Below are 57,671 nucleotides of genomic sequence, written 5' to 3'. Positions count from 1 at the left end.
GCAGCGGGTCGCCATTGCCCGAGCCCTAGCCAAGAACCCCAAGTTGCTCCTGTGTGATGAGCCAACGGGTGCCCTAGATTTTGAAACCGGGAAACAAGTCCTGAGCCTGCTTCAAACGGCCAGTCAACGCGATAATAAGACGGTGGTGATCATCACCCATAACGCAGCCATCGCCAAAATGGCTGACCGTGTCATCCGAATCAACGATGCACAGGTGCGGTCGGTGGAAGATAATCCGACACCCGTTCCCGTTGAACAGATTGAGTGGTGATCGGGATGAAACCCATGACTAAAAACATGTGGCGTGAGATTGCTGCTAACAAGGGGCGGTTTATCGCCATTATTATGATTATTTTATTGGGAACACTGATCTTTGTGGGGGTTAAAGCTGCTGGTCCTAGTCTCAATGATTCCATGGATAATACGGTTAAAACTGAGCACTTAAGCGATGTACAACTGTTTTCCACAACTGGATTCACCCCAAAAGACGTTCGAACCGCTGAACAAGTTGCTGGTGTGCAAGCGGAAACCAGCAAGTTCAAGTATGTCACTGGCGGCAAGGATGAAGACGTGGTGGCATTATATGGCTATCAATCTGGTGCGAAACAGAATCAGCTGAAACTACGGAGCGGTCATTTACCCCAGTCAGCAGATCAAATCGTATTGGACGAACGGGCTAAACGTGATTATGGCTACCGGCTAGGGGACACGTATCGGTTTAACAAGCAAGCTGATCTTAAGCAACAGGCTTATCAAATCGTTGGTTTTGCGGATTCACCACAGTACATCGATTACAGTACCCGTGGCTCAGCAAACGTTGGCGATGGTACGGTTCGTTATTTTGCGTATATTAAACCGCAGCAATTAAACCTGCCAACAGCAACGGTATTAACGGTGAGGTTCAAGTCATTGCAGTCAATGAATTCGTTTAACGATGACTATCAAAGTGCTGTAAATAAAAAAGTGACAGCATTAAAGGCTGCCTTTAAACCGCGGGCTAAGGAACGCAATCAGCAACTATCAGCAGAGGTAAAACGTTCCTTCGCGCCGCAACAGCAAAAATTAACGCAAGCATCTAAGCAGTTAGCGCAGTTAAAACAGGCCACTGGCAATTCAGCAGCGCTCCAGCAGCAAACGCAAACGTTAAGTGAAAATCAGGCGAAGTTAAATGCAGCGTTGAAAGAAGCTACTGCTAAAGCACACACGACCTATACTTGGCAGACTCGCGAAGACTTGCCAGGATTTACATCATTTGGAGACACCTCGGACCGAATTGCGGCCATTGCTAATGTATTTCCAGTCTTTTTCTTTCTCATTGCAGCGTTGATTACTTTTACCACGATCACACGGATGGTGGAGGAAGCGCGAAGGCAAATCGGCACGTTCAAGGCGCTTGGCTATACGAAGTGGGCCATTGCTAAAAACTATTTGAGCTATGCGTTAATGGCCGGCTTAATCGGTGCCATTCTAGGTAGTGCCATTGGAAACGTGACCCTTCCTCGGCTTGTTATTTCGATGTACCACATGAGTATTCCGTTGACCACCTCAGTGCCGGTGATGTGGTCAGTGATTGCTTTAGCGGTTGTCTTCTCGCTGTTAGCAACGGTAGGCGCGGCAGTGATTGTGATTCGTCGCGAGTTGGCTGAAAAGCCCGCTGATCTGATGTTGCCAAGAACACCTAAATCAGCGAAACGGATCTTAATGGAACGCATTACACCGTTGTGGCGTCGGATGAGTTTCAATCAGAAAGTGTCTTACCGAAACCTATTTCGGTACAAGAGCCGGATGTGGATGACGATTATTGGTATTGCTGGTGGGACGGCGTTGATTTTGACCGGTTTTGGTCTTAATGACTCAATCGGTTCAACTGCTAGTCAGCAGTACGGTCAAATCTTCCACTATTCAGCTACCGTATCATTGGCCCATGATGGTCAGAGTCAAAAGGCGATGCGGGTGTTGAATCAGTCGGATGCATATAAGGGCGCCACAAAGGTTAATCTGACCACTGGTAAGGTGAAAGCTAATACCAAGCAAATCAGTGACGTGAATCTAGTTACCCCGAACGATAATCGACAGTTCAAGAAATACGTCACGTTAAGTCATGCGCTCACTAAAAGCGGGTTGGTAATCAGCAAAAAAATTGCCTCTCAGCTTGACGTTAAAGCGGGGGACAATGTCAGCTTTACCACTGCCAAAGGTAAAAAGGCACGTTTAAAAGTAGTGGCAGTGACGCCGAACTACATGGGAGTCTTTGCGTACATGAGTCCAACTGCCTACCACAATGCTTTTAATGCCAAACCAGCAGTAAATACGCTGTTCGTTAAATTAAACAAGCAGTCCAGCCAGCAGCAAAATAAACTGGCAAGACAATTGCTGAAACACGGCGGTGCACTGGGAACCAGTTTCGCGTCAGATCAGGAAACCACGATCAAGACCATGAGCAGTTCTATGAACGTCATTGTGTTAATCATGATCCTGTTGTCTGGTGTTCTATCGTTCGTGGTGTTGTATAACCTAACTAATATCAATATTTCAGAGCGGATTCGTGAGCTTTCGACGGTGAAAGTGCTGGGTTTCTTTGATAATGAAGTGACCATGTACGTTTCACGGGAGAATATTTTACTGACCATCTTCGGCATCATTTTGGGATATGGTGCTGGCTGGGGATTGCTTAGCTTTATTTTGAATCAGGCGACAACGTCCCAGGTAGTCTTCCCGGTAATTATTCGCTGGCCAGGATACGTGGTAGCTACGTTGCTGATGGTAGTGTTTACCCTAATTGTGATGTGGGTGACCCATCAGAAGCTGAAGCATGTTGATATGGTGGAAGCGTTGAAGGAAAATTAAATAGATGTTGTTAAAAAAGCCTATTCCGGCAATTCCTCGGAATAGGCTTTTTGGAACTATGGAACCTGTTAATCCTTACGAAATTTCCTGTTGACGGTATTCTCTTGGGGAAACGTGGTATTCCTTTTTAAACACTCGGGAAAAGTAATAACTGTCAGTGTATCCTAATCGGGTGGCAATTTGTTGGATAGGGATATTAGTAAATCGTAGATAATGGCTTGCTCGGTCTATTTTGGCAGAGGTGATAAATTGATTCACACTGACCTTGGTAACTTTGCGAAAGGTTCGACTCAGATAACTGATTGAAATTCCCAGTGTTTTAGCGATATCGTCTAGTTTAATGGGGTTACTGATGTTTTTGTAGATGTATTGAATGGCCATATCTACATAGGTACTGCCTGTAGTGACATCACTTTTATTAACGCTTAAGCCAGAGAGGAGCGCACCTAGTAATTGAGAAGCATACAATTCTCGGTTTAACGAAAATCCTGGTTGAAAGGTCTTGATCATAAACCAAAACAGCTCCATAACGGATTTAATTTGGCTAATGGGAAGTTCTTCTAAATAGAAGACAGACTTGGGGTAGACACAGGGATAGCTAGTCGCTAAGTTACCACGAAAGTGTACCCAGTAGATGTCCCAAGGATCGTTTTCGGCAGTGAAATATTTATGTCTGATATTAGGTGGCAAGATAATGAACGAATGTTGTTTCATCGCGTAAGTTGTATGATCAACAACAACTGTGCCTGATCCGTTGGTACAAAAAATCACGATCCAGGTATTGGTACCGTTTTGACGAGAAACGTAGTGATAGTCAGCGTTGGGGAAAAAGCCAAGATCGGTGACGTAGAGGTTGTTGAAAATAGGTGAGGATGCATATGAGCGTAGTAAAGCTGGCGGTAACACAAATAAGTATTCGTTATCGAAATCTTCTAAACGACGCATGGAACCCCTCCATTCAATAAATATAACGTATTATATAAAACGCTTACATTATATACCGACTGTATCGAATAATCCATCTTTGGGTGAGGATAGTGCATTTTAAGAAAACGCTTTCTGTACTATGGTGTAGATAATCAAAGGACAGAAAGGAACGATTTTAATGAGTACAAATACCGGTGTTTCTATCACAGAAACGACGATCACGTTGCCAACGTATCAAACCAGTAAACCCGAAAAAAACCCGATGTTTCTTGAGAAGAGGGTTTATCAGGGCAGTAGCGGCAAAGTCTATCCATTCCCCGTCACTGAAAAGATTCATGAAGATAAGGTTGATCAAAGTTATCGCGCAATTATTTTAGAAAACCAGTATCTTCAGGTAACCTTTTTACCTGAATTAGGCGGTCGAATTTATCGTGCCTTAGACAAGACAAATAACTATGATTTCGTCTACTATAATCACGTCATTAAGCCAGCGTTAGTTGGTTTAACTGGTTCTTGGATATCTGGTGGGATTGAATTTAACTGGCCGCAACATCACCGTCCAGACACTTTTTTACCCGTTGAGACAAAAATTGAAGAACATGACAACGCAAAAACGTTGTGGATTAGCGATATTGACAAAATGTATGGGACTAAAATTTTGGTTGGCTTTACGATGTTTGCAGACAAAGCCTATTTAAAACTAGATGAACATTTTAGCAACCCGACTGATTTACCGCAAACATTTCTCTGGTGGGCCAATCCAGCTGTGCCAGTGAATGATAATACGCAATCGATTTTCCCACCTGATGTTAATGCCGTCTTTGATCACGGTAAGCGGGCAGTTTCAACGTTTCCAATTGCCACCGGTGAGTACTACAAAATCGACTATTCTGCAGGTGTTGATATTTCACGCTACAAGAACGTTCCTGTACCGACCTCTTATATGGCTGCTCATTCAGAATATGATTTTTTAGGTAACTATGATCACCAAAAGAATGCAGGATTACTGCACGTTGCTGACCATCATACTTCGCCTGGTAAGAAGCAGTGGACATGGGGTAACGCCGACTTTGGCCAGTCATGGGACAATCAGTTAACGGATAATGATGGGCCGTATATTGAACTAATGGTTGGAACCTATACTGATAATCAACCTGATTTTACGTGGTTGAAACCACACGAGCAAAAAACTTCCACTGAATATTTCATGCCGTATAAGGATGTTGGAGCAGTTAAAAATGCCACTATTGATGCAGCTGTGAACCTAGAAGTTACTCAACAAGGCGTAGCAGTTAAGGCCTATGCAACCTCTGTTTATCAAAACGCACACGTGAAGTTATATCAGCAAGATAAACTTGTAGCAGATGAAACGGTGATGTTAAGTCCTACTCAAACTTTCGAGAAAAAGTACGATGTGAATGGTGATCAATCTGAGTTCAAGTTAATGGTAACGGATGCTGAAGGCCAGCAGTTGGTTGCTTACCAACCAGCAGCAGATCATATTAAGCCGATTCCTGATCCTGCAAAAGCAATCGCTGCTCCAGAAGAAATTAAGACTAACGATGAACTTTATTTTGCAGCACAGCATCTGGAACAATATCGACACGCAACTTATCGGCCGGATGATTACTACCTTGAAGGACTTAAGCGTGATCAAAATGATGATCGAATCAACGATGCCTATGGCCTTTTGCTGTATCGGCGCGGGTTATTTGCTGAAAGTCAAACTTATTTTGAACGGGCTATCGCACGTGAAACTGAACACAACACTAACCCATTTTCTGGCGCAGCACACTATCATTTAGGCCTTAGCTTAATGATGCAAGGACAGCTTAAAGACGCATATGACCACTTCTTTAAAGCAACTTGGTCTTATGAAACACAATCAGTTGGCTTCTTAGCATTGGCACAAATAAAGAGTCTTGAAGGTGATTTAGATGCCGCGCTGATTGATATTGATAAGGGGTTGAATACCAATTATAGTGATATGACTTTGCGGACACTTAAGGTAAACGTCTTGCGGCGGGCTCATGAGAGTGAAGCTGCTAAGCAATTAGTGGAAGAGAATGCTGCAATTGATCCACTATGTCTTGGTAACCGTTACGAAGCCTGGAAGCTGAATCCGAGTGCGGAGAATCAAAAGGCACTTGGAGCTGCCTTAAACCACAAATTAAATAACCATCTGAGTTTGGCGGAGTCTTATATCAAGGCGGGTCAATACGCAGATGCATTGGAAATCATTCAGTTATATACCGCCGAAAACCCAATCAAGAGTTACTATGAAGCCTTCCTTTCTAATAAATTGGGTGATACAAAGGCTGCAAAGAAATTTGCTGATCAGGGTGCTGCTGGTAATCCGGATTATGTCTTTCCAAACCGTTTAATGGATGTCGTTGTTTTAAGCGCGACTATTAAGCAAAACCCAAGCGATGGTCTGGCAGCTTATTATCTTGGTAATTTATATTATGATCGAAAAGTTTATGACCGTGCTACTCAGCTGTGGGAACAATGTGTCAAAGCCAACCCAGATTATCCAATGGCGCACCGGAACCTGTCAATCGCCTATTTTAACCGGCAACAGCAACCTCAAAAAGCGTTGCATGAGTTGGAACTAGCCTTTAAGCTGGATCCGCAAAACAGTCGGTTAGTGTTTGAACTAGATACGCTATACGAAAAGTTAAATCGGCCGTTAAAGGAACGATTAGCCTTTCTTCAAGATCACTTTGACCTCACTCAGCAACGTGATGATAGCTACATCTCACTGGTTACATTATTAAACGAAACGGGTGATTATCAGCAAGCTTATACAAGAATTATGGATCATGTCTTCCATCCATGGGAAGGCGGTGAAGGTAAGGTAAGCACGCAGTATGAATATGCGCTGGTTGAATCGGCAAAACAGGACTTGGCTGCTAATCGGGTTCAGGATGCTATCGATAAACTTAAACAAGCATTGGTTTATCCACGAAGTTTAGGTGAGGGAAAGCTGCCGATTGCGGTAGACAACATCATTAATTACTACCTGGGACTAGCTTTTAAAGCAAGTGGTGATGATACTCAAGCTAAAGAACACTTTGAAAAGGCAACTGCTGGTTTGAGTGAACCAACGGATATGATGTACTACAACGATCAGCCAGCTGATACTATCTTTTATCAAGGATTGGCGTTTGAACAGCTACACCAAACCAGTCAAGCTGATGCCCGCTATTATAAGTTGATCAGCTTTGGAGAGCGACATTTATTCGATCATTTCAAGATGGATTACTTTGCCGTTTCATTACCAGATGCTCTGCTTTTTGATGAAAATTATCAGGACCGTAACGCCGTTCATTGTTACTACTTGATGGCATTAGGTCATTTAGGATTAGGACATGTGGAACAAGCTCAAAAACTCTTTGGACAGGCGCTTGCTATTAGTAATCACCATCAAGGTGTTTTACGGCATCACAATTTTAAAAAGGAGAACGTTAAGTAAAATACGGCAGCATTAAATGTCAGCGCCTCTTTGGATGATCTTGGAATGGTTGTTTGAAAGAGACGCTGATTGTTGTCGGTGAATATTTAGGGGGCAAACGTAATATGCCAAGTTATATTAAGGAGTTGCGTGCATTAGTCGGACATCGACCACTGATTTTAAATTCTGCGTCAGGTGCTTTGTTTAATCAACACCAGCAAGTGTTGCTCCAAGAACGAACAGATACAGGTGATTGGGGTTTCCCCGGGGGATATTTAGCTTTTGGAGAGGGTTTTAAAGATGCTTTGGTCAGAGAGTTTCAGGAGGATGCGGGGCTGGTTGTTCAGCCGTTGCAATTATTACAGCTGTCGGATCAAAATCACTACACTTATCCGAATGGGGACCAGGTTCAGCCAATCAACGGATTCTATCTGGTAAAGTATGTCTCTGGAAGATTATTACAACAGGCGACAGACGAAACGACTCAGTTGGCATACTTTGATTTAGATCAGCCACCGACCTTTTTTAATGCGCAACATGCAACGATGTTTTCGGTACTTCAACAGCATTATTTGTAGAAAGGAGGTAGTGACATGTCAATTAAAGTAGTCCGGTATCAACGTGAAAACCAACATGATTATTGTGAAATTACGATGGAAAATAATCAGGGAATGCAGGTCAAATTATTAAATTATGGTGCAACCCTCGAAAAAATCCTTATTCCAACCGCACAAGGATTGGAAAATATCATTATGTCGCTTGATTCACCAGCAGACTACTCAAAGGCACGTAATTTTTTGGGAGGAACAGTGGGCCGAGTTGTTGGCAGAATTCGTCATGGTCAGTGGCAATATGGCAACCATATTGTGCAGTTACCGTTAAACGATGGTCAAAATCACATCCATGGTGGAACAGGTACTGATACGCAAGTGTTCGACTTTTCAACTCATTTTGATACGCATCAAAGCACAGTGGCTTTTATCTTATTTGATGCAGATGGTAACAACGGATACCCGGGTAATATGAAGTTGCAGGTCAGTTATACGTTGGATAATGATAATCAGTTGACCTACCGAATTAAAGCCGTTAGCGATAAACTGACCATTTTTAATCCGACCAATCACGTTTATTTCCGCTTGAATGGGTCCGAATCCGATGTGTTAGGACTCAACCTTCAACTCAATAGTGATGTGTATTTGCCCCTAGATGCGGATAGTTTACCCTATCAAGGCAGAAAGTCAGTGGAGGGAACCGTCTTTGATTTCCGGAACGCTAAGCCGGTTGGGACTGTTATCAATAGTCATGACCCAGAGATTGATGCAGAACATGGCTTAAATCATCCGTTTTTGCTGCGGGGTGATGACCCAGCAGCTATCTTAAGCTCCCCTGATAAAAAGAGAAGGGTAGTCATGACAACGAAATCACCGTCGATAGTGGTTTATACTGCCAATCACTTTGACCATACGGGGATTGCAAAGCACATTGGTCAGTACGATGGTATTACTCTCGAAGCACAAGTGCCACCTGCAGAGGGTAGCGATTTAACAGCTATCACGTTATTCCCAGGGGAACAGTTCAATACGTGGACTAAATGGCAGTTTGAGTATTAAAAAGTTACTGTGCGACAAAGATAAATGGCTTTACTTCACGATAATCCATCTTTGCAATTGATTAGTACATTTTTATGTATGCGTTTTCATTATATCCTTAGATTAAGCATAAATAGAACGTTCTTTTAACTTAATATGTAGTCATATTTGGGTGGAGGTATTTAAACATGGAAAAGAAAAAGCGTCTTACACCGTATGTCATTTTGATTTCATGTGCGGCTGCGCTAGGGGGGTTACTGTTTGGTTATGATACAGCCGTAATTTCTGGCGCTATTGGCTTTTTACAGGTCAAATTTAGTCTTGATAGTGTGGCAGTTGGCTGGGTAACGTCTTGTATTCTAATTGGGTGTGCCATCGGTGTTTCGATTGCGGGGGTATTAAGTGATCGATTTGGCCGCAAAAAGATTCTGGTATTATCAGCTATTATTTTTGCTGCATCATCAGTTGGTGCTGCATTAGCTGGCAGTTATATGACGTTAGTGATTTGGCGGATGCTTGCTGGTGTTGGTATTGGACTAACATCACTTATCACGCCACTGTATATTGCTGAAATGGCACCGGCTGAAGTACGTGGCAAGTTAGTTTCAGTGAATCAACTCGCTATTACAATTGGAATTTTTGTAGTGTACTTTATTAACGCTGCCATCGCTTCTGGTTCGACTCAGGCTTGGAACGTCTCAACAGGCTGGCGCATGATGATGGGGATTGGTGTTATTCCATCCGCCTTGTTCTTGATTGCTTTAATTCCTGCTGGTGAAAGTCCGCGTTGGCTGACCCAGCATGGTAAGGCTGATCGAGCACTTGGTGTTCTAAAGAAGGTCGAAGGAAACTCAGAGGATGCTCAATCAGAACTGACTGAAATCCAAGAGGCTAATAAAATTATCGATGATTCTCGTTTCCGAGATCTGTTTAATAAAACCTGGTTTCCAGTCGTTGTTATCGGTGTGCTATTAGCCTTATTCCAGCAATTTTCCGGCAGTAACGCCATTATGTATTATGCACCAGAGATTTTTAAGGGTGCAGGATTTGGTCAAGATGGTGCCTTCATGGCCACTGTTTCTATTGGGATGATCAACATGGTAATCACGGTGGTGTCACTTGGTTTAGTTGATAGAGTTGGTCGTAAACAACTATTAGGCTGGGGCTCACTAGCAATGTCGATTTGTCTATTGATCGTTGCAATCTGCTTCTTTACGGGCGCTTCGGCAACTTTGACTTTGATCTTTGTTTTACTTGCGATTGCGTCATACGCGATTTCTTTAGCACCAGTCACTTGGATTCTAATTTCAGAAATTTTCCCATCACGTATCCGTGGTCGTGCAATGTCGATTTGTACCGTTGTGCTTTGGTTGAGTGACTTTACTTTGAGCTATACCTTCCCAATTTTGACGCAAAATATTGGTGAGGGTTGGACCTTTATGCTGTATACAGCAGTAACGTTGTTATCGGCCATCTTTATTTGGCGAGTACTCCCAGAAACTAAGGGTAAATCTTTGGAACAAATTGAACGCTTCTGGAAAGATCGCGCTAATAGCTAGAGATCGTGTGAATTGTAATTGGAAGTATTCATTCACTGTTTGTTAGGGTTTAAAAGCAGTGGCTAACATGATTAGCAGAACGGCAGGTGTAACAAATAAAGGGCTTCATTTCAGTATTACTTGGAATGGAGTCCTTTTTCATGTTGGACGTATTAATCAAAGATTTGGGTAAATTCAACAGTGTTCATTCTCCAGTTTGTGGCCACTGCGCCTTAACAATCTCCGAAGCCGCCACACTCAAGAAAATAATAGCCGCACCGAAATATTGCTGAGGTGACAATACTTCGCCAAGGGTGAAAAAAGCAAAGATGGCGGAGAAAATCGGTTCGAGGGAATAGATCAAACTCACCGTATCTGGCGCTAAATAGTTTTGAACCTGAGTTTGAGCGACAAAACCAAAAGCGCTGCAAATCAGGCCAAGTGCTAAAACAGCTCCCCATTGAGAAGTGGATTGGGGCAGGGTGATGCCGTTCATTAAGCCACCGAAGATTAAACCTTCAACGCCAGCCACGCCCAGTTGCCAAATACTGACGCCAAAGGTTACCAGATGTTTTTTAGCTAAAATGTCGGAAACAATAATGTAGATGGCGTAGATTGCCGCACAAATGACACATAATAGCGCGTTGAAATCCAATTTTAAACCTGCTCCATTGGCCACTAATAAGTATAATCCCAGTACAACAATGATCGTGGTGATGACTGTGCTAAGACGTGGGAAATGTTTCTTGAGAATGGCCTCAAAAATTGCCACAAAAACGGTGGTGGTACTAAGCAAAAAGCCGGCAGTGGAGGCAGTTGTATGCTGCAAGCTGATCATAACAAATGTGAAGGCACAGAACAGTAAGGTGCCCAATGTGAAACTAGCGAACACTTCACCGCGAGAGGGTCGTTTCAGTATTCGCGCAAAAACGAGAATGGTTGCTAGAAACGCAACGGTGAAACGTAACCCGACTAGAAAGAGCGGTGCCACGCTGATAAGCGCAATCTTCATCCACATATAGGATGCACCCCAAGAAGCTGTGACTAAGAACATTAACCAATAAGCACGTTGACGATTCATATGTAAACATCCTTTAATATCAGTTTTGTATCGTAATAATTTTACACTAATTGAAAATTCAATGGTATGAGTATTCTCAGGTAGGGCTGGGGAAATCAGCATCAGTTGAAGCTCTATGGCGAACTAGTTGAGAAAGCAAGCTAAATAGTAACGAAACTAAAAAAGCATTTCTACAGGAATTTAACCTGCAGGAATGCTTTTAACGTTTACGTTCATTTAATTAAAGTAAGCCACCACCATCAACAGCGTAAGTTTGACCGGTGATGAACTCAGCTTCTGGACTAGCTAAGAAGGTCACCATGTTGGCAATATCGTTTGGTTCAACAGTCCGGCCTAGTGGAATTGTACCAACGTAGTCTTTCTTGTTTTGTCCCAAAGGTTTGCCGTTGATTTCGGACATCTTAGCGTCGATTTCATCCCACATACCAGTGGTACCCACAACACCAGGTGCATAGGCATTGACGTTAATGTGTGCTGGTGCAAATTCTAGTGCAGCAGCTTGAGTAATGCTAATAACGGCTGCTTTAGTTGAAGAATAAGTTGCCCAAACAGGGAAAGCGTGCATCCCAGCAATTGATGAGGCATTAATAATGCGACCTGGTACGTTTAACTCTTTGAACTTCTTAGCAGCTGCTTGAATACCATAAATCACACCGAAGACGTTGATCTTATAACTAAATTCAAGGTCTTCAGGTTTGATATCTTCAAACTTATCAACTTTAGCAACTCCGGCGTTATTAACCATGACATCAAAGCCATTTAATTGGCTAGCAGCTTGATCAACAGCTTTCGACACGGCTGCTTGATCCGTGACGTCAACCGGAACGAAGATTGCCTTTTGACCAGCACCTTCAACATCCGAAATAACTGATTTTGCTTTTTCTTCTTGTGCTGGCAGATCTGCCACAGCAATATCGAAACCTGCTTTAGCTAAGTGTAAACTGACTTCTGCACCAATACCTTGTGCGGCACCTGTAACCATTGCAACTTTTGTCATAAATAATAAGCCTCCTAAAGAATTTGAAATACAACTCTATTAGAGTGTACTTTAATGAAAACGTATTTACAAACAATATACTCCGGGAATCTAAGAGATAATCCAGGTGTTACAATGAGAGGTAAATAATACAGATAGGAAATGGGTGAACGCTATGATTGATGATAAATGCGTATTCTGCAATAAGCCAGCCGTTTTAGAGAATGATTTAGCTAAGGGATTCTTTGATATTCGTCCCATGGCCCCGGGTCATTTCTTGATCGTGCCTAAGGAACACTATGTGACTTTCTTTGATGCCCCGAGAGACGTTCAAATTGCTATGGTCGATTTACTGGATCAGGCGAAAACTTACTTGGATGAACAATATCATCCCCGTGGCTATCAGGTGTTTAGCCATGTTGGCGAGGCGGCATATCAAAAAGTCTTTCACGCCCACATTCATTTGGTACCAGTAGCTTGAAAGAAGTAGAACAGATAAATTGTACACAAATTAAATAAAACACAAGTATATTTTTTAACACTAGTACTTGGGTATGGTATATTATCCTTGACGTGTGAATGACACGTACTTTACTTGCACTTAAACAGGTTATCCAAGGAGGATGTCCAATGAAACTACAAATTACCGATGCCGCAACTAAGTGGTTTGAAGATGAAATGAACGTTAGCTCGGATCAAAAAGCTGCGATTCGTTTTTATGGTAAATTATATGGCCGCACGAAGGTTCACGACGGCTTTTCAATTGCTTTGGCACGGGAACTGGATCCGCATAACTTTGGTGTCAAAGTAGAAAAAGATGGTGTTACCTTCTATATTGAAAAAGATGACCTTTGGTTCTTCAAGGGATACGATTTAGATGTTGATTATGATTCGAAGGAAGATCCCAATAACGTTCAGTATGAATGGACGGATAACGGGGAATTGTAAAAGTTAAGATAGATAGTGAAAGCACTCAGCTGAAAGAAGGCTGAGTGCTTTTTTGAATTTGGGCAAGGAAATACGTTCTTTTAAGGACGTGTTTCCTTGCCTTTTTCCGACATTGTTTGTTGGCAACCGGTTGGGAATATCGTATAATGAGAACATACGTTTGTTAATGATAAAATCAAAGGATGTTATCGCTTATGACGCTAAAAGCCATTAAAACCCGCATCTATCCCACTGCACAACAGCAGGAAAAAATCACGGCCAACTTCGGTTACTGCCGGTTTGTTTGGAATCAGTTGCTTGATATGCAGAAGCAGCGCCATGCCAACGGGGGCAGTTACGTTAATGAGTTTGGCATGAACTACCTCATTAAGTGTTTGAAACAGGAATATCCGTTTCTTAAAGCGGCAGAATCAACTTCATTGTTACATGTGAGTCGTGATTTACACCACGCCTATCAAAAACTGTTCAAAGAACATCAAGGCTTTCCGAGGTTCAAGTCCCGTAAGTTTCCCAAGCAAAGCTATCAATGTAACGCGGTTAACCACAATATCAAACTGGTTGATCAGCATTATCTTAAGTTACCTAAGTTGGGATGTCTAAGGTTTAAAGCTGGCCGACAACCGGTTGGTCAAATTAAGAATGTGACGATTCGACTCTCCGCTACCGGTAAGTTCTACGCCATTATCTTGGTTGATACTGATATTGAGCCGTTAAAACGCACTGGTAAGGCCATCGGTATTGATGTGGGTGTTGCGAATCTCATGATTACTTCGGATGGTATTAAGTATCCCACTATCCGATTTGATAAACGGCTCAGTAAAAAGAAGCATTACTGGGAAAAACGTTTGGCTCGGCGCAGACGTCAAGCCGAAAAAGAGATTGCCTGGGATAAGCACAATCAGGTACCCGAACCCAGAGAGCTGGCTGATTTTAAAAACTACCAGAAGGCTAAACAGATGGTAGCTAAATATCATGAAAAGATTGCCAATCAACGCGATAACTATTTGCATAACATCACTAAAGAACTGGTTGAACAATATGACGTGATTAAGATTGAAGATTTGAAAGCCAAAAATCTGATGAAAAATCACAAGCTATCTAAGGCGATTGCCAACCAGTCATGGCGAGAATTACGATTAATGCTGGAATATAAATGTGCCTGGTATGGAAAGCAGCTGTTCATTGTCAACCCACGGAAAACTTCCCAGCTCTGTTCTGTCTGTGGCTATGATGATGGCAAGCACACCTTAGACATTCGCCAGTGGACGTGTCCCAACTGCGGGATTAACCATGATCGCGATATCAATGCCGCAATGAATATTCTAAAAGCAACAGCATAATAAAAGACCAACTGGGCTGGAACAGCCCTTAGTCAATAGCCGTAACCTCTGTGTACCATTCTTTGAATGATACGTAAGTCAGCGGTGTTCCTAGAAGCTCGTTACTTTAGTGACGAGTAGTTCACTGCTGATAACCGTGCAGTATTAAAAGAGATGGTTGTTGATCAGGATATCGACACTTTGAGCGATTTAATTCGTCATTATCAGTCTAAGAATAGTGACTAGTACTTACCTGACATCCTCGGTATAATTTATAGTGAGACAAAATAGTGGGGTGGAATGATGAAGCAAGTTTACTTTCTTTGTACCGGCAATTCCTGTCGCAGTCAGATGGCGGAGGGATTTGCGCGAACATTGCTTGATTCAAAATGGCAAGTTCAGAGTGCGGGTGTTGAAACGCACGGACTAAATCCAATGGCGGTTCAAGTAATGGGTGAAGTCGGCATCGATATTTCACAGCAATATTCCAAACTCATTGACCGTGATTATTTGAATACTTGTGATGTGGTTGTTACACTTTGCGGTGATGCGCGCGATCGTTGTCCAGTCACGCCAGCGAGTGTTCAACGCGTTCATTGGCCGTTACCGGATCCAGCGCAAGCTACTGGCACTGATGATGATAAGCTGCGCGCCTTTCGTGAGGTGCGGGATGAGATTCGACAAGGCATTGAGGCTAGTGAATTATTCAAATAAGAAATAGCGAGAGTGTGACACAACTCGGTAGATTCCAGAATTTAACGCCAAAAAGCGTATTCCGTCGAACTTTGTCGGAATGCGCTTTTTGGCGTTAAATGGCCGGAATCTGAGTTGTGGCACAGGTTTAGACTAGATTAAAGTATTGAACAAAAGCAAACTTTAAACTGTCTTTAAGTCAAGAAACCAAATGAAATTTTTATCAATATAGACTTATGGCACAACCTTGCTATTTTAGATAAACCAATTATTCATCACCAGAACCGATGATGGTAAAGTAATTGCTGCCACCTACGGAATAGATACTGGCTATCGTTTTACCGCTTGAATAAGCTGAGTCACTATATTGGTAGGGCGTGTGCCGATTAACAATTGTCAGCCGGTACTGCTGGTTGCCAGATTGATGGACACGTTTGTCGTTGACGCCAGCTAAATGGTGAGCGTAGTACAGATGAACTGTATCGTTAGTTTTCTCAGAAAGAATGATTCGCTGTGAGTCATTAGGCTTAGATTGATAATGGCTCTCTAGTGTCCCGAGAAATGAAGGGTACTTCTTGGGGTCGTTGTGGTAAGTTTCAATGTAGCCGTCAGATGATATTTTAATGGCGTCGACGTTGCGGTTGAGGCTCTTGATGGCACCTACACCGCCAGAATATAAGGTACCGCTCCCGTAAGGCAGCCCATAAGCAGGACGAACAATTTGTTGTACTTTTTTAGCAGGTAATTTAAACGAAACCGCTCCGAAACCATAGACTTTTGAATTAACCAAATGTGATTTTAAATGATAGCTGATGTTAGGTGTCATATAGCCGGAAGTGTAAGCAACGTTTTTAGATGCCACTTGCTGATGGTAACGCTGTGCACCGATGATGGTACCCTTTGGCAGTTCCAAGTGTTTTCTCACCGCATTAGAATTCGTGGTGGATGAATAGGTAACGGTCACATTAGTAGCACTTTTTAGCCGGTACCAGTTAGTCGCAAAACCACCGTCATTATCACCGTATGTATCTGGGTTGACCACCGTTCGATGCGGATGACTGATCGTCTTTCCTTGCACGCATTGGCTAGTACCAAAGACGCCAAGCGCTGTAATTGCAAGTATAATGGTTGCTTTGGATATGGACATATATTTCACCTCCTTGGGTTAATTATATCATGTGAAATCTTTGATAATTTTACACTTTGCGAACAGTTATTGATAGTCATAGCCTAAAAAACGCCTAGTACCAGTTTTTGGGCTGATGCCAGACGCTCTTTAATTCATCTTTTTTTAGTTTAAATGAAGCATTTTAGCAGCATTACCATACGCAATCTTGTCTTGGTCTTCCTGACTTAAGCCAGACTCAGTTAAGAATTTAGCAGCACCTTCTGGATGATTGTATGGATAATCCAGTGAATACATCAAATGATCAGCACCAACTTCAGTCATATCCAACTGTAATTGAGCTGGGAAGAACATGCCGCTTGGCGTGATGTAGAAGTTATTTCGGTAAGTTTCACTGATGCTACGGTCAAGGTTAACGGTTAGACCAATAGTTTGATCCATGCGTTCCAAGAAGTTAGGCACCATTTCGCCCCAGTGGCCAGTGATAATTTTTAGCTTTGGGTGGCGATCAAAGACACCCGCTAGAATCAAACGAACCATTTGAACACCCAGGTCTTCATGCCAGCCCCAGCCAGCGCCCGCAAAGGTAAAGGCCGTTAATTCTGACCAGCCCTTGCCTTCATAATAGTGTTCGCTGATTGATTGCGGAATGAAAACGGGGTGGAAGTACAGTGGTACATCCAGTTCTTCGGCTTTGGCGAAGATGGGTTCGTACATTGGGTCATCAAAGAATTTGCCATCATAGTAACCATGGATCATGGCACCTTGTAGGCCTTTTTCTTTAACAGCACGTTCCAATTCGTTGGCCGCTGCTTCGGGGTCGCCCACTGGTAGGGCAGCCCAGCCACCGAAGCGGTCGGGGTTAGTACTGATAGCATCCGCTAAGTCATCATTAGCCATTTTACATAAATCAACGGCAACTTTAGGATCTAAGTTCTGTGGTGAATCATCACCGTAACCCATGACTTGCATTTGAATATCATTATCATCCATGAACTTTAGGCGCTTTTCGCCAACGCTGATGAGTTCGGTGTTATCTTTTTTTGTTTTGGCCATAAAGCGTTCAATACTGTGGTCGTCTGGATTCTTATGAGGATTGACGGGTGCAGGCATATAAGGCTTTGCTGCATCATTGACCCGTTGTGACTCCCAGTGTTCTTCAAGTGTAATAAATTTCATATTTAAGTGCCTCCCATAATTGAATGGTTCTTATTCTAGACGGAGAACATAAAAAACAACACCCCAGTTTGTTGTCAAAAGGAGGTGTTTTGTAACAGATAAATCATTCTTGGTGGAAAATGGTTTCCGGAGTGGGCATGAGCTTTTGATAAAGTTCTATTAGGGTAGCTTGGTCAAGGCCGGGTTGCTCAATCATCAACTGGGCAAAACTCATTACCATTCGGGCGTACAGTTCAATAGTAAAGGCATCCTCAGAGTTATTAGTCGTGTAAATGGCATTGACGCGTCGCATATCGTTGACGAGATACTGAGTCACATTCTGTTCTTCGTGTGCCCAAAATATCATTGCAAGGGAAGTTCGGTTTTCTTCCATTAAATTCACCATTAAGTGCGGAGCAAAGCGAGTTGAGTCATTCTTTTGGTCGGTTTGCTGCAAAAAGCTGTTAATGATCCAAGCCATGTTTAATCGGATGATTTCACCAAGGTTGGCGTAGTGACGATAAAAGGTTTGGCGGGCAATTTGAGCTGACTTGCAAAGGGCACTGACGGTTATGGTATTGAAGCTTTGTTTCGCTTCAAAAGCCTTGCGCAGAGCCGCAAATAAGCGATGCTGTGTTTCTTGAAGACGTTTATCTGGTGTGTGATAAGACGCTGCTTGAAGTTTGATTTGGCTCATAGGGAATGACCTCGATGATGACTAGTTTCTTCTATTATAGTCTAGTTTGAGTGTGAGAAGATATGGGTTGGTGGAACTGAAACGAAAGGACCAAAGTCGACATTAATTGCGACTTTGGTCCCTTTATTTTACGTAGCTTAAACGTGCTCCAGCAAGCAGAGAGCTGCACCTAAGCCAATTACGGTATAAATCCAAACCCGGGATTTTTACCGTAATCAGCTTAGACTCCGCTCTCTAACCGCTTACTTCCGCACTCTACAGTAAATGAATCCCCGCTTCTTCACACTTATCAATCATATCTTGTGGCCACAATGCTGCTTGGACTTCACCCACGTGAACTTTACCCAACAGCAACATGCACAAACGTGATTGACCAATCCCGCCACCAATCGTGTATGGGACTTCTTCGTTCAAGACCATCTTGTGATATGGCAAGCTTAAACGGTCTTCTGCGCCAGCAATCTTTAATTGCTTCTTCATGGATTCGGCATCAACCCGGATACCCATGCTGGAGATTTCAATCTTTTGATCCAATGGTTCGTACCAGAAGATGATATCGCCGTTTAATTCCCAGTCATCGTAGTCAGGTGCCCGACCATCATGCTTTTTGCCGCTCTTTAAAGCACCGCCGACCTTCATAATGAAGACACAGCGAAGTTCTTTAGCAATCAAATCTTCACGTTCCATAGGGGTCTTGTCTGGCCAACGGTCTTCCAATTCCTGCGTGGTGACGAAGTGAATTTCGTCAGGTAAGTGATAGACAGATTCTGGGAACTTATACCAAACTTCGTGTTCCATGTGCTTGATGACTTTGAAAATCTGACGGACAGTGCTCTTCAAAGTTTCCGCGTTACGTTCGTCTTTGCTGATGACCTTTTCCCAGTCCCATTGATCAACGTAAGCTGAGTGGAAGTTATCCAAATCTTCGTCTTTACGGATGGCGTTCATGTTGGTGTAAAGGCCTTCATGAAGCTTGAAACCGTAACGCTTCAAAGCAACTCGCTTCCACTTAGCCAATGAGTGGACGATTTCGATTTGTTCGTCGCCCATGTCCTTCATGGTAAATGAAACAGGTGTTTCAACACCGTTTAAGTTATCGTTTAAACCTGTCTTCTTTTCAACAAACATTGGGGTTGAAACCCGTGACAGGTTCAATTCTTTACGGAATTCATCCTGGAATGTTTCCCGAATGTAACGAATGGCGTCTTGTGTTTCGCGAACGCTTAATTTAGGTTCGTATGACTTTGGAATAATTAAATGCAAGGTACTCGCTCCTCTAAAATAGATTTGGAATAAAAAAAGAAGCCTTTTATCCCTTAATCAAGGGACGAAAGACTTCATTTCGCGGTACCACCCAAGTTGCCTATCCATAGATAAGCCACCTCAATACGCGTACTAACATACGCTCCGATGGTAACGTTTCGGTAACGGCGAAGCTTACTGCTAAGTGGTTCAGCCCGCAACTAAGAAAGTGTTATTCGGTAAAGCCGATTACTGATTGGGTTCACACCATTTCCCAACTCACTGACAGTTCGACTAGACTTACTTGTCTTTCCTACGTCTTTTAATCTCTAATCAGTATCTTACCATCTTTTCATAATTTGTAAACAGGCATTTTAATTTTTTTCGGAACGTTGGTGTATCAGCTTTAGCGCATAAGTAGAAGAAAGAATGTTTAAAAATAAATTAAAGGTTGGTAGAATTTAAGAATTTAGGGGAAATAATGTTGGCTTTATCGTTGCTTGTAATTAAGGTCGTTTCGGCTTAAAGTTGCCTTAACGATAAGTTGAATGACGTTTAAAAAGGGGACCTTAAAATGACAAAACGAGTGATTTTGATTACGGGTGCATCAAGCGGTATGGGTTACGCCTCAACGCAGTTATTTGCGAAACATGGCTGGGAGGTTTATGCTGGGGCTCGCCGAGTTGAGAAAATCCCTACAGGTGAAGGTATCCATCCACTTTACTTAGACGTGACTGATGCCGATTCACGGCTTCAATTTGTGAAGGAAGCCTTGGCTGATGGCTTGCGGGTAGATGTGCTATTAAACAACGCTGGGTATGGCGAATTTGGTCCACTGGAAGAAGTTGGCGTTGAGAAAGTTCACAAGCAGTTGGAAACCAATCTGGTTGGCGCGTCTGAACTGACTAAATTAGTTTTGCCACAAATGCGCCAGCAAGGTTTCGGTCGAATCGTCAATAACTCTTCCATCGGTGGCGATGTTTACTCACCGCTTGGTGGCTGGTACTACGTCACAAAGCGTGGGCTAAATGTCTGGTCTGACGTGCTGGATACTGAGATTCGCCAGTTTGGCTTACGCTCAGTGATTGTTGCACCTGGCGGGACGGAATCTTCCTGGTTAGATATCGCTATGAATAATGCGTTAAGTAATTTAAAGCCAGATTCACCCTACACACCGCTAACTGAAGGCACCAAAAAACTGTTGGGTGGTATGCTGAACACCTCTGAAGCAACTTCGGCTGATCTGGCAAAAGTCTTCTATCGGGCAGCTACGGAACGGCACCCAAAGCGTCGGTATTACTTTGGCTTAGCAGACCGAATGCTGTCACGACTCGCCCGAAATCATCCTGGAGTTTATCATGAAGGAATGAGTTTGATTGTGAGTCGGTTGACGCGGAATAAATAATAATGAACTTGGACCTCATAACTATTAATTAATAGTTATGAGGTTTTTATGATGCCTTAAGTCCAAAATAAAACACTATATAAAAAGCGTCATAATAGGAACGAAAGCGCTAACATTGTCTATTGTATTTCCGTAAATTTGCTTGTATGATTAAATTGTATAAAAGTTAAATAGTTGTTACTGTCAATTGTTCAAGGAGGCCACAGGCATGAAAGCAGTTCGGATTTATGGCGAGAAAGATATTCGCGTTGAAGATGTTGCGATTGCAGACCCAAAGGATGACGAAGTTCAAGTTAAGGTAGCATACTGTGGAATTTGCGGAAGTGATTTACACGCTTATTTGGAAGGCTGGGGGTTACCAACGGTGCCTCATCCGCTGACTGGTAAGACGGTGCCAATCACTTTAGGACATGAATTTTCTGGTGAAGTTGTCAAAGTTGGTCAAGACGTTTCGAATCTGCAAGTTGGCGATAAGGTCGCTATTGAGCCGTTAATTGCCTGTGGTAAGTGTGAAAACTGTCGTAAAGGGGACTACAATTTCTGTAATAATGCAGTTGGTCCTGATGGTTCAGGAAACTTCTTAGGTTTCTCACAAGATGGTGGTTTTGCTGAATTTGCTAATGTTCAGGGTGTTTTTGCACACAAACTGCCCAAAGGGATGGATACCAAATTAGGCGCTGTAGCTGAACCAACGGCAGTGGTGTATGAAGCCGTAAAACGCAGTCATCTTCAAGAAGGTCAAAACGTGGCTATCATGGGTGCCGGTCCCATTGGTTTATTGATGGCGTTATTAGCTAAAATTAGTGGCGCAAATAATATTTACATTGTGGACGTTTCTGAAGTCCGACTTAAGAAAGCGCACGAATTAGGCATTGAGAAGACGCTCAATCCTAATGAAGTTGACGTTAACGAGGCCATTCGTAAGGAATTACCTAACGGGGTCGATATTGCTTATGAATGTGCTGGGGCACAAGCTACCTTTGATACTGCTTTAAAAGTTACTAAACGAACGGGTACCCTGCAAGTGGTTGCCTTATTCGGCAATGATGTTTCAATGAACATGACGGATGACGTGATCATGCAAGGTATCAATATCGTTACCACTTTGTGCTACAACAACAGTTTCCCAGCAGTATTAGGCATTATTAATAATAATCAAGACGATTTCAGAAAGATTATCACTAAAGAAATTGGTTTGGATCAAGCCGTTGATGAAGGTATCAAGACTTTATCTGAAGATAAGTCACAAGTTAAGATTTTAGTTTCTCCAGATCTGTAATGGGGCACTAATATGTAAGTTAAAGAAATCAATTCATCGTGAATTGGTTTCTTTTTTAACCTCAATTTTAACCTCAAGATGTAATCGTAATAATGCCAAAGTAAAAAAATTTAATTTGCACTTGCCTTCGAGTCGCTTTAAGGTTGTATGATATAAAATATCACTATTTGAATATTCTCCAGTGACAAATGTTAGACAGTGTAAAGTATTAAAACTAAAATATATCTATAACGACATAAATTGAGAAGGTAACGATTGTGAAAGAAATTAATCAAGAAGTTTTTGAAGGCGAACGAGCGTTGTTTAAAGCTCACGACCTCAACATAAAAAACAGTACGTTTCAGAATGGTGAATCGCCATTAAAGCACAGCAAGCATTTAAATATTGAGCATAATATTTTCAAATGGAAGTATCCGCTATGGTATGCCGATGATATCAACGTTTCTCAAAGCACTTTGAAGGTGGAAGCTCACGCTGGTATCTGGTATACCAAAAATCTGAAAATGGATAACGTCATGATCGAAGCAACCAAAACGTTCCGGCATGTTAACCATGCAGAGTTATCTAATCTTACCATGAGCGATGCTGCCGAAACGCTGTGGTGGTGCAATGATGTTAAGCTGGATCACATTACAGCAACGGGTGATTATTTTGGTAAAAACTGTGAGAACGTTGTGGTTGATCATCTGAAGTTGAGTGGCAACTATGCGTTTGATGGCAGTAAGAACATCGAAGTTCATAACTCCACGTTTGAAACCCATGATGCTTTCTGGAATTGCGACAACGTAACGGTTTATGATTCTACGCTAGTGGGCGAATACTTGGCTTGGAATTCGAAACATATTCGCTTTGTGAACTGCTGGATTGAAAGCGACCAAGGACTTTGCTACGTGGATGATTTAACGTTGGAGAACTGTTCACTAGTGAATACCGATTTGGCATTCGAATATTGTACGGACGTCAATGCCGATGTGATCACCACGATTGATAGTGTGAAGAATCCAGTGAACGGCGTCATCAACGCACCCGCAATTGGTGAAGTGATCCTTGATGATCCGGACATCGATAAGTCAGCAATCAAAATTAACGTCAGGAGGAAAACGGCATGACGGATTTTTCAGAATTAATTGACCGGCGGCATACTAACTCAGTCAAGTGGGATGTTAAAGATAACGAGCTGCCGATGTGGGTAGCCGACATGGACTTCCAAACTTTGCCTGCAATTGTTGAAGCGATTCAGCAGAAAGCTCAAAACGGTATTTTTGGGTATGAAGAAGTGCCCCAAGCTTACTTTGATGCGGTTCAGAGCTGGTACGAAAGTGAACATAACTGGCGACCTGAGACGGATTGGATGATTTTTTCTACCGGAGTCGTTCCCACGATTTCCTCATCAGTCAGACGGTTGACCAATGTTGGGGACAACGTGTTGGTTCAAGCGCCAGTATATAATATCTTCTACAACTCAATTCTAAATAACGGTCGGCACGTGCTTTCTAGTGATTTGGTTTTGGATGATCAAGACACTTACCACATTGACTGGAGAGACTTAGAAGCCAAGATGGCTGAGCCGCTCACAACGTTGATGATTTTATGTAATCCGCATAACCCGGTTGGCATGATTTGGTCGGCGGATACTTTGGCGCGCATCGGCGAACTGGCTGCTAAGCATCATGTGGTTGTGCTCTCCGATGAAATTCACGGTGATATCACCGCACCGGACAAGGGTTATACGCCATTTGCATCAGTGAATAAAGTTAACGAACAGAACTGTGTCGTTGCGGTATCGCCAAGTAAGACTTTCAACGTGGCTGCACTGCACGCTGCAACGGTCATTGTGCCTAACGAAACGTTACGAGCAGTCGTTAACCGCGGACTCAACACGGATGAACTGGCCGAACCTAATTCATTCGCAATCCCGGCGACGATTGCAGCCTATACCAAGGGCCATCAATGGGTTCATGATCTGCGGGCTTACATCGAGGACAACAAACAGACCGTTGCTAAGTTTGTGGCAGAAAATGTTCCGAGTGTAAAGGTTGTGGCAGGCGACGCGACTTATCTGGTCTGGCTAGATACTAGCAAAGTTGGCATGCCTTCCGACAAGCTGGAACAGTTTATCCGCCAAGAAACCGGCCTGTTTCTTTCCGATGGTACGGTTTACGGCGGTGATGGCCGTGAATTTCTACGGATGAACGTGGCCTGCCCGAAGGAACGGCTGATGGACGGGTTGAACCGTTTGAAGCAAGGAATTGCAGCGGTTAAATAAATGGCTGTGACATTAGGTGATATTGATAAAAGTTTCAGCTGGTTTCTTGACTGACCAGCTAACGTTGGGGTACACGCTTCTTAAACGTGCTCAAACAAGCAGAGAGTTGCAAATAAGGCAGGGGTAACGGAAATCCTGGTTTTGGATTTCCGTTACCCCTGCCTTATTCTCCACTCTCTAAACGCCTGTTTTCACACTCTTTAAATTAACAATTGCCAATATTGGCAAAAATACCCTGCTTAAAAGCAGCTAAAATATCTTTTCCATCAGCAATCAGGACGTTGTTGTCCAGCAGCTGACCGTTATTGGTCAGGTTAATCATGTTTTTCTGATAATCGAGCTTTAAGCCCTGACCGAGAAAGTAGACGTCGTAATCAGAGGTGTAGAGTGATAAACCGGCGTTATTCTTGAGTTGCACGTTGTATTCATCATCAGGCTGATCTAAAACCACGATGGTGAACTTGGTGCCAATACTGCAGGCACCACCTTGAAGCGAATACTTGCCACCCGCATCATCGGTGATCAATAACAGCGTTTTGTCGGCGACGTGTTTTTGCTTCAACAAGTCAACGACTGCGGGTGTAACCGTAATTGTATTCATTTTAAGCACTTCCTTTTTAATAGCAGTGTACGCTGGTAGTAACACAAAATCAATTGTGCACAGTCTAATTTTGTCAGAATCAACCGCTAGCTTGTGAGTCCAAAGTACACCATTACGGCAATTCCCAGAATAATTCGGTACCAGCCAAAGGCCTTGAAGTCGTTATGCTGAATGTAGTTCAAGAGAAATTTAATGGCGAGATAGGCCACCACAAAGGACACGAACACGCCGGTAAAGAGCACCATTAATTGCATACCTGTAAAGGTGTTGCCGTGAACCAGGTATTTTGTCATTTTTAAAAGTGAAGCGCCAAACATGGTTGGAATAGCAAGAAAGAACGAGAATTCAGTTGCAACGTATCTAGAAGCGCCAATCATAATGGCACCAAGAATGGTTGCGCCTGAGCGAGAAGTTCCGGGGACTAGCGAAAGGACCTGAAAAAGGCCAATCAGAATAGCAAGTTTAATCGGGAGTTGGTTCAGGTTGGAAAAGGTGGCTGTTCGGTGACGATTAAAGTTTTCAATCAGGATAAATAAAATCCCGTAGATAATCAAAGTAGCCGAAATGACTTGCCAACTGGTTAAGTGGGCGTCCATCCAGTCGTTTAGTGGTAGACCGATAATGACAGAGGGTAAAACTGCCAGAATAACTTTCCCCCACAGCATCCATGTCTGCCGCTGTTCCAGTTTGCCTTTATTACGTGCCCACGGATTTAATTTATTGAAATATAGGAAAATTACTGCCATAATGGCACCGAATTGTATAACAACCATAAACATGTTAATAAACGCTGTTGGTTCCTTGAGCTTGACAAATTCATTCGCTAAATAGAGGTGACCCGTAGAACTTATTGGTAGAAATTCTGTGACTCCTTCAATGATTCCTAACATAATAGCTTTAATAATTTCAATCACGATGGTGAACATCCTCCGTTATGACTTTCTATTTAGACTAAGCGTACGGGATTGTTGTAAAGTAATTGCGTGAAATGTGTAAAAATTGTGTAAAAGATGCCATAAACTGTTTTTAACCTTGTTTATATTTTTTAATAAAAGGAACATAACTAATTTGATGTGCGTTTTGACGGCATATGGCGGTATATGTTCCAAGATAATGGTGATTTAAGGAGCATTTGCGTTTACAGCAGCACGTCGCTTGTTATAAAATTTACATAATAGAGCAAGAGTATATTTTTTACCTACCCAAGGGGGGTTCAATATGGTCTCATATGCACGCTTGCGTACGCGTAATCAAATTACGATGGCAATGCTGACCTTATTAAAAACTCACCGGATTGAAAACATTGAAGTTACTCAGATTTGCGAAGCAGCATTTATCAAGCGCAGTACTTTTTATCGGTATTTTCATGATAAAATTGACTTGTCTGAAGCCGTTCTTGATAAGTTATTAGAAAACTGGCAGAATGACGGTCAAGAAGAACATACGGCAGCCGAAATTGCTGACTTTTTCATGGATAATTATGATGTGTTATCTCATTTGAGAGTCGATCCGAACAGTCGCCACTATGCAGAAACTCAGCGGATTTTGCAGAATTGGCTGATGACCCATATCACGGCGGAAACCGAGTCTGCGCCGGCGGTCATTTACAAAATTAGAAGAGCCCACGATCCCATGCTGTTGAGTACGTTTTTACTTGAAGGCGTATTTGGCGTACTGGCACAGGCTAACTTGTCTAATCAGCGAGACCGCTTGCGAGTTAAGGCATTTCTAGTTGAAGTTGTTGAACGTATTGATCAGTCTAGTAGATGATTGGTCGTTGAATTGACGAGTTTTTCAATAATTGTTTAAGCAAAAAGAAACCTGACGAACAGTTAACAACTGAACGTCAGGTTTCTTTTTAGTTACAGCGTCACGACTTTGGTGCTGATTGCCTCAATGAAGTCGCGGTCGTGTTCTGTGACCAGCATCGTTGGTTGGACACTTTGAATAAGCTTGGTGAGCTGTTCTTGATTGAATATGTCTAGGTAATTTAAGGGTTCATCCCAGAGGTAAAGGCTGGTTGGGGTAGCTAAACTGGCTGCCAATTCAACCTTTTTTTGCTGACCCGCTGATAGTTGCTGAATCGGTGTTTTAAAAGCAGTTCGTGGCATACCCAGCTTTTTCAGATTGTTTAATAAATCTTGATAGCTTAGCTGCCGTTTTTCCGCAAAAGCATTTAGGGTACCTAGATTATCCGGATAATGTTGACGAACTAGACTGCGTGAGGCAGTTTCAGTGAGTTGAATTTCACCAGTAATATCGCCCTTGAACTGACCTAAAATAGCGGCAATCAATGATGATTTGCCACTGCCGTTAGGGCCAATTAGAGCCAGGCGGTCACCACGGTTTAATTCGAAGCTAACGGGTTTACTCAAAAGCGGATGGTCACCATAACTGAGTTGAACATTTCTTACCCAAAGCAACGTTTCGTGATGGTCCAGCTGGTAATTCATCGTTAACGAATCGATGAATTCTACATTTTTTAGCAGTGATTCCTTATCCGTAACGGCTTTATCCATGCGGTGTTCCAAATTCTTAGCTTTTTGCATCACTCGTGCAGAACGGGCACCGATAAAACCAGTGTCATAGACTGCGCCGCTGCCTTTTTGATGCGGATTACCGTATTTATCACCTTCGCGGGACTGGCTCCACTGGCGTTTATTGGCTGCGGTCTGTTTTAACCGGTCAATGTCGTGGCGCAACTTAGCTTGTTCAGCATATTCCGACTGGTCTTTTAGCTGCTTAGCGTGAGCGTAAGCCGAATAATTTCCCTGAGTCAAAACCAGCTGCTGTTTTTCAATTGTTAAGGTGTGATCCGTGGCCGCGTCTAAAAAGTGACGGTCGTGGGAAATGACGATGAAGCCTTGTGAAACGTGTTTTAAATAGCCAGCAATCTGGTCTCGTCCCCTGATATCCAAGTGATTAGTCGGTTCATCCAGCAACGGAAAACCGGTGTGACTGGCAAAGGTCGCTGCCAGCAAGACCTTGGTTTGTTCGCCACCGGAGAGACTTTCGTAGGGGCGGTAAAGCAGGTCGTCATCGGTGTGCATGAGGGAAAGCTCACGTTGGATTTCCCATAACTCACCGGTACTGGCTTCAGTAGCAACGACCCAAGCCTCTTGAGCCGCATCTTTGACTGGTTGCGGAAAATACAGCGGTGTCAGTGGCACGGTGATGGTGCCTTGACCCGTCAGTTTTCCGCGGATGAGGTTCAACAGGGTGGTTTTACCGCGCCCGTTTCTGCCGGTTAGTCCCAGCTTCCAGCTACTGTCAAAGTTTAAATTTTGGTTGGTGAATAGGTTAGCTTGCCCAGGATAGGCAAAGGTTAAATGAGTGATTTGAATTGTCGACATAGATGTCCTCCGGTTTCTTGGCGGGCACCGTGGCAGTTTTTGACATCAAAAAAGCACCTGAGAACAATTCTCCAGGTGCTTTGCGCAAAGTGATCATGCGTTTAGGCTCGCTAGAGAAGGTCTAGGTCAGTGCCAGAACTGCGCAGTATTCCCCTATATTGGGAATCACGGTGCTAGGTTCTAACGGTTGACTTAGATCTTCAATGGGCGAGGCCTCCTTTTTTGTTTGTGTTATTAAACTAACATGATTGGGTGGGTACTGTCAAATAGGGGAAAGCTACCGTTCCCCAAAAATAGTGTTAGTTCTCTGGTTTACCGAATTTCTGCCAATGCTTTGCCAAGTACTGTACAGTTAAGCTGTTAGGGGATTTGACCAACGTTAACGGTTCACCAGCAGCAACAATTTTCCCGCCTGCGGCACCACCACGAGGCCCCATATCGATGAGATAATCAGCGTTTAGCATCAAGTCAACATCGTGGGTGATGATGAGAATCGTAGCACCGTTGATGCGCAAACGGTCAATAATTTGCAGGAGCGTTTGAACGTCTAACGGATGCAAACCAATTGAGGGTTCATCAAAGACAAACAGAGTTCCTGCTTGTTTCTTTGTCAGGTGACTAACAAGTTTAAGCCGCTGTGCTTCACCACCAGATAAGGTTGGCGTACTTTCACCTAAGTGAAGGTAGGCCAGACCAACTTCTTTGAGTTGTTTAAGTTGGTGCTCGATCTTTGGCACATCTTTGAATACGGGGATTGCTTCTTCAACGGAGAGGTTTAGTAAATCCACGATGGAATAACCGTGCCACTTAATTTGCTGGATTTCGTCCTTATATCGCGTACCATGACAAACTGGGCAAACTTCTTCCATATCAGGCAGGTATTGAATATCCAGGGTGATGTTTCCAAGGCCACCGCAGTTGGGGCAAGCACCCTGCTTATTGTTGTAAGAAAAGTAAGCAATACCGTATCCCTTGGCTTTAGACTCGGGTAAATTAGCGAACATGTGTCGCAGGGCATTCATGATGTTGGTGTAGGTCGCTAACGTTGAGCGGGCGTTCTTACCCACTGGGCTGGCATCCACACTGACTACATCCTGCAAATCAGTGGTGAGTTCAGCTACTTGTTTTGGCAATTTTTGCTGCTTCTTACGGGCTTGGATAGCGGGTACCAGTGAATCAATAATCAGACTGGTCTTGCCAGCACCAGAAAAGCCGGTGATTGCCGTTACCTGGTTGTCTGGGAAAGTAGCATCAACGTGGTGTAAGTTGAAATGATCATTGATTTTAACACGGGTAGTCTGACCGGTAGGATTCTTAGCGACATGTTTAGTTTGTAGAATAGCGGGATGCCCGGAGATAAACGGACCAATCAGTGATTGGGGATTATTGACTAGTTGTTTTGGCGTTCCCTGTGCAATTACTTGGCCACCTTCATCGCCAGAACCAGGTCCAATTTCGATAACCCAGTCTGCAGCTGAGATGATATCAACTTCATGATCCACGACCACCAATGAGTTGCCTTGCGCAATTAGCTGCCGGAAAACGTTGATCAGCCCCTTAATATTATCCGGATGCAGGCCAATCGACGGTTCATCTAATACATAGAGCACGCCGGTGGTTTCAGTTCTCAGTGTTCGAGCCAGCTGAATCCGTTGCAGTTCACCCGTTGATAGCGTATTACCGCTACGAGAAAGACTGAGGTATTCTAGTCCCAGTTCTAGTAATGGGCGCAAATTATCATCTAATTCAGTAAAGAGAATTTTAGCCAGCGACGCCATATCATCGGGTAATGTCGCTTTAGTATCGTTCTCCCACTTTGCTAAATCATTAAGTTGCATATCAGCAACTTCAGCAATGTTTTTACCGCCAACTAACTGCTTCAAACGCTCCGGATTCAGGCGGGAACCATGGCAAGTCGGGCAGGTTGAAAAATGGTAAAACTGATTGATCCTCGCAATCGACCGTTCGCTGGTCACTGAGTCCAGCGAATCTTCAACCGCTGCATAAGCATTTTCGTACAGTGCGTTGTCCATGTGAAAGACTCGGCCAGTACCAGAGCTGATATTAACGGGATGAGTTTCCTTTTTACCATGGAGCACGATGTCTTTTTCTTTGTCCGTGAGATCTTTGTAAGGAACATCGGTGCGAACGCCCAAAGTAGCGACCACCTTTGGCATGAAGTTACGACCGGGCAGGTGCCATGAACCCACCACCCCTTGATCAATGGTCAGATTTTCGTCACCAATCAACTTGGATTCATCCAACTCCCGGACGACACCTAGACCGTGACAGGTGGGACAAGCACCAGTGGAATTAAAGGAGAAATCTTCAGCACCGTTAGCCATGAAGCGTACGCCACAGGTGGGACAGGTAATCATACCCATATCGTCGCCAGAAAGGTCCATCTTCTGAGCAATTTCAATGGTTGGTGGAATTCGGTGACCATTGGGGCAGACAACGGATCCTAACCGTGAAAAAATCAGCCGGATCACGTTGAAGGCCTCAGTGAGTGAGCCAACTGTAGACCGTTCTGAAGGAATATTCGGTCGTTGACGTAGTGCTAAAGCGGATGGAATGTGTTTTACTGACTGGACTTGGGACTTTTTGTTCTGCGCGATTCGCCGCCGGGTATAGGTTGAGAGCGCATCTAAGTACCGTCTAGAGCCCTCAGCGTAAAGGATGCCCATTGCCAGAGAACTTTTACCCGATCCAGAAGGGCCGGAAATAGCCACAAATTTATTTAGTGGAATGTCAACGTCGATATTTTTCAGATTATTGACGCTACCACCACGAACTTCAATATGATCAATTGGTTGAGTCACATGAGCACCTGACTTTCTGTTAATTGAATGATTCCATTCTAACTTAATTTCACTCTCGATTAAAATATCTGGCACAATTCAATTGGATATAAATTAGTGATAATAGTTAATATAAAAAAATCATTATCATATTTATGGTGTTTACCCGTTGAAATTTGCTATTCTGGGATTATAGAAAAATGATGGTTACTTCAGTCGATAAGGAGGAATTACTATGGGTTTATTATGGTCACTCATTGTTGGCGCTATTATTGGCGCAATTGCAGGAGCAATCACTAACCACGGTGCCGCCATGGGCTGGATCTCTAACATTGTTGCCGGGTTAATCGGTGCATGGTTAGGTCAGGCATTACTGGGTACCTGGGGTCCAAGCTTAGCAGGAATGGCGCTGATTCCTTCAATTATTGGCGCTGTTATCCTAGTCGTAATTGTTTCCGTAATCTTTGGAATGCGTAAAGATGACGCTTAAGAAAGGTGGCTGATATAATGGATGCCATACAATCAGTATTTAAATTCATGGTTGCCAGTACGTTGATCGTGGGTGGTGTTTTAGTCGGCGGTACAGTATTCGCGGCTAAAAAGGTTGATTCCATCGGTGATTTGGTGCAGAAGAAGCTGCATCGGTAAGGGCTGCTAGAAAACCGTACATGATGAGTGCGGTTTTTTATTTTGGAAAAATTCGGTGTTAGAATTAGAACGAAGTCAGGACGCTTGATAAAGCTAGTAAAGTTAAAAATGCAACCTTATCAGTGTTTTGTATCAAAACTTAGAAAAATTCTAAATTGCCCTTTAAATTAGAATGATTACATTGTACAATGAACTTGTAGCAAATTCTAAGGAGGTTTTCACATGAGTTTAGTAGGAAAACAGATTGAGGAATTTAAGGCAAAAGCTTACAAAAAGGGCGATTTCATCGATATTACCGATGCAGATTTAAAGGGACACTGGAGCGTTGTGATGTTTTATCCAGCTGACTTTTCATTTGTCTGCCCAACCGAATTGGAAGATTTACAAGATCAATACGAAACTTTACAAAGTTTAGGCGTTGAAGTTTACTCAGTGTCTGAAGATACTCACTATGTTCACAAGGCGTGGCATGACGAATCAGACGCTGTTGGTAAACTGCAATATGCCATGATTGGTGATCCATCTCACCAATTAGCTAAGATGTTTGATGTTTTCGATGAAGAAGCCGGCTTGGCACAACGTGGGACATTCATCTTAGATAAGGATGGTGTGGTTCAATCACTTGAAATCAACGCTGACGGCATCGGCCGGAACGCTTCTGAATACATCGACCGCATCAAAGCTGGTCAATACGTTGAATCCCACCCAGGCGAAGTATGTCCTGCTAAGTGGAAGGAAGGTTCCGAAACCTTAACACCAGGCCTCGATCTTGTAGGTAAGATTTAATGTTAGATGATCAATTAAAACAACAGCTGAGCAGTTACTTACAGTTGCTTCAGCAGCCGGTGGTCTTCACGTTAGACGCTGGTGATTCGGCAAATGGCACAAAGGTCCGCGACTTCTTGAACGAAGTGGCGGCCTTGTCGCCTAAGCTGTCGATTGCTGAAGGTCACTTGAAACGACAGCCCAGTTTCACGTTGGATGCTCAGGGCGCGGCACCTTCCGGGATTACCTTCGCGGGGATTCCACTGGGCCACGAATTTGAGTCCTTCGTATTGGCACTCCTGCAGGTTTCCGGTCATGCACCGAAGATTTCAGAGAAAGTCCGTCAACAAATCGAGGCGATTGATCAGGACCTCCACTTTGAAACCTTTGCTAGCTTGAGTTGTCATAACTGTCCAGACGTGGTTCAAGCATTGGATATTATGAGTCTGCTGAATCCGCGTATCACCCACACCATGATCGAAGGCGGGATGTTCCAGGATGAAGCAGAAGCTAACGATATTATGGCCGTGCCAACCGTCTTTTTAAACGGTGAAGAATGGCATAACGGTCGCGCAACCTTGGAACAACTGGTTAATAAAGCACAGGGGAAAGCCGCTTTGGCAGCAGTTAACGATGATGTTTCTGACAAACTCTATGATGTATTGATTGTTGGTGGTGGTCCGGCTGCCGGTTCTGCTGCGGTTTATGCTGCCAGAAAAGGCTTATCCACTGCTGTAGTAGCCGACCATATTGGTGGTCAGCCCCTTGAAACGGTGGGGATTGAGAACTTGATTGGCACCGACTATATCGAAGGTGAACAGCTGATGCAAAATATTCGGGCTCAGATGACTAAGTACCATGTCACTTTGATTGACGGTCAAACGGTTACCGGTCTGACTGAAGGATCACCCGTTCAAGTTCAATTAAAGGGTGATACCACGTTGCAAGGTCGGACTGTGATCATCGCCACTGGTGCACATTGGCGCAATATCGGCGTTCCTGGTGAAGCAGAATATAAGAATAAAGGTGTCGCTTATTGCCCACACTGTGACGGCCCGCTTTATAAGGGTAAGAACGTTGCGGTTATTGGTGGTGGGAACTCTGGCGTTGAAGCCGCAATCGACTTGGCTGGGATTGCCAAACACGTTTCTGTGCTAGAATTCGGTCCGAAGATTTCAGCGGATGCGGTGCTGGTTGCTAAAGCACAGTCGTTAGATAATGTTGATCTGATCACCAACGCACAAACGACCAGTATTAAAGGTGACGGCCGGGTTAATGGTCTCACTTATACTGATCGTGCGACTGGTGACTCAAAGTCACTATCGGTTGATGGTGTTTTCGTTCAGATTGGTTTGGTTCCAAATACGAGCTGGCTGTCTGATTGCCTTGATATGGATAAACAGGGTGAAATTATCGTTAATGAAAAGGGCGCAACCAGTTTAGCAAACGTTTTTGCTGCTGGTGACTGCACCAACTCTGCTTATAAGCAAATCATCATTTCCATGGGCTCAGGTGCCACTGCTGCCCTTGGTGCTTTCGATGCGTTAGCACGTGAGGTTACGGTTAAGGCATAATACGGATCTTTAAAATTTGAATCTTTAAAATTAAAACCGCGGTTTACTTCGTTTAGGAGTGAACCGTGGCTTTTTGTTGCCACCTACGGTTACTGAGTGGTCAGAATAGCAAAAAACCGGTTGTGGATAATCCACAACCGGTTTTTTGCACATATTCGTTTTTATTATTTTACAATGATTTAATTTCTGACATGACGTTTTGCGGCAACTTTAAATCAGCTGCTTTGATGGCGTCATCAACGTATTCGACCTTGCTTGCACCCAGTAATGCGGTAGTGATACCTGGAACCGACAAAACGCCAGCGAAAGCTAGTTGTGACATTGAGGTACCTGATTCATCTGAAATAGTCCTCAACTTTTCAACAGCCTTTTGGTCGGCATCATTGAAGTACTCCTTAATGAGTGGTTCGCCTTGAGCAGCGCGGCTATTACTTGGCATAGCACCGTTGAGATACTTACCTGTAAGAACACCGCGAGCCAGCGGACTATAGGCTAGAAAGCCAACGTGCGAGCGCTGGGCTAACTTTAAGACCGCTTGATCGTCGTGCTTACTGAGGATGTTATAGCGGTTCTGCAATGACGTTAGCGGATTCAACCGGCGATCCTTGATGATTTCTAGTGCCTGAGTCAATTGGTATTCGGTATAGTTGGAGACACCGTAATAACGAATTTTGCCTTCATCAACCAAATCACTAAGAGTGGTCAGAGTTTCAGCCAACGGAGTATTATTGTCGAACAGGTGGGCCTGATACAGATCAATATAGTCGGTTTGCAGGCGCTCCAATGAAGAATCAATCTGCTGGAGGATATGTTCCCGCGACAGCGACGGGTTACTCATGACAGGATTGGTATTTGAACCAACCTTCGTTGCTAAGACGAGGTGAGAACGCACACCTGAGTTACGGTTGAGCCATTTACCGATAATGGTTTCGGATGTGCCATCACCGTAAGCGGGTTTTTCGTCTTGACCGGGACCGTAGTAATCAGCAGTATCAATTAGATTAATACCACTGTTTACGGCGTGGTCTAGAATGGCATCTGAATCTGCCTCTGAGATCCAGCGGCCAAACGCCATGGTACCTAAGCCAATTTGCGAGACCTTTAAGTTACTATTGCCTAATTTTACTGTTTTCATGTATTTCCCCCTATTTTTCAGGTTGGTCGGCTGAGATGGAAGTATCACGGACTTGCTTGAAGTCAGCTAAGGACTTCGTGTACTTGTCAATTGCCATATCGGATGCGAACTTACCTAGTGGCAAGCGCAATGGTAGGTGATCAAAGTTATTCGTGACTTGATTGTAAATGATTTCGGCTGCAGCGTTAGGATCACCAGCTTCATGATGAGCAGACGCGCTGGATTGTTCAATGGAATTTGCAAACTGTTGATAGTCTGGGGTGGTTGGTAGTGTCTTTTGTGAAGACCGACCAGCCCAATCGGTACGGAAGCCACTAGGTTCAATGAGTAAGACTTTAATATTTAAGTCTTTAACTTCTTGAGCCAGTGATTCGCTCATGCCTTCAACGGCATATTTGGTACCGTGATAGAACGAAAGTGTTGGGAATGAACGAAGACCGGCAATGGATGAAAAGTTGACGATAACGCCGCTACGCTGTTTGCGCATGGTCGGTAATACTGCCCGGGTCATGTCGACTAAGCCCCAAACGTTCACGTTAAACATATACTGAACGGCGTCGCGGTCACTTTCTTCAAAGGTACCGAAGTAACCGAGGCCAGCGTTATTGACCAGTACATCAATGCTACCAAAACGATCGTTGACCTGCTTAACCACTTGGTCGATTTCATCTTGTTTAGTGACGTCTAGTGTCAGTTTTTGAATTTGACCGTGATCGTATTGATCGAGATAGTCCAGTTGGTTAGTATGACGAGCTGTAGCCACCAAGTTTAAATCAGATTTTTGCGCTAGTAAGGTTGCCAGTGAGCGACCAAAGCCAGTTGAAGTTCCAGTGATGAGCCATGTTTTGTTTGCCATATTAAAAACTCCTTATTTATCTATTTTATTCATTATATAATACTATCTTAGTTCTTTTTGGCTGATTGTGAATCATTTGCTATTTAATTTTGATAATTCAGTGAGTAATGTCTGCTTGATTGGCGGAATCACGGATGGATTGTAGACGTCGTAAAAAACGCAATTATGAAACTGGCTGGCAGGTTCGATGCCCACATAACGGAAAGTAACTTCCAGTGGTTTCAGCAAATCAGCCACCGTGAGTCCCTTGGTCAGTGGGTTCCCTAGGGCATAGGTTTCCTGGACCGCAGCCAGGGTCGTCACGTAGCCGAACTTTTTTCCGGGCATTAAGGCCACCGGTTGACCGTTTTCGTCAGAATCATAAAAACGGTGTAGCGCAAATACGTCATCAATATAGCGTTTTAGTCCCCATGGTACCGCATACCAGTAGAGTGGAAAATAGAGGAGAACCAGATCTGCCCAGCGGAACTTGGTGTATTCCTCATCGGCATCATAATTGGTTACTTCGGTGAGCTTAACCTCATGATGTTTGGACAGTTGTTCTCGACTGATTTCAACCAGGGTTTCGGTTAGTTTGCCACCTGCATCGGGATGCGGAGTATATCCGTTAATTAATAAAATATGCATCAAAAACTCGCCCCTTTCTAGAATGATCATATCATGGCATGTCACAGATTCGCAGTGAAAAGTGTGCTTTCAGAAGAACTATCACTGATTTAAGTTTAATGGATAACTTGCATTTTACAAAAATTCAGTTATAATTCTAATTAATATTTAATGTCGGACTTACAAACAAGTAGCACTTTATCTGGGTGTCAGGAAGTTGGCGGTTGCTGCGAGCCAATCAGGGTAAAGTTGACGAAATACGTAGACGTCGACAATGGTTACCGCTAGAATCCATTATCTTCTGGTGAGTGGTGTACAGTGATGTGCACAATTTGGGTGGTACCACGGTAGAGTCTGATCGTCCCTGTTGCAATTGAATGCAATGGGGGCGATTTTTTTATGGAGAGGCGATTGTGATGAGAACAAGCAGTGGTGGTATGGCACGATATTGATCCAGTAAGCGATTAGCGGTAAAGAGAGAATATAAAAGGGAGATCAATACGATGTTAAAAATTAAATTGAGTTTAAGAGAAGCCATTATTATGTTAGTGATTATTTTAGCCATTATGGGGTTAGGTGTGATTGGTTTGGGCCTATCACCACAAGTTCCGGTTTTACTAGCCATCACCGTGACCATTTTTTGGGCCAAATTCAAAGGGCTGTCTTGGGATGATATCAATCACGGTATTAAGGACGGTATCGATAAGGGGATTATTCCTATCGTGATTTTTATTTTAATTGGCGCTATGATCAGTACGTGGATCGCCGCAGGTACTATTCCGACGTTAATGGTGATCGGGTTCAAGGCCATCAGTGCACAGTGGTTCTTACCAACAGTTTTTCTGGTTTGTTCATTGGTTGGCGCCGCGGTGGGGAGCTGTTTCACGGTAGTTTCCACTGTAGGTATCGCCTTTTTCGGTATTGGGGTCACCATGAACTTTAGTCCAGCTTTGGTTGCCGGAGCCGTTATCTCAGGCGGAATTTTTGGTGATAAATGTTCACCGCTATCCGAAACGAATAACTTAGCTGCCGCCGTTGTGGATACGGATCTATTTGATCACATGAAGACCATTTTATGGTCCACGGTTCCAGCTGCAGCCATTTCAACCGTAGCGTTTGCCTTTCTTGGTTTTGGTCATAACCATGCCGATTTTGCGAAAATTAATACCACTGTCGCCGCACTTTCACAGGATTTCCATATTTCGTGGGTTGCGCTTATTCCAATCGTCCTAGTGTTCGTCTGCGCCGGTTTCAAAATGGCGGCTATCCCAACGATGTTATTAAACGTCTTGGTGTCAGCCATTATGATGTTCATTAACAATCCATCACTGGGTGTGACTAAAGCCAGCAATATTATTACCAATGGGTTCGTTGCTAAAACTTCTAATGCCGAAGTTAACCTGTTGTTGTCACGAGGTGGCATCGTTAGCATGATGCCCACGGTGGCACTAATTGTTTTGACGCTTTCACTAGGTGGGCTGTTAGTTAATTTCGGTTTAGTCAGTGCGGTGATGACGCCATTGGCTGCTCATCTGAATTCACACGCTAAGCTAGTTACCGCTGCTTTAGCCACTTGCATTGGTATCAACATCTTTGTTGGCGAACAATTCTTATCCATCATTTTACCTGGACGTTCATTTAAGGAGACCTTCAATAATGGTGGGCTTGAAAGTTCAGCGCTTGGCCGAACGCTGGAAGATGGCGGCACCGTGCTAAACTACTTGGTTCCTTGGGGCGTCGGTGGGGTTTTCCTTGCTAACACACTGGGCGTGCCAACCATGACCTACCTGCCATTCGTTTTCTTCAGTTTACTGTGTCCAGTAATGTCATTGATCAGCGGTTTTACGGGAATTGGTTTACACACGGAGTCAGAACGTGCCGAAGCCAATATTTAGGGCAAATGACTGTCACTTTAACTGACTTTTCGAGCGATAAATGATACACTAACCGTGTGAAATAAGAAAGGATGGATGACAACATGGCAGTGAACTTAACTAAAGAAGAATTAAAACAATACGATGGTAAGAATGGCCACAAAGCGTACGTTGCAGTCGACGGTACCGTCTATGATGTAACGGGCGTTGAGGCTTGGCAGAATGGCGAACATCATGGTAATCTTGCTGGTCAGGATTTATCAGAAGTGATCACGAAAGCACCTCACAAGAAGTCCGTTTTGGCTAATTTACCGGTTGTTGGAAAATTGGTTTAATACATTTTATATTTAAAACTCGAATAGCTTGGAAACTTATCATGAACAGGTAGGCTTCCAAGCTATTTTAACGTAGATTGAAAAAAAGTTGGTCTAGTAGACTGGATAAGGTAAACTAGAGGTAGTTTATTTTACTAGTGGGGGTGTTCAAATGTCGATCTCAAAAAAATCAATGATCTGGACTAGTATTGTGGTTGCTCTTTTCCTGGTCTGCCTCGTTTATCCTGGACAAGTTTTTGGCGCGATTGGTAAATTGATTTCAGTGCTTAATCCGCTGATTTTAGGTGGTGTAATGGCCTATGCCGTTAATTTACTGTCGCGTCAATTGGAAAAGTGGCTGTGGCCGCATGCCAGTCAAAAATGGGCTCAGGGTTCACGACGGCCGTTGGCTATTTTATTTGCACTACTCATTATTGTGCTGGTAATTGCTGGGGTCATGCGATTAGTCATTCCCCAATTCGTTGATGCCATCAATAGTTTTTTTAAGACCTTACCAAGTACCTTGAACGATGTCACCCACTGGCTGAATCAAATCGATCAGGACCATACGATCAGCAAACGCATTACAGCAGCTACTGCCGACTTTAACTGGCAGTCGGTTGAAACGAAAGCGACTAAATACCTCACTGCTGGTGCATCCGGTCTTTTTAGTTCCACCGTATCAATCTTCAGTAATATCTTCGCTGGTCTGATTAATTTTGTGTTATCCTTTGTTTTCTCGATTTATTTAATCAGCGGTAAGGAGAAAATTGGCGGGTGGTTGAACCGGCTAATGGATGATTTCTTGCCCGCTAAGTTTGTGGCAAAGACCCGTTATGTTGTGAAAGTTACGGATAAAATGTTTTCTAGCTTTATTGCTGGACAAGTATTGGAAGGTTTCATTCTTGGCGCGCTATGTACCCTTGGCATGATGTTATTCCGATTCCCGGATGCCGTTTCAATTGGCGCGTTGGTTGGTGTGAGTGCCTTAATCCCAATGATTGGTGCTTGGATCGGTGGGGTAGTCGGCTTTGTTCTCATCGCAGTGACTTCGCCAATTAAGGCAATCTTGTTTGTCGTGTTCATTATCGTTTTGCAGCAGGTTGAAGGTAACCTCATTTACCCAAGAGTGGTGGGTGGTACCATTGGCCTACCTGGTATTCTTGTATTAGGTGCTATTACTGTTGGTAGTGGGCTAGCAGGTATCGTTGGCATGATGTTGGCGGTACCAGTTACAGCAACACTATATCGATTAATGCGGAATGCGACGTTTAAAAAAGAGGGTATTTTGAAAGAATAGGCTTGAAGGAAAAGCACTAGCGTAATCGGGAGGATTACGCTAGTGCTTTTTTATAGTTCTATAGTTCACTGCTTTTATATAGCCGAATCGCGCTACACAACTCAGATGCCGGCCGTGTAAGCAAAGTAAAACGGTACAGTCCCACAGTTCAGGACTGTACCGTTTTACTTTGCTTACACTCTGGCATCTACCCGAGTTGTTTCGCGCACTGATTTAATCAAAGTGTCTCCAATCCTTATCCAACAGGTATCTAGCAACAAACAGACCCAGTGGTAAGAAGAGGATAATCAATGCCGCCCTTGTCAGCCACAACGCACCATTACCAATTTCATTTAAGCCAATATAGAAGATACCACGATAAATATAGAGGCCAGGAATCATAATTACGATTGAAGGAACCGTTAAGGAAATCCGTGGATAACCATTATGCCGGTTGATAATGGAAGCCAGCAGTCCCGCTACCAGCGCACCACAAAAGGCTGCCGCTGGTGCCGGAATCGTATTGAAGTCAACCAATTCCAGTCGTAAGGTATTTGCCACAGCGCCAATCAGTCCCGAAGTAATCGCCATTCTCTGTGAGCTATTAAACATCATGGAGAAACCATATACCCCGAAGAAACTAGCGGGGAGCCGTAATAGTAAGATCATTAACGGGCTTAAACCCAGTGAAGCGAAATTTTCTGGTTGGAAATTAATGATCAGAGCTACCAGCCAGCCGACAAGCGTTGCAACACTGGTAATCATAATGGCGTAACTCAGTCGTTCAAGACCCGAACGCATATCCAGTTTTGATAAATCCAAGAAACTAGTGATGAACGGAAAGCCAGGAATGACAAACAGCATAGCACCGATATAGCCAGCTTCGTGGTTGCCGGAAATGGGATACATGAATTGGAGTCCTTTAAAAGCTAAAAAGTATGTCAGTTCAGCAACACCGACACTGACGGCAATACCGGAAATTGTTGTTAGTTTATGTTTACCCATCTCACCGCGAAGCCAGTTCCCAATGCCGGCACCAACGAAGGTACAAAACATTTCAATCCAGCCGCCACCCAGTAAAAAAATAAATGATGCACAGGCGATGGCTGCTGCCAGACCCTTCACGATTGGTGAATAGTGTCCTGGTGTTTGCTGAATATCATCTAATGTATGGTGTAATTGACGAATAGTAAGATGTGAGTACTTTTCCTCAAATTGTTTGACAAAAGTTTCTAAGACGTAAAGCCGGTCGGTGTTGACACCGGTATTTGGTAATGCCAAAATTTGTGAGTAGCTGTGACCTGCATCAAAGCAGGTGTAATTAATAGAAGTTAATCCAATATCTGCAGAGCAGGTTAAATTCAGTACGCGCGCAACGGTATTCATTGCGTCACGAACACGCCAAGCCCCAGTTCCACAAGAGAGCATCATGATGCCAATTCGACCAACAACGGATGCCCGAGCCTTGACCCGCGCATCCTTGATTGGCAAGTTTTGGTTTGGAGCGAATTCTTTCCACGGAATTGCCATATGATGTTGTTCTGATGGAACAAAATTTTCTGGTTGTTCTTCCTCTTCAGTCACTTGATTTTCCCTCCAAATAAATTTGCTTCCCCCATTATAGCCTTGAATCGTTAATTTTCACAAGGCTACATTCTTATGGTATCGTAGTGATAAGTTAAGTTTGAAGGAGCGAATGGCATGAGTACGACAGCAAAAGCAAAAATTATGGCAGCAACCAAACAGTTGGTCGTTTCACAGCCATTTGATAAAATAACAGTCACAACGATCATGGCTGTCACTGGTATGCGCCGGCAGTCCTTTTATGATCATTTTCGTGATAAATACGATGTGCTGGCTGAGATTTATTCCACTGAGGTCAAAGCAGCGGTAAGGTATTGTGGCAATTATCAATTCTGGCCGCAGACCTTATTGGCAATGCTGACCTACTTCGATAATAACCGTGTCTTTTATCAGCACGTATTAAAGCTTGATGTCCAAAACGCGCCAGAAGCGGTCATTATTGAGCATTTGAAAACGATGGTGGGACAGATTTTTACCAGTCTTGGCAAAATTGAAAAAATTAGTATTGATACCAGCTACTGCGAATTTCTTCAAAAAACGCTGGGTGGTACGCTATTTCTTTCGTTAAGAGACTGGCTCTATCATCAAGATAATATTGATTTGCAAACAGAATACCAATATTTAAAGGCTTATTTGGAAGATGGTATCAATGGCTTCCTGTTACGCACCAAACGAATCAGTAGCTATCAGAAACGGACTGAGATTGCTTAGTGTTGGCGTTCGTTGTTGATGAAGACAAGTTCGCTATCGGTTGATCGAGTGACATCATAGTGCCAGTCTGGATGGTCAAATCGAGTGATAGCTGCCACATCGTGGATATTGTTTTCAGCTAAATATCGTACCATCTCGCCACGGGCCATTTTGGCTAACGTGGCTTTTACTTTTAGCTGACCGTTGACTTTTGAGCCAAAGATGACATTGATCATTCGGTCATCTGGTTGCAGATAGGGTGTGATTGCCTTGGCATATTCCTGAGAGGCCAGGTTTAAAACCGGACCTTGCTCGAAATGAAGCGTCTGATACAGTTTATTGCTCCAGAATTCGTATAGGTCGTGTGCGCCAGCAACTTGAATTGCAGACTGCATTTCAAGTCGGTAGGGAATCACACCGTCAAATGGGCGTAAGATACCGTAGAAACCTGACAGAATACGGAGATTTCTTTGAACGTAATCTAGGGCGGGTGCAGTGAAGAGATCTGGTGCCATGTATTGATACTGAATTCCGGTGTAAGCTAAAATGGCGGGTGTGAGCTGAGCGTCCAAGTTCATTTGTTGTAACCAATTATAATTTTGGCGAGCAAGTTTATCGCTGCAACGCCACATAGTATGGGCATCTTCGTAGCTCAAAGTTTGCATTTTTTGAAGAATTTGACGAGTTTCTTCTATATATTGTGGCAATCCTTGAACGTTAAAGTCGTTGGTGTTAATGACCATTTTTTTAGTTGGGGCAATAATGATTTTCATCTTTATCTCCTATTGAAAGATTTAAAAGGCAGCGTGAATGGCGTTGCTTAAAGCTTAATCGAGTTATAGGAGAGATGCAATATTAAATAGGCTTATCAATTTTTTGATAAAAAATGAAAAAATTGGAGAAAAGCCTTGCACAATCTAATTATATGTTGTATATTATTAGACATAGAAATTTAGAGATAACTAATTAAATAAATTTGCTCAGCACTAAGAACTTTTTTTAGTGACACGACCCGGACAGGAGAGAGACCTGACTGGGTCGTTGTTTTTTTTGGAGTCTTTTAATTAGTTGTTTCACCTTAATTGTTCCTTTTGGTTTGAATGTTTTCGAACCCCTATGGAGTTGATTCCCCCCAATCAACTCATTCTGATGATAAGTCAGAGACCCCCAGTAATCTGAACGATTGCTCGTAAAGTTATACCGTTTGTATAACAGATAAATTTCAGGCAGTGCAGTTATTAGTAAACCAGTAGTTGAACTTTGTTGATGTCTCCTTCAAAGTTTATATGAACGTTAAGTCGTGATAAAGCATTGAAAAGGTAAGGATATTTCATTTCTAATTTAAAAAAGTCTACTAAGTGATTAGTAGGCTTTTTTGTTGCCATTTTTTAGATTTCAACGATGTTATTAAATAGAACAGATAATCATATGTGTCTATTAAACGAACAAAAAATTGGTAATTATCAAAAAAATTCGTTTTTTTTGAAATTTTTTATTTGTAATTGAAACTGTTTACATTTTTAAATGTGCAAGAAAATGTATCCGTTTTAAAGACTATCAAGCTAGGCTTTAACTGTCAAAAAATAAGTGTTATAACGTTTTCATAATATCGTTTTCATAATTTTTTTGTAATATACCTGTAATGGTATTTCGGAATCCTTGATGTTATAGTCTTTCAGTTGCGTTAGTTATTGGGGGTCAATAATTAACATTGGGAACAATGATTTCATTTTCATAAGCACCATGGTTTAGTAATTTTATTGTGACAAACACGACTCTCTCTCGTGTGTTACTTTTTGGAGAATTTCTTAGAAAAAGCTGATAGCCGAGACACTTTAGAATTTAAGGAGACTTTCAGTTTATATGAATAATCGTTTAATGGGTACGTTGTTAACATTTGTTGCCGTCGTTGCAGGTTTGAGTTTTGCTACACCAAGTCATGCCAGTGCTAAGATCGTTACTGACGCTGATGCCACTGAAGGCATTAAGACCGCTCAATCGTTTGGTTCAGCAGCTGATGGGGGCATCGCTACTGGTAAAGCTAGTTTGACACCAGCTGCCAAGCGTTGGCAATCAAAGACCATTACTTACAAGGTTTCTAGCAAAACGAGTTATTACAAGTCCGTTTGGAAATCAGCCGTTAAAGTTTGGAATCGCAGCGGTGCTGTCCATTTAGTGGCCACTTCCGGTAAGGCAGATATTACTTTGTCTAACAGCAATTCACCAATGGGTAAAAACGATTCAACCGTTGGGATCACTTACTCTTCATACTATAATAATAAGTCTTTAAACGGTTTAGCTGTGATGGCTAGTGCCAAGTCTTACGTGTTCACCAATGTCGCTAATCGTTTTCACTATTCTAAAGCGGAACGGACTAATGTTGCCGAACATGAACTTGGTCACGCTTTAGGTTTAGAGCATAACGTTGGTAAGAAGAGTGTGATGTATTACGCCACACGGGATCAATCAGTAGCTAAACCAGATGTTAATGGTTTACAACATAGTTATCGATAAAATCAACAATTAAATTAGAAATGAAATATCCATTCCGGGGGGAATGGATATTTTTGATTTTACAAATAGCCGAAGTTTACGAGTGAACTTTTAAAAAGAACACATAATGATATATGTCTTATAAATACACGATTTTTTGACTTTTTTTAAAAAAGGCTAACTTTTTTAAAAAAATTATGTGTAAATGAAACTGTTTCCATTTTTAAATTTAAAAGGGAAGGTATCCGCTCTAAAACCTATCAAGCTAGGCTTCGGAGCCAATCACTAAACGTTATAACATTTTCACAATCTGCTTTTTGAGCTTCTTTTTGTAACATGACTGTAATGGTATTGTTTAAAAATAGGTGCTATAGTCCATTTCGTTGCGTTGGTTATTGGGGGTCAATAATTAACAAACGGGGACAATGATTCAAGCTTCATAAGCATTATGGTTTAGTAATTTTATTTATGACGTCAACACGACTCTCTCTCGTGTGTTATATATTTGGAGAATTTCTTAGAAAAAGCTGATTGTCGAGACACTTTAGAATTTAAGGAGACTTTCAGTTTATATGAATAATCGTTTAATGGGTACATTGTTGACTTTTGTCGCTGTTGTTGCAGGTTTGAGTTTTGCTACACCTAGTCATGCCAGTGCCAAGGTGGTCACTGACGCGGATGCTACAGAAGCTGTTAAAACAGCAACATCGTTTGGCACTGCAAAAGCCGATGGCGGCGCAGCTACTGGTAAAGCAAGTTTGACACCAGCTGCTAAGCGTTGGCAATCAAAGACAATTACCTACAAAATCGCCAGCGGATCAAGTTATTACAAGTCCGTTTGGAAATCAGCTGTTAAGGTTTGGAACCGTAGCGGTGTGGTTAAATTAGTTGCAACTACTGGTAAAGCAAATATTACCTTGTCAACCAGTAATTCACCAATGGGTAATAATGATTCAACTGTTGGGATTACTTATTCTTCATATTATAACAACAAGTCTTTGAATGGCTTGGCTGTGATGGCCAGTGCTAAATCATACGTTTTCACTAACGTTGCCAACCGTTATCACTATTCAAAGGGTGAACGGACGAACGTTGCTGAACATGAACTTGGCCACGCTTTAGGCTTAGAACATAACGTTGGTAAGCACAGTGTGATGTATTACGCTACCAGAGATCAATCCGTATCAAAGCCAGATGTTAATGGCTTAGTACACAGTTACCGTTAAGATTAAAAATTAAATTAGAAATTAAATTAGAAATGAAATATCCATTCCGGGGGGAATGGATATTTTTTATGCTTTGGTTCGCCTAATTTCGTTCAGCTGTTAACCAGGCAAAAATTGTGCTAAGACTGTCTTCGATATCAGCAAGTAACTCTTCTGCTTCAAAATCATTTGAGGTCCAGGCTGACACGGATAGCGCGATTTGATTCTTTAAAGGGCTGTAGCCAATAGTATAACCATTAGGGCTAGCTGGTGACGAAACAAAAGTATCAATTAGATCAGTTGGTAGTCTGACTGTTGAGAAGAAATCGTTAACTAGTTGGTTTAAAAAGGGCGAATGAAAGAATTCGTCAGCGTCAGGGAATGCTGCTTTACCACCATGTTGAGACATCATTGTTGCCAATCCAAGCAGGTGAGAATCAATACCGAAACCTTGCTGAATAAGATTCATTCGAGCAGCCAAGGCAGTCACTGCCTGATTAAATAATTGTCGCGTTGCGGCATCTCGCGCTCCTGCAGCAAAGACTTCGATGAATTGTTTCTCTTCGAGGGTGACTGTGCTGACCGTTTCAGCTCGTCCTTGATAGAATTGACGCATGGAAGTTGATTCTGAAATATTTCGCCAACTACCAGTGATACGGTATTCGGCAAGCGCAAGGCTAATTTGAGCGAACGCATCCGAATCTACCTTCAGATCCTGTAGTTGTTCAACGCCGACTGCTTGGACGATTTTTGAAGCAAATTCTAGTCCTTGAGCAACTTCAGCATTTCGACGATCAGCTTCACTTAATGCTTCTTTAGTATAGTGGTCCAGTTGCCATTCAAGTCGCTGAAAGTGGGGCTTACCCTTACTATCCCATTGATCTGCCGTTTGGTCTAATTTTGTAACGACTGAATTTACGAGCCGTAGTGCGGTTTGGACGTCAATCTGACTGTGTTCAAAGGCAAAACCGATTTGAGCGTCAGAACTTACAATAACTTGGGTAGTTTTATCGAATAAACGATTTTGAGAGCCCAGAAGGACCGACTGTGGCGTTAAAGACTGAGAGGGGTCTAGTAATGTCACAGTCAGTAGACTGTCACTGATGCGTGTTAAATTGGCTTGATTGAGCTCGCTGCTACTTAAGCGTTGTCGTAATTTTGCTGCATCATTACGTGGTAATCCGGTGTAGGCCCCAATAAAAAATGTATCTGGATCGGGGTTATTCATCATTTGTGTCAGAGCCTCGGTAAGCGAATGTAAGGTTGATACTCGGCCTGCATGGTCGATCAACCGTATCTGGTAAACGGTTTGATGATAAATAACCGTAGCTTCAACGTTATTTACGGTATGACGGGTTTTCTGCAAGTAATCATGTCCAACGCCAGGTTGCCGTTGTGTTCGAAAGAAGGACAGATAACTGCTCATATCGATTGGCTTGTCATCTGAGCCTTTTTCAACGGGGGCCGTTCCAGTGACGTAGCTTAAATATTGATCAGCAAAGTTCTGAAGCAGTTTAGCAGTTATGGTGAGTTGATCTTGATGAGGTAGTTTGTCGTGAGAAATCGTGAAGCCAAAATTAGTTTTTGTTTGAACGGGTTGCCGATTGCTCAGATAATGGTGACGCAAGATGGGTGATAACCAATTGGCGTTAGTTTCAACCCAGCGCTGATTTAAATAAGACTGTAATTCAACCGCGTCACTTTTTTGAAAGGCATCAATTTGCTCAGCTAGCTTGTTTTGCTCTGATACTCCCAGCAATGGGGTACGCCATTTTTTAAGACTGGCAAATGTCTGATCAAGCTTTGGCAATGGCAGTTTAGGCAAAAGGGTTAATCCTTCAGTGATATATTTTTCGGTCATTTGGGGGGCTCCTTTTTTGTGAGGGCGTGCACTGACTCTTATTATAGGTAGAAACTATTTCTAATTTTGATGCTTTTGGGGCATATTATGTCATATCAGTGCGATTTCGTCATGGAATTAAACTTACTTCATAGCCGTTAGGAGATATGGGTGTTATGCTATTTTCGAGGAGTGATTAGAAGTGGTATTAACAACTGCAGAAAAATATTTATTATTGACGGAACGAATTGGGAAAAAGCCAATGTTACGAACGCGATTTACCAGCCAATCTTACTTTGTGTTGGCTGCATTTTTAGATTTGGTGGCTGAACATACCATTCAATTAAAAGAGGGTAATCAGGTTATATTTGATAAAACAGCTAAATTACCGGACTATTTATCGGTATTCGTTAAGCAGTTAACTGAGGCTTTAACTCAAGATCGCGATTTGGAGTCTGCATTAAAGCCACTTACTAGTTGGGATATTGCTAATCAGATATATGATGGTATTGGTAACGGCTTATTGGCGAGTGGTCAGGTCGAACGGGTGATTTTTCAAAACAACTTAAAACCACACGTGATTTACGAACCAACAGAACAAGCACGAGTAGCAACTCGGACCTGGCTAGTTGATAGTATAAGTACTAACTCAAACGTGGCTGCTCTGAATTTATTTGCCATCTTACGACAAATGGATGGTCTTAAATGGGTAGTCACTGATGAACAGACACGTACCGACCTAGATAAGAAAGTTACTCGGAACTCAGATTTTAGATTAATTCAGAAAATTACGGAAGCAGCCGCGGAAGTCATTACACAAAAACGTTTTTGGCTGGATTCTTGGTTAAGTTAATTATTGTAATAATATGAAATTACTATTTGGTATTTTTACCATATAAAAATGCTATTTTTTATAAATGTTTCAAAAAATAAGGCCTTTTTTGAAAATTGTTCTGTCTTAAAAGCTTGCTATACAAGCATTATTCTGATAAATAAAAAAATACTTGATTGGTTTTTTTTATAAGCCACCAAGTCAAAACACTTGACTGAGACAATCATTATCGTTATATTTATGCGTAAGCTAGACGATTCCAATACATGGATCTGGTAAGGGGGATTACTGGGTCAAATCAGCCTGGCTATGGAGGAGGGATAAAATTTAGGCTAGGGAATCTAGTGAACGTTTTAATTTGGCATAGTTGGTATGTATCTAGGAATTTATTCGGGAAGTTTTGATTGATTTTGGAGGAAGCAGTTTTGAAAAAGCAGGGTGGACCCCGACACGTGATGGTTGAACGTGAAGGTGGCTTGATCCGGTTTCACCCTTACAAAATAGGAGAGGATTGGGTTAAGTATCAGTAGTTTGTTCATGTTTTAACTATTGCGACACCTAAAGCTAATTTAGCGGCATAAGCATCATGAACAATTGAATTGATGGAGGCAGTTGCCTAATGGGGTGGCTGCTTTTTAATCCTTTTATTGCTTATAGTTAGCATGACAAGTACATTTGTAGCGGTAAGTTAATCGTTTTACCAGACGGCTTTGGAATTCTTAAATCGTTAATTTAAGGTTAGAAATTATGCCATAATCTTACTTGTTAATCATAATAATGTCGCTAAAAGCTTGTTATTATCAAAATTATGTGATATATTATATTTGTTGTTAAGAACGAAAAAAGTTAATTTAAATGCTCAGTTCTAATATTATTTAGGACACGACCCGTTCTCGGAAGCTTAAGGCTTGCCGAATGAATGGGTCTTTTTTGTTCTTAAGATTGATTCTTTAATTCCGGGGGATTTATGAACCAGTAGGTCTGGTGAGAAAAATGAAAAAGCTTACTACAAGTGTTGCAGATACTACTCCATATTTGATGATTGCGTTGAAATGTCACGAAGCATTAGAAAAGCATAGCTGGGGAGCTATTACGAAGTAGTATCAGCCTAAAGGTGGTTGGAGGCCACAGTTAGGTAAGAGGCGGTGTGCGTCTGGGGTGATTCATATCGTTTATGGGTTTCTTATTCTTAGAACGTATTTAAAGTACAGTTGATTGTACACTCTCATTAGGTGTGTCAGTGAATAGGATTCAGTTGTTGTGATAACTAGGTTTTGACAAAATAAAAGATTCGCTATGGTATCTAGAAAGATGACCAAAGCGAATCTTTTATTTTGTCGTAAAAAAAAGACCACCCGGGGGAGGGTGATCTTATAGGAGTAGGCATTTTCGTGATGGGGTTCACGGAAATATAAATTTTACTTTGGAGGAGTAAAATGAAAAAGCTCACTTAATATCTTTACTAAGATATTAGGCTATGGTCATAATATAATCTCTAAATGTGAAGAAAGTGTGAAGATGACATAACAATTATCAGAATGTTACGAAAAGATTAATGGTTAACAACACTAACTATATGAGATTGTGATTAGTATTTTACGTTAAAGGTAATTGCTACATCAAAATGGGAATCACCGTCATTGCTGATATGTAAGCGTTCATAGTCAGCTGAATTTAACACTTGTATTATAATCAAATTCACATTTAGCTATCTTTGTTTTTTAATCATAAAATTAATTGTTACAGTTATGTTACAAGGACTTTTTTATGTAATTTGAATAAATTTGATTGAAATTATGTGTAATGGTGATATAGTGTAATAGAAAGATAGTACACTAATAAGGGAGGGTCCATCATGGAGTTTGACGATAAGGTGCCCATTTACTACCAGATTAAAACGGTTATTTATGATCAAATTATTGCTGGTCAACTAGCACCTGGTGATAAGTTGCCTGCAATCCGTCAACTTGCAGTTTCATTGACCGTTAACGTTAATACCGTTCAGCGAGCTTTGCGTGAAATGATTGATGAAGGTGTTGTTATTTCGCAACGCGGGCGAGGTAATTTTGTGACTTCGAACGCTGAAATTGTTGAACAGCTAAAACAAGAACTGATTGACCGCTACTTGAAGCAACTCTATGATCAACTTCATCGGTTAAATATCAGTGATGAACAGATTGTTAATGAAGTAACGGCATATATTGAAAGGCAGGGGGATTTAAATGACGACAACACTGAAAGTTGAAAATTTGAACTACCGCAGGAATTTAAAACGGATTTTAGCCGATGTTTCATTGTCATTAACGGGCAACAAAATTGTCGGTCTACTGGGTGAAAATGGTGCTGGTAAAACCACGCTTATGCGTTTGATTGCTGGTGTAGCTAAGAATGCCAAGGGAATCATTTCTGTTAATGATAAAACTGATCTGGCAACGCGTAAAAGTTTAATTAGCTACAGTAATCCACTAGGTGGGATGGCCACTAACAAACGGATCAGTGAGGTCAAAGATTTTTACCAGCAGGTTTATCCGGATTTTGATGAACAGAAATATAATCAAATGATTACATTTTTGAAACTGGATGAATCACAACGGTTATCGGCTTTATCAAAAGGCACCCGGGAAAAATTGGTAATCAGCTTAACCTTAGCTCGTCAGGCAAGTGTTTATTTACTTGATGAACCGTTTAGCGGTATCGACAGCATGAGTCGGAAGAAGATTATTAATAGCATCATTCAGTGGAAGCCGGCCGACTCATTAATGGTGATTAGCGATCATTACGTTTCTGAAATTGCACCGATTCTTGATGAAATTGTGGTGGTAAAAGATAACACCATTGTTGTCCACAAAGCTGCCGATACAATTCGTGAAGAAAGCGGACAGAGTATCGAAGACTACTACGAAAGTTTGTACGGGGAGGCTGACTCGAATGACTAAGTTTACTTCATTAATTCTTGCATTTCTGCGGGACCGATTTAAATCATTGAACCGCATTATTTTATTAATGTTGATTGCAATTGTTATGACTGAAGTCTATGTGTTCTTTCAAGAGGGCACTGGTAACCTTGGTGCTAGCTTGATGAGTTACACCGTTTTGTGGAGTTCAGTGGCATCTTTCGTTGTTTTCATCAGATTGTCAATGTTTAACGAAAACGTTTATCAAAACGATTCTATCCGTTTGATACCGGCTAGCGATACTAAAGTTTATTTGGGCAGCTTATGCACGACTGTGATTAGTTTTCTGTACTTTATGGTTGTCCAATTAGTTCTGCGAATAGTTACGACTTTGCTAGCTGGTAATAATTTCACCGATATTATGGGACAAATTTTCTCAGAATCCGGCTTAAACTCTGGGCAAGGCATTGCCATTGTCTTAGTATCGCTTGGAATTGCGATAGTTGCGATCATGATGGTCTGGACGACAATCTCCTTAATTCATTTGATTATGCTGAGTATTGACGCGTTTCTACCCATTGGCCGTCAAAGAATCATTCGCGGCATTTTATACATCGTCATTAGTTTAGCGATTATTCGTTTGGGAGCCGCGTTCTTTAATATTTATGGCACACTAATGAACGGCCTTTCATTAGGCTGGGGAGCTGCTTTTTCTATACTGGGAGTTTTGGCTTTAGTGGTAGTGGTAGAATCCGTAGTTAACATTTTACTCATGAATAAGTTTGTCGAAACAGCACAATAGTATCTTAACGTTAACGAAACCGGTTTATCAGTTCACTTGGACTGGTAAGCCGGTTTTTACGTGTAGGTCGATATTAAGGTAAATTTTTCCATATTCCCATATCCCTTTCATGATTGTTTAGTATTCTTTTAGAATGAATTTTTAAATTTGGGGAGAAACGCTTTATGATGACTAAAAGTCACGTTACACGAGGAATTTTGTTAGCCCTGCTTGCTTCAATGATGTGGGGAATTTCGGGTACTGTGCTGCAGTATATCTCACAAAACCAGCACATCCCAGCAGCTTGGTTTTTGTCGGCACGAACGTTAGGAGCGGGTATCCTGCTCATGATTATTGGTACCTTTACCTCGCATGGACATATTTTTAAAGTTTTCAAGTCTTGGCGTTTAGCAGCCTCACTTTTAGCCTATGCAGTTTTTGGTCTAAGCGCGAACTTACTGACCTTCTACATGTCGGTCCAAACGGGAAACGCTGCTTCGGCAACGATTTTGCAGTATCTTAGCCCGTTGTTCATCGTGGTGGGTAGTCTAGTATTTAAACGTGAAGCACCTTATCGTAGTGATTTGATTGCGTTTGCGGTTTCCATGTTAGGCGTTTTCTTAGCCATTACTAAAGGTAACGTGTCGCAATTAGCGATTCCGCTAGATGCGTTAGTGTGGGGAATTGGTTCTGGCATTACCGCGGCGTTTTACGTGACGTTACCGCGACCAATCGTCAAAGCGGGTGGTTCACCGATTCTCATCTTAGGATGGGGGACACTGATTTCTGGCCTGTTATTTAATTTACATCAGCCGGTTTGGGTTCACACACCACCATTGACGACTAATTTAGTGCTATCTATGCTGACTGTTATTATTTTAGGTACGATTTTACCGTTTTGCCTGTTGTTGATCAGTAGTAAATATGCGCCATCGGATGTCATTAGCATTGTAGATGCCGCACAGCCCGTCGTCACCTTTATTTTGAGTGTCGTTTTTCTCGGATTGCAGATTAGCTGGGTGGAAGTCCTGGGTTCAGCACTAGTGGTGTTTGCTATCTATCTTTTGCAAAGTGGCCGCGCACGCAGTATGCAGTCCAGTTCGCTAGAAAATCATGATGATATTGAGCTGGATTGATCTGTTTGGTTGAGGAGATCCGTCGGGTAAAATTACAGCTTGCACTTTTCTCATTATATTGTTAAAATACTCTCATAAACACAGAAGGGAGTGCCATATTATGCTAGTCAATCGTTTAAGTTCAACTTCACAGCGATTTTTCTTCTTCTTTAACCAGCCTGGCTATCAACCAGTAAGTTAGAGAAGATGCTATTAGCATGGCACTTATCACTACTGGTCAGACAGCTAGGCGAAAACGCTTGGGCTGTCTGGCTGGTTAAAAACACCAGCGGACATCGTGGTCCCTGGTGTTTTTTGTTGGTCTGACCAGTCAGTGTTCACTTGAGAGATGCAATCATAAGGAGGGATGAACAGTAACTATTTTGCTGTAAAAGGATATAAATCTTTGTAAAGTGGTGCTTCTATACTATTCCGTATTCTTATAAGTCTTAAGTCTGGTAAAAGATATCACAAGGTTAAAGTTAGGCGTTAAATTTTCCGTATTAGCTAATAGCTTATATGTAGTGAATTATATGAATTTCATTAAAAGGCTTTTGGGGGTAAAGCCTTCCCGTATAATATGAGGGACACCTCACCTTGGTGATTAAATTCAATAAGGCGGAACCCCTGATGTTACTCACCTATAAAGTCGAAATTAAGCCGACTGAAAAACAAGCCTGGCAGATTGATTGTCATATTGGTGGTAGTCGTTGGGCCTACAACCTGTTTTTGGATATCAATCGGCAGCGTTATGAACAAGGTTATCACTACATGGGCGCTTATGAGTTCAGTAAGTGGTTTAACCATGAATATCTTGAAGCCAATCCTGATGATATGTGGATCAGGGAATTATATGCCAAATCGGTTAAACAGGCCTTTATCGATGCCGATACAGCTATGAAGCGATTTTTCAAAAAACAAAGTGGTTCCCCCATTGGCGGTCGTTTAAGCGCGGTCAGGGCAGTTATTACTTTGTTAAGAATGGTAAAACACAAATCATTGCTTGCGAACGTCATCGTATTAAGTTACCCAAGCTTGGTTGGGTGCGGTTGAAAGAGTTTGGCTACATTCCTACAGACTCGGAACACTTCGTTATCAAACAAGGCCGAATTAAATTCAAAGCTGGTCGGTATTACCTGACCTGTTTAGTGGAACAGGCTGAATTACCAAAACTAGCATTAACCGGTGAACCTATCGGCATCGACCTTGGTTTAAAAGAATTTGCCATTTTAAATGATGGTACTTTGTATCCTAATCAGAATAAAAGTAGTCGCGTAAGACGGATCAGAAAACGTCTACGCAGACTGCAAAGAAAGTTGTCCCGTCAGTATCACGCACTGAAAGCTAGAAGACAGAAAGAAGGGAAATCTGCTACTGATTTTAATCTAGCCAAAACTCAGTTGAAAGTGCAACGCTTGTATCAACGTCTAACTCGCATTCAAGCTGATTATCAAAATAAGATTATCGCCGCTGTGGTGAGAACCAAACCGCAGTGGGTAGCCTTAGAAGACTTGAATGTTAAGGGTATGATGAAAAATCGGCATTTAGCTAAAGCTGTGAGTTACCAAGGTTTTTATAACTTTAGAATTAAGCTAGTTTCTAAATGCCAACAGTTAGGCATCCCAGTACATTTAACTAACCGTTTGGAACCAACTTCCAAATTGTGTCACCAATGTGGTCATAAAAAAGTTGACTTGCAACTCAAAGACCGGGTGTACGAATGTCAGAATTGTGATTATACCGAAGACCGTGATATTAATGCGGCCCTGAATATCAGGGATACTGAAAACTTTGAATTAGCCTACTAAAACAGGTTTCAAAGGATGTACCGGTGGCTAGCCGGGAATTAACGCTTGCGGACTATCATATCAACTGTATTAGTGAGTTTTATACGAGGCAGGATAGGGAGAAGCAAGAATAATCTATAACTTTTTATAAGTTATCAGTAGCAGGAACAAAGATGGAGAACACAGTGGTCTCACGCGTATTCGGTCGGTTAACCAAGAAAGAATCGCTCGACCGATACTTAGATAAAGACAGTCTGTTAGAGAAATCGATGGACGCAAAAGATTTGTTACTGTTAGGAGTTGGAACCGTGATTGGTACCGGGATTTTTATTCTTCCCGGGACGGTAGCTGCGTTATATAGTGGTCCTGGAATCGTCATGTCATTCGTTTTGGCAGCGTTAGTCTGTGCCACCGCAGCCATGTGTTACGCGGAATTTTCTTCGGCATTACCAGTTGCAGGTAGCGCTTATTCATACGGTAATATCGTGTTTGGCGAGTTTATCGGTTGGGTGATTGGCTGGGCGTTGATTCTAGAATACATGCTGTCGGTTGCCGCGGTTTCTACCGGTTGGTCGGCGTACTTGGTCTCATTTTTAAAGGGTATTGGTATCAACGTCCCTAAGGCAATAACGGGTAGTTTTGATCCCGCTCATGGGACTTACTTTAACCTTTTTGCAATCCTAATCGTATTGGCGATTAGTTTATTGCTGACACAAGGGGTAAAAACTTCCACTCGAATCAATAACGTTATCGTGGTTGCTAAAATTGCTATTATTATTCTATTCGTCATCGTCGGCATGTTCTACGTTAAGCCAAGTAACTGGTCACCATTTGCACCCTATGGCTCTCACGGCATTATGCGTGGGGCGTCGTTAGTCTTCTACGCTTACCTTGGTTTCGACTGTGTGTCAGCTTCTGCAGCCGAAGTTAAAAATCCTAAGAAGAATATGCCAATTGGGATTATTGGAACTTTAATTATCTGTACGTTGCTGTACATGGCAGTTGCTGCAGTCCTAACAGGGATGGTTTCATACACTAAATTAAACGTTGCTGCACCAGTATCATTCGCCCTTCAGTTGGTCAACCAAAACTGGGTTGCTGGAATCATCTCCATTGGTGCGTTAGCGGGGATGTTTACCATGATGTTATCAATGATCTACAGCTCATCACGGTTGATCTATTCCATTGGCCGCGATGGCTTGCTGCCTAAGGGTCTGGGTAAAATCAATATGAAACACCAAGTGCCAAGTCATAGTTTATTAACCGTTACGCTTGTCATTGCGGTGATGGGGGGCTTAGTATCACTGGATCGGTTAACCCAATTAGTTAATATCGGGACGTTGATTGCCTTCACTATGATGTCGTTGGGTGTTCTGCCATTACGAAAACGGCAGGATCTTGAGAATACTGGGTTTAAAGTGCCGCTGTACCCATATTTGCCAATTATTTCTGCCGGTTTGTGTATCTGGATGCTATTACAGCTGCCATTAGATACGTGGATCGTTTCTGGTATCTGGTTTGCGATTGGCGTTGTCATCTATGTGACTTATGGTGTGCGACACAGTCAGCTTAATCAAAAAGCTTAACTTATAAAGTAAAATGGTCTACCCAACAAATTAATTTTGCTGAGTAGGCCATTTTTAGGTGTTATTGATTTGTACTATTACTATCGTAAACCGTGTAAGTCGGGTTATTGCCTGATTTCCAGTCAAAACCGTTCTTCGTGTTTTGCTGATTTTCTTGAGTATTGAAGTTATCTAACGTTTCTTTAGATAATCCCAGTGAACTTCTCAGTGAATCAGAGGTACTTTGGAGAGTATCGCTAGCCGGTATCTGGAAGGACTCAGCGTTAATGTAAGCACCGACGCCCTTTAAGCTAGATTTCTTAACGTGCTTAACTGAACCTTTATCGTTTTCGGCCAAGCTGATCATGTCATTAAAGGCCATGTTGGTTTTCATGTTGCTGGAGAGTAAGCTCAATAACTTTTGATACATTGAAACGTTACCAGACTTAGTCACTTTTTTAACGATTTGTTGAATAACTTGTTGCTGACGCTGCTGGCGACCGTAATCACCATTCGGATCTTCGTAGCGCATAC

50 protein-coding genes, 1 pseudogene and 1 other annotated feature (2 of these 52 cut by a window edge) are annotated in these 57,671 nt (G+C 42.4%); of the genes and pseudogenes, 33 read left to right on the top strand and 18 right to left on the bottom strand.

What is annotated here, in order from left to right:
* On the top strand, nucleotides 1-271 hold the 3' portion of the coding sequence (locus tag CES82_RS08515) for an ABC transporter ATP-binding protein (RefSeq protein WP_098825402.1). The gene continues 431 nt to the left of window position 1, outside the view; only the last 271 of its 702 coding nucleotides appear in the window; its start codon lies beyond the left edge, outside the window; its stop codon occupies nucleotides 269-271.
* A gap of 5 nt (nucleotides 272-276) precedes the next feature.
* Nucleotides 277-2,847, top strand: coding sequence for an FtsX-like permease family protein (locus CES82_RS08510; RefSeq protein WP_098825400.1), 2,571 nt, complete (start codon nucleotides 277-279; stop codon nucleotides 2,845-2,847).
* A 75-nt stretch (nucleotides 2,848-2,922) separates the two neighbouring features.
* On the opposite strand, the gene CES82_RS08505 is transcribed toward CES82_RS08510, so the two are convergent.
* Nucleotides 2,923-3,792: an AraC family transcriptional regulator gene (locus tag CES82_RS08505; protein WP_098825399.1), complete on the bottom strand. Its 870-nt coding sequence runs from the start codon at nucleotides 3,790-3,792 to the stop codon at nucleotides 2,923-2,925.
* A gap of 160 nt (nucleotides 3,793-3,952) precedes the next feature.
* On the opposite strand from CES82_RS08505, the gene CES82_RS08500 reads away from it, so the two are divergent.
* From CES82_RS08500 to CES82_RS08485, 4 genes are all read left to right on the top strand, one after another.
* A complete protein-coding gene (locus CES82_RS08500) occupies nucleotides 3,953-7,249 on the top strand; it encodes a DUF5107 domain-containing protein (protein ID WP_098825397.1) in 3,297 nt (1,098 codons plus the stop codon).
* Nucleotides 7,250-7,353: 104 nt separating this feature from the next.
* Nucleotides 7,354-7,806, top strand: a complete 453-nt coding sequence (locus CES82_RS08495; RefSeq protein ID WP_098825395.1) for an NUDIX hydrolase — start codon at nucleotides 7,354-7,356, stop codon at nucleotides 7,804-7,806.
* A 15-nt stretch (nucleotides 7,807-7,821) separates the two neighbouring features.
* Nucleotides 7,822-8,838 carry an aldose epimerase family protein gene (locus CES82_RS08490; protein ID WP_098825393.1) on the top strand — a complete coding sequence of 339 codons (1,017 nt, stop codon included), beginning with the start codon at nucleotides 7,822-7,824 and terminating at the stop codon, nucleotides 8,836-8,838.
* A gap of 167 nt (nucleotides 8,839-9,005) precedes the next feature.
* Nucleotides 9,006-10,376 carry a sugar porter family MFS transporter gene (locus CES82_RS08485; RefSeq protein WP_098825391.1) on the top strand — a complete coding sequence of 457 codons (1,371 nt, stop codon included), beginning with the start codon at nucleotides 9,006-9,008 and terminating at the stop codon, nucleotides 10,374-10,376.
* A gap of 184 nt (nucleotides 10,377-10,560) precedes the next feature.
* Here the strand turns inward: CES82_RS08485 and CES82_RS08480 are convergent, their stop codons facing one another.
* Nucleotides 10,561-11,436: a DMT family transporter gene (locus CES82_RS08480; RefSeq protein ID WP_180245707.1), complete on the bottom strand. Its 876-nt coding sequence runs from the start codon at nucleotides 11,434-11,436 to the stop codon at nucleotides 10,561-10,563.
* A gap of 220 nt (nucleotides 11,437-11,656) precedes the next feature.
* Nucleotides 11,657-12,433 carry an acetoin reductase gene (locus tag CES82_RS08475; protein ID WP_098825387.1) on the bottom strand — a complete coding sequence of 259 codons (777 nt, stop codon included), beginning with the start codon at nucleotides 12,431-12,433 and terminating at the stop codon, nucleotides 11,657-11,659.
* A gap of 154 nt (nucleotides 12,434-12,587) precedes the next feature.
* Here CES82_RS08475 and CES82_RS08470 point away from each other — a divergent pair, with 154 nt between their 5' ends.
* From CES82_RS08470 to arsC, 4 genes are all read left to right on the top strand, one after another.
* Nucleotides 12,588-12,893: an HIT family protein gene (locus CES82_RS08470; RefSeq protein WP_098825385.1), complete on the top strand. Its 306-nt coding sequence runs from the start codon at nucleotides 12,588-12,590 to the stop codon at nucleotides 12,891-12,893.
* Between the two features lie 149 nt (nucleotides 12,894-13,042).
* Nucleotides 13,043-13,360, top strand: a complete 318-nt coding sequence (locus CES82_RS08465) for a HesB/YadR/YfhF family protein (protein WP_098825383.1) — start codon at nucleotides 13,043-13,045, stop codon at nucleotides 13,358-13,360.
* Nucleotides 13,361-13,554: 194 nt separating this feature from the next.
* Nucleotides 13,555-14,700, top strand: coding sequence for an RNA-guided endonuclease TnpB family protein (locus CES82_RS08460; protein WP_098825381.1), 1,146 nt, complete (start codon nucleotides 13,555-13,557; stop codon nucleotides 14,698-14,700).
* Between the two features lie 282 nt (nucleotides 14,701-14,982).
* Complete coding sequence (gene arsC / locus CES82_RS08455; RefSeq protein WP_098825379.1) at nucleotides 14,983-15,393, top strand: arsenate reductase (thioredoxin); 411 nt, start codon at nucleotides 14,983-14,985, stop codon at nucleotides 15,391-15,393.
* 247 nt (nucleotides 15,394-15,640) lie between these two features.
* Here arsC and CES82_RS08450 read toward each other — a convergent pair whose 3' ends face one another.
* From CES82_RS08450 to asnA, 4 genes are all read right to left on the bottom strand, one after another.
* On the bottom strand, nucleotides 15,641-16,519 hold the full coding sequence (locus CES82_RS08450; RefSeq protein ID WP_098825377.1) for a hypothetical protein: 879 nt from the start codon (nucleotides 16,517-16,519) through the stop codon (nucleotides 15,641-15,643).
* Nucleotides 16,520-16,663: 144 nt separating this feature from the next.
* Entirely contained in the window at nucleotides 16,664-17,677 is a 1,014-nt protein-coding gene (locus CES82_RS08445) for an amidohydrolase family protein (RefSeq protein WP_098825375.1), read from the bottom strand.
* A gap of 103 nt (nucleotides 17,678-17,780) precedes the next feature.
* The gene (locus CES82_RS08440; RefSeq protein ID WP_098825374.1) at nucleotides 17,781-18,353 is read right to left on the bottom strand and encodes a TetR/AcrR family transcriptional regulator; all 573 of its coding nucleotides are present in this window, start codon (nucleotides 18,351-18,353) and stop codon (nucleotides 17,781-17,783) included.
* A gap of 255 nt (nucleotides 18,354-18,608) precedes the next feature.
* Complete coding sequence (gene asnA / locus CES82_RS08435; protein WP_098825372.1) at nucleotides 18,609-19,616, bottom strand: aspartate--ammonia ligase; 1,008 nt, start codon at nucleotides 19,614-19,616, stop codon at nucleotides 18,609-18,611.
* A 57-nt stretch (nucleotides 19,617-19,673) separates the two neighbouring features.
* Nucleotides 19,674-19,920 (bottom strand) — a binding site (T-box leader).
* A 249-nt stretch (nucleotides 19,921-20,169) separates the two neighbouring features.
* Between asnA and CES82_RS08430 the strand changes: the two genes are divergently transcribed.
* From CES82_RS08430 to CES82_RS08415, 4 genes are all read left to right on the top strand, one after another.
* On the top strand, nucleotides 20,170-21,000 hold the full coding sequence (locus tag CES82_RS08430; protein WP_098825370.1) for an SDR family NAD(P)-dependent oxidoreductase: 831 nt from the start codon (nucleotides 20,170-20,172) through the stop codon (nucleotides 20,998-21,000).
* 208 nt (nucleotides 21,001-21,208) lie between these two features.
* Complete coding sequence (locus tag CES82_RS08425; protein ID WP_098825369.1) at nucleotides 21,209-22,279, top strand: 2,3-butanediol dehydrogenase; 1,071 nt, start codon at nucleotides 21,209-21,211, stop codon at nucleotides 22,277-22,279.
* Nucleotides 22,280-22,536: 257 nt separating this feature from the next.
* Nucleotides 22,537-23,388, top strand: a complete 852-nt coding sequence (locus tag CES82_RS08420) for a DUF3737 family protein (protein WP_180245706.1) — start codon at nucleotides 22,537-22,539, stop codon at nucleotides 23,386-23,388.
* Nucleotides 23,385-24,545 (top strand): MalY/PatB family protein, encoded by a 1,161-nt coding sequence (locus CES82_RS08415; RefSeq protein ID WP_098825365.1) that lies wholly within the window; start codon nucleotides 23,385-23,387, stop codon nucleotides 24,543-24,545. Before CES82_RS08420 ends, CES82_RS08415 begins: the two co-directional genes overlap by 4 nt.
* Before the next feature lie 205 nt (nucleotides 24,546-24,750).
* Here the strand turns inward: CES82_RS08415 and CES82_RS08410 are convergent, their stop codons facing one another.
* Both CES82_RS08410 and CES82_RS08405 read right to left on the bottom strand, forming a co-directional pair.
* Nucleotides 24,751-25,146 carry an iron-sulfur cluster biosynthesis family protein gene (locus CES82_RS08410; RefSeq protein ID WP_098825363.1) on the bottom strand — a complete coding sequence of 132 codons (396 nt, stop codon included), beginning with the start codon at nucleotides 25,144-25,146 and terminating at the stop codon, nucleotides 24,751-24,753.
* 86 nt (nucleotides 25,147-25,232) lie between these two features.
* The gene (locus CES82_RS08405; protein ID WP_180245705.1) at nucleotides 25,233-26,060 is read right to left on the bottom strand and encodes an undecaprenyl-diphosphate phosphatase; all 828 of its coding nucleotides are present in this window, start codon (nucleotides 26,058-26,060) and stop codon (nucleotides 25,233-25,235) included.
* A 304-nt stretch (nucleotides 26,061-26,364) separates the two neighbouring features.
* Between CES82_RS08405 and CES82_RS08400 the strand changes: the two genes are divergently transcribed.
* Nucleotides 26,365-26,916 (top strand): TetR/AcrR family transcriptional regulator, encoded by a 552-nt coding sequence (locus tag CES82_RS08400; RefSeq protein ID WP_098825359.1) that lies wholly within the window; start codon nucleotides 26,365-26,367, stop codon nucleotides 26,914-26,916.
* 92 nt (nucleotides 26,917-27,008) lie between these two features.
* On the opposite strand, the gene abc-f is transcribed toward CES82_RS08400, so the two are convergent.
* A complete protein-coding gene (gene abc-f / locus CES82_RS08395) occupies nucleotides 27,009-28,499 on the bottom strand; it encodes a ribosomal protection-like ABC-F family protein (protein ID WP_098825357.1) in 1,491 nt (496 codons plus the stop codon).
* 299 nt (nucleotides 28,500-28,798) lie between these two features.
* On the bottom strand, nucleotides 28,799-31,321 hold the full coding sequence (locus CES82_RS08390; RefSeq protein WP_098825356.1) for an AAA family ATPase: 2,523 nt from the start codon (nucleotides 31,319-31,321) through the stop codon (nucleotides 28,799-28,801).
* A 214-nt stretch (nucleotides 31,322-31,535) separates the two neighbouring features.
* Here CES82_RS08390 and CES82_RS08385 point away from each other — a divergent pair, with 214 nt between their 5' ends.
* The 4 genes from CES82_RS08385 (at nucleotide 31,536) to ahpF (ending at nucleotide 34,287) form a co-directional block, all read left to right on the top strand.
* Entirely contained in the window at nucleotides 31,536-31,790 is a 255-nt protein-coding gene (locus CES82_RS08385; RefSeq protein WP_098825354.1) for a GlsB/YeaQ/YmgE family stress response membrane protein, read from the top strand.
* Nucleotides 31,791-31,807: 17 nt separating this feature from the next.
* Nucleotides 31,808-31,948: a hypothetical protein gene (locus tag CES82_RS08380; protein ID WP_098825352.1), complete on the top strand. Its 141-nt coding sequence runs from the start codon at nucleotides 31,808-31,810 to the stop codon at nucleotides 31,946-31,948.
* A 222-nt stretch (nucleotides 31,949-32,170) separates the two neighbouring features.
* Complete coding sequence (ahpC, locus tag CES82_RS08375; protein ID WP_098825349.1) at nucleotides 32,171-32,734, top strand: alkyl hydroperoxide reductase subunit C; 564 nt, start codon at nucleotides 32,171-32,173, stop codon at nucleotides 32,732-32,734.
* On the top strand, nucleotides 32,734-34,287 hold the full coding sequence (gene ahpF / locus CES82_RS08370; protein WP_098825347.1) for an alkyl hydroperoxide reductase subunit F: 1,554 nt from the start codon (nucleotides 32,734-32,736) through the stop codon (nucleotides 34,285-34,287). Before ahpC ends, ahpF begins: the two co-directional genes overlap by 1 nt.
* Before the next feature lie 169 nt (nucleotides 34,288-34,456).
* On the opposite strand, the gene CES82_RS08365 is transcribed toward ahpF, so the two are convergent.
* The 3 genes from CES82_RS08365 to CES82_RS08355 form a co-directional block, all read right to left on the bottom strand.
* Nucleotides 34,457-35,422, bottom strand: a complete 966-nt coding sequence (locus CES82_RS08365) for an aldo/keto reductase (RefSeq protein ID WP_098825345.1) — start codon at nucleotides 35,420-35,422, stop codon at nucleotides 34,457-34,459.
* Between the two features lie 10 nt (nucleotides 35,423-35,432).
* On the bottom strand, nucleotides 35,433-36,278 hold the full coding sequence (locus CES82_RS08360) for an oxidoreductase (protein ID WP_098825344.1): 846 nt from the start codon (nucleotides 36,276-36,278) through the stop codon (nucleotides 35,433-35,435).
* 72 nt (nucleotides 36,279-36,350) lie between these two features.
* Nucleotides 36,351-36,905, bottom strand: a complete 555-nt coding sequence (locus tag CES82_RS08355) for an NAD(P)H-dependent oxidoreductase (protein WP_180245704.1) — start codon at nucleotides 36,903-36,905, stop codon at nucleotides 36,351-36,353.
* 482 nt (nucleotides 36,906-37,387) lie between these two features.
* Here CES82_RS08355 and nhaC point away from each other — a divergent pair, with 482 nt between their 5' ends.
* From nhaC to CES82_RS08340, 3 genes are all read left to right on the top strand, one after another.
* Nucleotides 37,388-38,779, top strand: a complete 1,392-nt coding sequence (gene nhaC, locus CES82_RS08350) for a Na+/H+ antiporter NhaC (protein ID WP_098825340.1) — start codon at nucleotides 37,388-37,390, stop codon at nucleotides 38,777-38,779.
* A gap of 83 nt (nucleotides 38,780-38,862) precedes the next feature.
* On the top strand, nucleotides 38,863-39,093 hold the full coding sequence (locus CES82_RS08345) for a cytochrome b5 domain-containing protein (protein ID WP_439959057.1): 231 nt from the start codon (nucleotides 38,863-38,865) through the stop codon (nucleotides 39,091-39,093).
* 151 nt (nucleotides 39,094-39,244) lie between these two features.
* Nucleotides 39,245-40,372, top strand: a complete 1,128-nt coding sequence (locus tag CES82_RS08340) for an AI-2E family transporter (RefSeq protein ID WP_098825336.1) — start codon at nucleotides 39,245-39,247, stop codon at nucleotides 40,370-40,372.
* A gap of 213 nt (nucleotides 40,373-40,585) precedes the next feature.
* Here CES82_RS08340 and CES82_RS08335 read toward each other — a convergent pair whose 3' ends face one another.
* The gene (locus CES82_RS08335; RefSeq protein ID WP_098825442.1) at nucleotides 40,586-41,881 is read right to left on the bottom strand and encodes a threonine/serine exporter family protein; all 1,296 of its coding nucleotides are present in this window, start codon (nucleotides 41,879-41,881) and stop codon (nucleotides 40,586-40,588) included.
* Nucleotides 41,882-42,052: 171 nt separating this feature from the next.
* Between CES82_RS08335 and CES82_RS08330 the strand changes: the two genes are divergently transcribed.
* On the top strand, nucleotides 42,053-42,646 hold the full coding sequence (locus tag CES82_RS08330) for a TetR/AcrR family transcriptional regulator C-terminal domain-containing protein (RefSeq protein WP_098825335.1): 594 nt from the start codon (nucleotides 42,053-42,055) through the stop codon (nucleotides 42,644-42,646).
* Here the strand turns inward: CES82_RS08330 and yaaA are convergent.
* Nucleotides 42,643-43,398 carry a peroxide stress protein YaaA gene (gene yaaA / locus CES82_RS08325; RefSeq protein WP_098825333.1) on the bottom strand — a complete coding sequence of 252 codons (756 nt, stop codon included), beginning with the start codon at nucleotides 43,396-43,398 and terminating at the stop codon, nucleotides 42,643-42,645. The two genes, CES82_RS08330 and yaaA, sit on opposite strands and share 4 nt — an antisense overlap.
* A gap of 1,090 nt (nucleotides 43,399-44,488) precedes the next feature.
* Here yaaA and CES82_RS08320 point away from each other — a divergent pair.
* Both CES82_RS08320 and CES82_RS08315 read left to right on the top strand, forming a co-directional pair.
* Nucleotides 44,489-45,139 carry a matrixin family metalloprotease gene (locus tag CES82_RS08320; RefSeq protein ID WP_098825331.1) on the top strand — a complete coding sequence of 217 codons (651 nt, stop codon included), beginning with the start codon at nucleotides 44,489-44,491 and terminating at the stop codon, nucleotides 45,137-45,139.
* A gap of 551 nt (nucleotides 45,140-45,690) precedes the next feature.
* On the top strand, nucleotides 45,691-46,344 hold the full coding sequence (locus tag CES82_RS08315; protein ID WP_098825329.1) for a matrixin family metalloprotease: 654 nt from the start codon (nucleotides 45,691-45,693) through the stop codon (nucleotides 46,342-46,344).
* 82 nt (nucleotides 46,345-46,426) lie between these two features.
* On the opposite strand, the gene CES82_RS08310 is transcribed toward CES82_RS08315, so the two are convergent.
* A complete protein-coding gene (locus CES82_RS08310; RefSeq protein WP_098825327.1) occupies nucleotides 46,427-48,184 on the bottom strand; it encodes a choline/carnitine O-acyltransferase in 1,758 nt (585 codons plus the stop codon).
* 181 nt (nucleotides 48,185-48,365) lie between these two features.
* On the opposite strand from CES82_RS08310, the gene CES82_RS08305 reads away from it, so the two are divergent.
* The 8 genes and pseudogenes from CES82_RS08305 to CES82_RS08275 all read left to right on the top strand — a co-directional run bounded on the left by CES82_RS08305 (nucleotide 48,366) and on the right by CES82_RS08275 (nucleotide 57,158).
* Nucleotides 48,366-49,016 (top strand): hypothetical protein, encoded by a 651-nt coding sequence (locus CES82_RS08305; protein WP_098825326.1) that lies wholly within the window; start codon nucleotides 48,366-48,368, stop codon nucleotides 49,014-49,016.
* A 1,834-nt stretch (nucleotides 49,017-50,850) separates the two neighbouring features.
* Complete coding sequence (locus CES82_RS08300; RefSeq protein ID WP_098825324.1) at nucleotides 50,851-51,240, top strand: GntR family transcriptional regulator; 390 nt, start codon at nucleotides 50,851-50,853, stop codon at nucleotides 51,238-51,240.
* Nucleotides 51,218-51,931, top strand: coding sequence for an ATP-binding cassette domain-containing protein (locus CES82_RS08295; protein ID WP_098825322.1), 714 nt, complete (start codon nucleotides 51,218-51,220; stop codon nucleotides 51,929-51,931). The genes CES82_RS08300 and CES82_RS08295 overlap by 23 nt, the downstream gene beginning before the upstream one ends.
* The gene (locus CES82_RS08290; protein WP_098825320.1) at nucleotides 51,924-52,691 is read left to right on the top strand and encodes a hypothetical protein; all 768 of its coding nucleotides are present in this window, start codon (nucleotides 51,924-51,926) and stop codon (nucleotides 52,689-52,691) included. Before CES82_RS08295 ends, CES82_RS08290 begins: the two co-directional genes overlap by 8 nt.
* 167 nt (nucleotides 52,692-52,858) lie before the next feature.
* Complete coding sequence (locus tag CES82_RS08285) at nucleotides 52,859-53,806, top strand: DMT family transporter (protein WP_098825440.1); 948 nt, start codon at nucleotides 52,859-52,861, stop codon at nucleotides 53,804-53,806.
* A gap of 609 nt (nucleotides 53,807-54,415) precedes the next feature.
* A pseudogene (locus CES82_RS12790) lies at nucleotides 54,416-54,487 on the top strand (hypothetical protein); the annotation flags it as partial.
* 203 nt (nucleotides 54,488-54,690) lie between these two features.
* Entirely contained in the window at nucleotides 54,691-55,593 is a 903-nt protein-coding gene (locus CES82_RS12710) for an RNA-guided endonuclease InsQ/TnpB family protein (RefSeq protein WP_263850129.1), read from the top strand.
* A gap of 152 nt (nucleotides 55,594-55,745) precedes the next feature.
* Nucleotides 55,746-57,158, top strand: a complete 1,413-nt coding sequence (locus CES82_RS08275) for an APC family permease (RefSeq protein WP_098825318.1) — start codon at nucleotides 55,746-55,748, stop codon at nucleotides 57,156-57,158.
* Between the two features lie 61 nt (nucleotides 57,159-57,219).
* Here CES82_RS08275 and CES82_RS08270 read toward each other — a convergent pair whose 3' ends face one another.
* A protein-coding gene (locus tag CES82_RS08270; protein ID WP_098825316.1) for an LCP family protein crosses the window boundary here: on the bottom strand, nucleotides 57,220-57,671 show its 3' end. 610 nt of this gene lie beyond the right edge of the window; 452 of the gene's 1,062 nt are visible here — the last part of the coding sequence; its start codon lies off the right edge, out of view; its stop codon occupies nucleotides 57,220-57,222.

Origin of the sequence: Secundilactobacillus silagincola (assembly GCF_002583405.1) — a bacterium.
Classification (GTDB): Bacteria; Bacillota; Bacilli; order Lactobacillales; family Lactobacillaceae; genus Secundilactobacillus; species Secundilactobacillus silagincola.
Note: the sequence above shows the minus strand (reverse complement) of the source record. Positions and strands in the feature narration are given on the sequence as shown.

Bases quoted from the DNA above. Each gene is read 5' to 3' on its own strand.
- CES82_RS08510 (WP_098825400.1), top strand. From the start codon at position 277: ATGAAACCCATGACTAAAAACATGTGGCGTGAGATTGCTGCTAACAAG.
- CES82_RS08505 (WP_098825399.1), bottom strand. From the start codon at position 3,792: ATGCGTCGTTTAGAAGATTTCGATAACGAATACTTATTTGTGTTACCG.
- CES82_RS08500 (WP_098825397.1), top strand. From the start codon at position 3,953: ATGAGTACAAATACCGGTGTTTCTATCACAGAAACGACGATCACGTTG.
- CES82_RS08495 (WP_098825395.1), top strand. From the start codon at position 7,354: ATGCCAAGTTATATTAAGGAGTTGCGTGCATTAGTCGGACATCGACCA.
- CES82_RS08490 (WP_098825393.1), top strand. From the start codon at position 7,822: ATGTCAATTAAAGTAGTCCGGTATCAACGTGAAAACCAACATGATTAT.
- CES82_RS08485 (WP_098825391.1), top strand. From the start codon at position 9,006: ATGGAAAAGAAAAAGCGTCTTACACCGTATGTCATTTTGATTTCATGT.
- CES82_RS08480 (WP_180245707.1), bottom strand. From the start codon at position 11,436: ATGAATCGTCAACGTGCTTATTGGTTAATGTTCTTAGTCACAGCTTCT.
- CES82_RS08475 (WP_098825387.1), bottom strand. From the start codon at position 12,433: ATGACAAAAGTTGCAATGGTTACAGGTGCCGCACAAGGTATTGGTGCA.
- CES82_RS08470 (WP_098825385.1), top strand. From the start codon at position 12,588: ATGATTGATGATAAATGCGTATTCTGCAATAAGCCAGCCGTTTTAGAG.
- CES82_RS08465 (WP_098825383.1), top strand. From the start codon at position 13,043: ATGAAACTACAAATTACCGATGCCGCAACTAAGTGGTTTGAAGATGAA.
- CES82_RS08460 (WP_098825381.1), top strand. From the start codon at position 13,555: ATGACGCTAAAAGCCATTAAAACCCGCATCTATCCCACTGCACAACAG.
- arsC (WP_098825379.1), top strand. From the start codon at position 14,983: ATGAAGCAAGTTTACTTTCTTTGTACCGGCAATTCCTGTCGCAGTCAG.
- CES82_RS08450 (WP_098825377.1), bottom strand. From the start codon at position 16,519: ATGTCCATATCCAAAGCAACCATTATACTTGCAATTACAGCGCTTGGC.
- CES82_RS08445 (WP_098825375.1), bottom strand. From the start codon at position 17,677: ATGAAATTTATTACACTTGAAGAACACTGGGAGTCACAACGGGTCAAT.
- CES82_RS08440 (WP_098825374.1), bottom strand. From the start codon at position 18,353: ATGAGCCAAATCAAACTTCAAGCAGCGTCTTATCACACACCAGATAAA.
- CES82_RS08430 (WP_098825370.1), top strand. From the start codon at position 20,170: ATGACAAAACGAGTGATTTTGATTACGGGTGCATCAAGCGGTATGGGT.
- CES82_RS08425 (WP_098825369.1), top strand. From the start codon at position 21,209: ATGAAAGCAGTTCGGATTTATGGCGAGAAAGATATTCGCGTTGAAGAT.
- CES82_RS08415 (WP_098825365.1), top strand. From the start codon at position 23,385: ATGACGGATTTTTCAGAATTAATTGACCGGCGGCATACTAACTCAGTC.
- CES82_RS08410 (WP_098825363.1), bottom strand. From the start codon at position 25,146: ATGAATACAATTACGGTTACACCCGCAGTCGTTGACTTGTTGAAGCAA.
- CES82_RS08400 (WP_098825359.1), top strand. From the start codon at position 26,365: ATGGTCTCATATGCACGCTTGCGTACGCGTAATCAAATTACGATGGCA.
- abc-f (WP_098825357.1), bottom strand. From the start codon at position 28,499: ATGTCGACAATTCAAATCACTCATTTAACCTTTGCCTATCCTGGGCAA.
- CES82_RS08385 (WP_098825354.1), top strand. From the start codon at position 31,536: ATGGGTTTATTATGGTCACTCATTGTTGGCGCTATTATTGGCGCAATT.
- CES82_RS08380 (WP_098825352.1), top strand. From the start codon at position 31,808: ATGGATGCCATACAATCAGTATTTAAATTCATGGTTGCCAGTACGTTG.
- ahpC (WP_098825349.1), top strand. From the start codon at position 32,171: ATGAGTTTAGTAGGAAAACAGATTGAGGAATTTAAGGCAAAAGCTTAC.
- ahpF (WP_098825347.1), top strand. From the start codon at position 32,734: ATGTTAGATGATCAATTAAAACAACAGCTGAGCAGTTACTTACAGTTG.
- CES82_RS08365 (WP_098825345.1), bottom strand. From the start codon at position 35,422: ATGAAAACAGTAAAATTAGGCAATAGTAACTTAAAGGTCTCGCAAATT.
- CES82_RS08360 (WP_098825344.1), bottom strand. From the start codon at position 36,278: ATGGCAAACAAAACATGGCTCATCACTGGAACTTCAACTGGCTTTGGT.
- CES82_RS08355 (WP_180245704.1), bottom strand. From the start codon at position 36,905: ATGCATATTTTATTAATTAACGGATATACTCCGCATCCCGATGCAGGT.
- nhaC (WP_098825340.1), top strand. From the start codon at position 37,388: ATGTTAAAAATTAAATTGAGTTTAAGAGAAGCCATTATTATGTTAGTG.
- CES82_RS08345 (WP_439959057.1), top strand. From the start codon at position 38,863: ATGGCAGTGAACTTAACTAAAGAAGAATTAAAACAATACGATGGTAAG.
- CES82_RS08340 (WP_098825336.1), top strand. From the start codon at position 39,245: ATGTCGATCTCAAAAAAATCAATGATCTGGACTAGTATTGTGGTTGCT.
- CES82_RS08335 (WP_098825442.1), bottom strand. From the start codon at position 41,881: ATGGCAATTCCGTGGAAAGAATTCGCTCCAAACCAAAACTTGCCAATC.
- CES82_RS08330 (WP_098825335.1), top strand. From the start codon at position 42,053: ATGAGTACGACAGCAAAAGCAAAAATTATGGCAGCAACCAAACAGTTG.
- yaaA (WP_098825333.1), bottom strand. From the start codon at position 43,398: ATGAAAATCATTATTGCCCCAACTAAAAAAATGGTCATTAACACCAAC.
- CES82_RS08320 (WP_098825331.1), top strand. From the start codon at position 44,489: ATGAATAATCGTTTAATGGGTACGTTGTTAACATTTGTTGCCGTCGTT.
- CES82_RS08315 (WP_098825329.1), top strand. From the start codon at position 45,691: ATGAATAATCGTTTAATGGGTACATTGTTGACTTTTGTCGCTGTTGTT.
- CES82_RS08310 (WP_098825327.1), bottom strand. From the start codon at position 48,184: ATGACCGAAAAATATATCACTGAAGGATTAACCCTTTTGCCTAAACTG.
- CES82_RS08300 (WP_098825324.1), top strand. From the start codon at position 50,851: ATGGAGTTTGACGATAAGGTGCCCATTTACTACCAGATTAAAACGGTT.
- CES82_RS08295 (WP_098825322.1), top strand. From the start codon at position 51,218: ATGACGACAACACTGAAAGTTGAAAATTTGAACTACCGCAGGAATTTA.
- CES82_RS08290 (WP_098825320.1), top strand. From the start codon at position 51,924: ATGACTAAGTTTACTTCATTAATTCTTGCATTTCTGCGGGACCGATTT.
- CES82_RS08285 (WP_098825440.1), top strand. From the start codon at position 52,859: ATGACTAAAAGTCACGTTACACGAGGAATTTTGTTAGCCCTGCTTGCT.
- CES82_RS08275 (WP_098825318.1), top strand. From the start codon at position 55,746: ATGGAGAACACAGTGGTCTCACGCGTATTCGGTCGGTTAACCAAGAAA.